The following is a 57671-nucleotide window of genomic DNA, read 5'->3' on the forward strand; positions in this document are numbered from 1 at the left end:
TACTTTACCAGTCAGTGAACTACCCGGTGTGGGAATGACCTTATTGATGGACATTAGCCTTGCAGATCAATTGTTAATGGCAGATGGACAAATTAGCTATATAGAAATGAGTGGGTTAACTCGTTCACAACACGCAAAGATGACCATTCTGATAGGCAATGATGCCCGGCTTGAAGCTGCGCAAGAGCAGGCTTTTGATGCGCTCTCTGAAGCGTTTTTCTTTAATTTACAAGCGCTGGCTTTGTTAGGTTACGTGGTGGGTGCGTTTTTAAGTTTTAATGCAATTAAGCTGGCGTACAATGCGCGTGCTCACTTGCAGCAGCAAATGTGGGTGCTGGGTTGTCAAAGGTCTGCGTTAATTAAGGCGCTGGTTATTGAATTAACATTGCTTAGTTTTTTTGCTGCAATGTTAGGTGCGCTATTAGGCGCTGCACTGGCAAACGCCTTAGTTATGGATGTATCAGCCACTCTTAGAGGGCTTTACCAATTAGATAGAAGCTTTGTCGTAAATCTTGATAGCAGCATGATTGCTAGCGGTTTTATACTTAATATTTTTGTTTTGTTAGGGTTTTTAGCCAGCCAATCGGCTCGATTAAGTACTTTTTTAGCGCGTGTTAAATGGCTGATGTTTGCGTTAGCTATTTGTACAGCCAGTTACTTAGCGCTAACGGCAAATACCAAAATAAGCGCCTTATTGCTGTGTGTTTGTGTGCTACTCCTCTTTTTTTTTATTACGCCACCGGTAGTTAAAGCCGTATTTAAACTGCCATGGCCAACACAAAACCCCATTATTCACTGGTTAAAAGCCGACAGCCTAGTGCAGTTACCCGCATTACTAAGCTCGGTACTGGCTATTTTAATGGCGATGGGGGCTGCGGTAGGTATGCAAATTATGGTTGGCAGTTTTAGCGACACCTTAGATACACATCTTGAAAAACGCCTAAGCGCCGATTTATACGTAAGACCCGATCAAAACATTCAAGCGTTAGGGGCTAAGTTACGTGAACTACCAGAGGTTGAAAAAGTAGGCGTATATTGGTCAGCTAACAGTGAGCTTAAAACATCTAAAAATAGGATTGCTGTTGATGTTATGGCATTTGGTGCAACGGCCAGCTATAACCAACACCTTACTTTGTTAAACAATAAAGCACCTACATCTGCAGTATTTGAAAAAAACAAAAACGGGGTTGTAGGTTGTTTAGTGAATGAACCCGCCTTGCTGCAGTACTCGCTTAAAGTTGGTGACGTAATAACCCTAAAACAGCATATTAATACATTAACGTGCCAAGTACGCGCTGCCTATTTTGATTACGGCGAGCAAGGTTTAAATGTAGTAGTCACTACAACAGTATTATTGAGTAGCAGCTTAAATTACACCGAGTATGGTTTATCGCTTTGGCTAAAGCCAGGTAGCGATGTTGACACAGTGGCTGAGTATATCCAAAAAGAGCATCAATTAGATAGCCAACAAGTCATTGCCAATCAGCAGTTCAAACGCTTTGCTAAACAGTTGTTTGGTAAAACATTCTATGTCACTCAGGCACTCAATTTATTTATTATGCTGATTGCTTTATTTGGTATGTGGGTGAGCTTTTTAACCTTGGGGCGCGGGCAATTACAGCCCATGGCGGTATTACAAACGCTGGGTGTCACCCAACAGCAATTATTGGGTGCAAAAGTACTGCAAGCTGCACTCATTATTTTAACCACTCTGTTATTAGCTATACCACTGGGGCTTTGCCTTGGCTGGGTGTTATTAACCTATGTAATGCCAATAGCGTTTGGCTGGACAATGGCCATGACCCTTGATTGGCTGCAATTGGGGCTCTTTAGTGTATTAGTGTTTGTGTTGGCATTATTTGTTAGTGCATTACCACTGATTAAACTAACGCGAAGCGCGGTGGCAGATAACGTTGCTAAGCTATAGGACTTATATGAATACACTAAAAATTATACTCGCTTTTATGATGATTACTGTCTTGAGCGGATGCCAACCAGAGGCCGAACAAATTGAGAGTAACAAAAAAATGCGCACTGGGTTTGCGCAGCAATTTGGCGAGGCAGTAAGTAAACAACAAGGACTTAATTTTCCTGATGATCACGGGGCACACCATCAACAAGGAATTGAGTGGTGGTATGTGACTGCTAATCTAACCGCTGATACTGGTGAAGCCTTTGGTGTGCAATGGACCTTATTTAGGCTGACAGTCGATGAGCAAAATGAAACAACAGAGCCATCCCCTTGGTGGAATGGGCAACTTTACTTTGCTCACTTTGCAATACAAACCGACACCCAGCACCAAGCATTTGAAAAGTATGGTCGTTCTGGACAAGTTAATGTGACTGCACAGCCATTTGAGGCGCGCTTAGATGATTGGCTGTTAGCGAGTGAGCGGGCTGCATTTTTACCGCTCAACTTAAAAGCGCAACAGAAAAATTACAGTGCAAATCTAACGCTGGCAAACAGCCCGCTGATAAAACATGGTGAGCAAGGGTATAGTCAAAAAACACATCAAGGTCATGCCTCCTATTATTATAGTTATCCATTTTTACAGGCCAAAGGCGATATCATGTTTGCGGGTAAGACCTACCGCGTTACTGGCGATGCCTGGTTAGATAGAGAGTGGTCCTCGGCATTAATTGACCCTTCTCAAAATGGTTGGGATTGGTTTAGTATTCAAGCAGATGATCCCGCTTTAGGTGGGTTGATGGCGTTTTGTATTCGTAATAGTCAGCAAGAGTATGATTATTGCAGTGCATCGCACATAGCCCGTACAGGTCAGGTGCGTGCCATTGCCAATCAAGAGGTGACTTTACAAGTATTAAAAACACACGCGCTTGCAACGAAAACCTACCCAATTAAGTGGGCGCTTAACATAAAAGGGTTTGAATCTATTATAATAGATGCACGCAATCCTGATTCACGTAATCAATTAAGCATCCCGTATTGGGAAGGGCGCATTAAAACCCACGGTGGATTTGAAGGGAAAGGGTATGCAGAATTGGTGGGCTATTAACAGCCTACCAATTCTGCATAGAAAGTGCTGCGGAAGGTTGGCTTGTTTGCCAACATTCAGGCTCGTTAACCGATTATTTAATTAAGCTTTACCGGGCCGTTAATATTGTCGATACTCAAATCGCCAGAGCCATCATCGATAATGGTCAGGCCTTTAGCATGATTAACACGAATGCTGCCAGAGCCATCTTCAATAGTGACCAAGCCATTAATGTGTTCTGCGTAAATATCACCAGAGCCGTCTTCAATCGTGAGCGCGTTGCCCAGATCTATCGCATTAATGCTGCCTGAGTTGTCATCAATATCCACACGGCCGTTGATTTTACTTAAACGAATATCACCTGAACCATCTTCTATCGTTAAATTACCCTTGGTGTTCGTTATAGCTAGGCTACCTGAGCCGTCGCTTATTTCAATGCTGCCAGTAATGTTTTGCAGATTAATATCGCCTGAGCCATCATCTATTTCGAGGTCATGGCCTTGATCTATATCGATACTGCCTGAGCCGTCATCGATGTCCATATCGCCTAGTACACCCTTAATATTAATATCACCAGAGCTATCATCAATATCAAGGTTAAATGAGTTTGGTACAGTAACGACTAAATCGATACTCGGTGAATTACCTTGGTAAACTATCATACCCGAAGCTTTGTGACTTTTAGCAGTCAATACAGCCTTATCGCCGTCTTGCTCAAGCGTTAAGATATAAGGGTCATCTACGTTTGCGGTGTAAATGGTTGCATCAACAGTGATTTCAGTGGCGGTGTTTGAACCTATTACTTTGAGTGAGCCGGCTTCTGCTTCAATATCGAGTTGTTGTAATTGTGTTGCTGATAATGTGCGTTGTTGCTGTTGTTCTATATTGGCACTTCCAGTGGAAATATGAACAACGCAGCCGCTCATCAGAAGAAGACTTGTTGCAATAGGCAGTGCTTTAGTGAGTAAAGAGAGTGATTTATTCATCATTATTTGTATGCTCGTTTTTTATTTAGGTTAACCGCTTGAGTTTCTAAAAGCAAAAACAAAGCCAACATTTAACATACTGTTTTATAAGCAATAATTTGTTCTTGTTTAAATAGCTCAATACGCGTTTAGCGAACAATACTAAAAAGTAGCGAAAGTGGCTAACATTGTTAACCACTTTATAAAGGTCAACTACTCAGGCGCAACATCTAAAGTAGTAAACAAAGCGTAACGCACAGTGTCGATCCCTTTTTCAGTTGAGTCTTCGCTGATACTCGCCTCAATAAGGTATAAACCAGGGTGCTGCCAAGTATTTGTAAAGAACCCCTGCTTATCAGTTGTTACTTTTACTTCGTTGCGTTCGTTGCGGTAGCGTGTGTCACCTTTTAAAATCGCAAGCTCAACATTTGCAGCTGGTTTACCATCTTTCAATAATTGAAAGCGTGCTTCTTCACCAACAAATAAATCATTTGGGTGAGTTGGGCCACTGATCTCTAAACCGCTACCTAGTAGGGCTGGCTTAGATGTGCCGTTACGGCTAACAAAAGTATCAACAGTTGAGAATGACTTCATGGTTCTGATCTCTTTTGCACCGGCTGGAATGTCTTTGCTATTTTTAGGGCCAAATACGCGGCTACGCTCGCCTTGCGCATCTTTGTAAAAAGTCATTATGCGCGGCTCACGTTTCATAGCGATATGATAAGTGCCTTCATCAGCTAATTTTACTGCTGCTGAGTTTTTACGTTGTAAGTAGTAGGCGCGAATTCTATCACTTACCAGCTCACCATTAGGGTCAAGAGCCATGATCAGGTTATCGTCATACTCTGCCCCTTTTTGTTTTGGGCGATACGCTTTATCAGCAGAAAAAATTTCGTTAGAGATACTGGCATCGATCATTACATAATGCGCTTTATCACCAGATAGCGATGTATGCGAAGGCACTAACCACTGTGCATGGGCACTTGCATAGCTAGAGGCAAGGGCGGTTAATGTTAGCGCGCCAACAAGAGCGCTTTTAAGTAAATTGGTTTTCATGATCTTTCCTTATTTAAATAATGTATAAGCATTTTTTACTTGCTAGTTATTGCTGTTATTTGGCTTTGATCGTGATGAAGCTCTCAGAGAATTCTTTTTTGCCTGCAATAGTCATTTTTCCATCTTCGCTTAAATCCAGTGCCATTCGTTTATAATCTCTGCCACCTTCTTCGCGCACTACTTCTAAATTAAGTAGGTATTTACCTGCGATGACAGGATTTCCTTCGAGGTCTTTGCCATTCCAGTTAATTGTGTAGCTGCCTGGGCGTTTTGTTGCGCCTGTTACACCGTCAAAATTAGCATCGCTTTTACCTGCTTTACGCCACCATTGGCGTAAGTCTTTAAACCATTCAGCTTTCTCTACCCATAGTGCAACAGTGGTCACATGTTTACGTTGCGGGGTTTCAAGCCACACTGCCACATATGGGCGGTGATAAGGTTGTATATCGAGATCAGGCAAGGTGAGTTCTATTTCGAGCTCTGCTGCGTTGGTATTTGATTGAAACAAAGCAGCCATAAATATTAGTATTGCACTGCATAACGTATTAATTTTTAACATTAAGACACTCCTTTTAGTTGTGGAACCCAGCATAAATAAATGACGGCAGGTGTTGCGATTCCAAGCACCGTTAGCCATATTCCGACTAAGCGTTTTTTTCTATTTTGAAATAAAATAATCATGCCGGTGATAGCAAATAGAATCATTAACGCGGCAGAAATATCAATAACCCAGCTCCATGCTTCACCAGTGTGACGGCCTTTATGTAAGTCACCCATTAGGCTTAACAAACCACCGGTTTGATATTCAAGATTGAGTTCTCCACTCATAAAATCAATTTCAGCAAAGGCAAAGCCGGCAGGGAGTGGGTAGTCGAGCATGACTAGCGCATCTTCTTTTTCCCAATCGATACTTTTAACCTGTGTTAAGCCATGCTCTGCGGCTAAATAGGCCTCTATTTCAGGATAAAGAGTGGGAAGGGCATTAATATTGTGTGCGGCTTTAGTTATCAAAGCGTTGGGCAATGCGATGGTTTGATGGCCATCTGTTTTGTCGTCTTTAAGCCAATCGACATGATTTAATACAATGCCGCTGATACAGAACAAAATAAGTAAAAATAACAAGGCAGTAGAAAGATAAATATGCAGCATGCGACTGATACCGTATATCGCACGTTTATTAAAAAATGGCATAGACAACAAAGTAAAAGTAATTGGTTTGTATATGATAATGATTTGTATTAACCATAACAACAAAATTTACGAAGTTTACATTTCTGGTATGCGAGAAGGGCGTGTTAGTAGATAAGCCATGACGGCTAACTCAATCATTGCAACAAGGGCAATAACCCAACTGGGTGGTGTGCTTATAACTAAAATAACAAAGCCGGCAAACATGCCTAAACCTGCGTACCATTTGGCTTTTAATGGCACGACTTTATGGCTGTGCCAATGGCGCAAGGTTACGCCATAACGAGGGTGTTCAAGTAACCAAGTCGCAAGCTTTGGCGATGAACGTGTAAAACACGCCAGCGCTAAAATAAAGAAAATAGTGGTGGGCATAACAGGTAATAAAATACCAATAATCCCCAAACCAACTAAGGCTAACCCCAATAGTTGGTATCCCGTATTTTTATATGCGACTAAAGCGACCTTTAAATTCATGAATAGACATGTGCCTGAAAAAGTTGGAATCGAGTAAATGCTTGGCGTGCACCATTGATCAGCGCGCGTTCTTGCAAGTCATTTAACTCAATATCATCAATTAATTGTACTAGGTGACGCCATGCACTGCCACGTCCAGCGCCGGGGCCTGCTAAGTAATGAGCGCCGTGCTCTTTTGTTAACTGTAGCCTAGCTTGCGCTTGTTTGCCTAACATTGCGGCGCCCACTTTTGAGCCTTCAACCACATAAAGCCAACCTAACGCGGTTGCTAAGTCGGTATCGTTGCTGATTAAGGGAGTAAAGGAAGTGTGAGGTATTGGGTGCTCAACATCACAAAAGTCTTGCTCAAGCATGCTCAATCGTCGACGAGTGGGTAAATCTTCAATGATCATATTTAATTCGCTGTGCTCATAAAGCGCCGCAACATCATTTAAAAAGTAATATTGCAGTGTTAAAAACTGAATATAGTTCTGTGTGTTTGCAAATGGGTCTTTAACCATAATGCTTTTATCAATATTATTGTGTACATCGGCAGTAGCAAGTTTTAAATTTTGCGCACGAGAAGGGGCGATGGTCGTCATGAATGCTCCAAAAAGTAGTTGCACTGAGTGAGCTATATCACTCAGTGCGGGTTTATGATCTTAATTAGATTTTTTGAAATTACCGAGACTTAAAATTTGAACTCAAAGCCTATTGAAATGGTTTGGCCTGGCTCAGGCATTGCCACGATAGAGCCGGTCGAGACTTTATATTGATCGGTTAAATTAGTGATGGCGATATTGCCTGTGATGTCGTCACTAAAAGTGTAATCAAAATAAAAGTCTAGCTGGTAACCTGCTGGAATATACTCTAGTGCGGTGACACCGGTGCCTGATAAAAAGCCACCCGGATGATGTTTTTCTGTGTGCTTTTTATAGGTGAAGCCAGTATCGATAGCATCGTTAAAGAGTTTAGTACCAACAATGGCTATGTAGCTTTTCTCAGGTGGTACACGCAGTGGCGTTAAACTACCCGCAAAGCCACCGCTATTACAAGTCTCGACGTCTGCAGCCTGTGCCATCAGACTCGAACACATTTCTACATTCGAATACTTGGTATAAGACAACTTGCTGTAGAACAAGTCGCTCTGGTAGTAAATGCCCAACTCTGTACCGGGTAACTCGAACTTGTCATAGTTTGTGAAAGTAAATTTTTGATCCCAAGCTGGCTTACCAGGCTTAGGTAAAAAGCCCGTTGCTAACATATTTTCAATATTGGTGTAGAAGTACTCTGCGGATAAAACCAGTTTATCGCCATTTTGCATTAAATTAGTGAATTCACTCTCGATACCAATATCATAAGATTTTGTTTTTTCAGGGGTGATAGGGTAATCACTCGAGTAAGAAAACACTTCTCCTGATACTGTTGTTTCATACAAATTTGGCATTCTGTAAGCGTTACTGTATTTTGCTTTAATCGCGGTGTTATCAAGCAGGTGATATTTTGCTTGCAGGGTAAAATCGGTTTTACCATCAAATTTTAGGGTGTTCTCATCCTGATAATCTCGGTTTACAGAATCATGGTGGTTAAGGTTTAAAGCCAGCTCAATTGGTGCGAGATCTATTTGCGCATTGGCAAAAATAGCACGCTTAGTTTGTTCACCGTTTCGCGATGTTGATCTGAGTTTAAAGTCTGTCGGTTGCCAATCGCGTTTAAAGTTATCTTGCCAATCTTTATGCGGAGAAAGTGTTTCGGTTTGCCAAGATAAACCATAAGTCAGTGTGATTGGTTTGTTTGCAACAGCAAAAGCCGACGCATTTAACACGCTTACACCATGGCGTTTATTATTAACGCGATGAAAATATTGTCCGGCATTTTGACCTAGGGTACTGCCAAGGGAATTATATTGCTGTAAGCGGGCACTGGTGCGCCATACATTTACACTGAGATCGACTAGCGCATTATTACTAGGAACAAAGCGATAATGTGCACTGGCACTGTTTACCAGTGCTGAGCCCGGCTGCCATTGTGGCATGGTTTCAACACCTTCTGGAATTTCTTCTGACATCCATTGGTCTTCACCATTTTCGTCTGTCTCTTTCCAAAACTTTGTGTCGCCAGCGCGTTGCTTATACCAATAAGACGCAAGCATTTCCCCAGCTTCTTGCTTATGAAAACGGGTGTTTACTTCAAGCGATTGCTCGTCAGTGAACTCGTAAGTTAGTTTGGCAAGATATGAGTCACTTTCAAAGCTAGTGTTTACCACTTCACCGTTTTGATTCACCGGAGGCGGAATTAACACAATATAAGGTATTTCGTCATATTTCCCAGCTTCGGTTTTTGAAGGTTCCCAGCGAATGTATTCTTTTTCTTCAACAAACTCTTCAAAACCATTTGAACCCGCAAAATAGTTGCCGACCTTTTTCTTGCTGTAAGCCAGTACGGCCTTTAGATTGTCTTGCTCGTACGCGGTTGCAAGAGTAAAGCCGCCGCCAGCAAAATCTAAGGTATCATTGTCATTGCTTACTTCGTAATAGCTTTGTAGCCCAAAGCTCTCTGGTACATCTGGTGTATGGTTATTGTTATGGGTGTTTACTTTAACCAGCGCGCCAAATTGCTCGCCGCTTTTTAAAATGTCTTGAGTATCTAGTGTGCGAATACTCACCATGCCGCCAATTGCACCTGAACTAAATGGTGACGCTTTTGCAGAAGCGCCTTTTTCGATATTTACTTTGCTGATCAGGTTTGAGTCGATATAGGTTCTGTCAGATGTGCCCATATAACCTCGGTTGGTATGGGTTGACTGCAAACTGCCATCTATAAAGATCGGAACACGACCTTCACCTTGCACACCTCGAATACCAATGTCCAATGCTCCAGCTTCATTGCGCAGGTTGTTCGCTTCGATACCTGCAAAGCTAGAGAAGAGATCTGAGTTTGATAAACCTTTGGTACGAGCTATTTGCTCGCGGTGCATATGTAATCTATCTCCTTTGACTTCAATTACTTCAATATCTTGTTGCGAGCTGTTGGCGCCATCAGCCACAAAGCTTGTTTGTCTTTTATGGTTTGAAGAAGTCTGTGTGCTTACAGCCGCTTCAATGATGATGTTATTGTCGATAATACGCGCGGTTAAATTGCTATTTCGCAGGGCCAACTCTAGCGCTTGGTTTAAGCTAATTTCACCTTGAAGTGCAGGTGCTTGTAGGCCATTTAACAGTTTTGCATCTGCGATTAAGTTCATGCTCGCGGCTTTGGCAACTTGAGTCAGAGTATGGCTCATAGGCTGTTTTACAAGGTTAAATTCATATAATGAAAGCTGATTCTGTGCAGCAGCTGGCAGGCTTAAGCTCAGAGCGAGCGTGAATACAAGGGGAGTGAGTCGTGTGTTTAGTACAGAGCGAGTTCTCATTTTTATACGTCCAAATAAATTACCTATTATTAAAACGAATGAGAATGAGAACTCCTCAATAAATTTTTAAAGTTTTTTTGATTTAATTTCGTTTGCTTATAATTAAATGATTATTCAGGTTTTTAACTTCAACAGGCAAAGCGTGTGGTAACAAGGTTACGAAGTTTTCTAACTCTGAAACCAAAAAAGTGCCTGATATAGTTAACTCGTCATGAGATTTAGTTGCTAAGGTGTAACTAAAATCATGATGACGATTGAAGGTTTCAAGCGCTTCATTAAGCGGAGTGTTATCAAACATTAAGCGGCCTTTTTTAAACGCATCGACATGCGTGCTCTCAGGGTCAAATTTGCTTATTACCATACCAGAAGCATAAATAGTCGCTACGTCACCTTTGCTTAGCTCAATACGTTCGCGCTGGTTTTGTATGCTTACTCGCCCATGTTCAACCATAACTCGTGTACTATGAGATTTTTTATCCACCGAAAAGCGCGTACCTAAAACGGTAATTGTACTGTTACCAGTATCTATCACAAAAGGCCGGGCTTTATCGTTTGCAACATCAAACACTACACGGCCTTTGAGGAGTTTATTCATTCTTTTATCGCTATCGAAATTAGCAGAAATAGACGATTTCGCATCGAGTGTGAGCGTACTCTGATCTGGTAATTCGATCTCTGTGATTTCTCCACGTTTTGTTTGATAACTGGCTTGAAAGGAAGCAGAGTTTAACGAGGTTGACCAGTTTAGATAACCAAACATGCAAACACACAGTAGCGCAAAACATGCAGCCATCGCCCAAGGGTTTTTGCTCGGGTTTCTGGTTGATTGATTTGGTCTAGTGGTGGTTTGCTCAAGGCATTGAATGTCTTGCTTAGAGAGTTGCGACAATAAATGTTCTACTTGCTGACTTTCTTGGTAAGCGAGTAAATGTTTACGGTCTGCACCAAGCCAATGCTGTAAGGCGCGTGCTTGTTCATGCGTTAGTCCTTGTTTTTCTGATGCTAGCCAATGATCCACTTGCTGTTGAATGATTAAATTTTGACGGTCCATTTCGTTTCTCTTATTGTTTTTTTAATTCACTGCGGCAAGCAAGCATCGCTACAGCGAGATGCTTTTCAACCATACTGACAGAAATACCCATTTGTTCAGCGATTTGTTTCTGGTTTAGGCTTTTAAATTTGTAGAGTACGAAGGCTTGTTTAGTTTTCTGAGGTAATTGCTCGATGCACCTATAAAGCAAATTCAGCTGCTGCTGGCTCGCTAATTTAGCTTCCGGTTCATAATCAGTCGGTGCAATTAACTCTTGCTCAACAGGGTCGGTCACGGCGTAATTACGGCGATAGTTATCAATAACGATGTGTTTAGCCGTTTTGAAAAATAAAGCCCGTTGCTCAGACGTATTATGCTCTGGGTTACGTTTACGGTAGCTCAATAAACGTGTGTACGCTTCTTGGACAATGTTTTGCGCTTTATCTTTGCATCCAACCGAACGGGAGATATAACTTAATACTTCAGCGTAATAACGTTCCAAACAGCACCCATTTAAAGTTTCTAAAAAGGGGGCGGATACTAACGTCAATCTTCATTAATAACAATGGTTTTTATTTGCATTTGTTGAATTTAAAACGAAAGGCTTATATTTTCAGCCCAGTATGCTTACTGGGCTGTAGCGCAATGATTAGAAGTAATAGCCGACGTTTATGTTGAATCGACGTTCTGTTTCACTGCTATCACCCGCAGCAGAGCCACCTACAAAAGGTTGATTCTTAGCAAAGACATAATCAATGTAAGTGAATAAACCACCTGCGGCAATAGATACCCCCGTGACGTTCATCCATGTATCTTCAGTATTATCGGATTTATCGTAAATGATGCCATAGTCATTATAAAATTGTAGTCCCGTTACTGGGCCCCATTCAACAGGCAAGCTATACGCTATATTGGCATTGGTCATCGTGGCTTGTGCGGCAATGCTGTCATAAAATGAATACGATCCGACTGCCATGCGGTTTGCGTTATCAACATTGTAATCATACTCACCATGTTGAAATTGTAAGTTCCATGCACCGAGGTTGCTATTAATGTGCATAGCCCATGCGTTATAGTCACCAGCTCGCTCTACGCCATCATGTAATCCGCCAGCCAGCGCTGAAAAGCCGATTTCAGTTTTGCCACCATCATGTTCAATATGGTACCCGTAACGGCCAGAAAAGGTATTATACTCGCCAAGTGGATTGCCTCCTTCTGCACCGGGATCCGCATACACACCTTCATCGACAGTTCTAAAGCCAACAACGTCGTAAGAATAGCGGTCACTGCGGTTATCAACGTAGCCATCGACGCCACCTAATTCATCATTTTTAAAAAAACCTAAATCAAGTTGCCAGTTGTCGGCGATTTTACGCTTGAAGAGCACACCCATATCGTGATCATCTTCAAGGCCAATGTAATAAGTGGTACCGAAGAAATAGTTATGAGAATTGTATGGCCAGTTGCCGAATGGCACTTTAGTAATACCCGCTTGGACTTGCCAGTCATCGGCAAAGTCATAAGCAGCATACGCATACTTTACAGCGGTCATGTAATCAAAAAAGCGAATTTCTGCATTCAGCATAACGTCGCCTACATCACCAGAAAAATTCAGCCTGAAAATATCAAAGTCGTAATCACCACCACGATCTTTACTGTCTTCGTCATATGATGTGTGGCTGTAGTTGGTTCTTACGGCGCCGCCAACTTTAATACCTTGCGACTTTTTAGCAGGCTTAGCTTCAGCAATTAATTGCTCTTCAACTTTTTGCTGTTTCGCTATTTGCTGATCAATGGCTTGTTGTTGTTGTGTTGATTTTTGCTCAGCAGCATCCAGTTTTTGCTGTAGTTGCTGCATCTGTTGTTGCAGTAGTTTTAATTGAGCTTGCATGTCATCAATATCTGATGCATGGGAAAAAGTAGAAGTGCTGCCAAGCATGACTGCGAGGGCTAGCTTTGAAAGGTTAAACATAAGTCATCGCTAGTGTAAGTTCAGGTAATGCATAGGATAGATGAAATAACCCAATAACCCAAGCTCAGTTAAAAATCACACAAGACGATGATACTATGAATGAAAGCCGCTAGCGGTTTATTATTCGGTTGTTTTTGGTTCAGGCTGTTTTGTTAGTGCGCCTACTTCAAGCAGTGGTGAGGCATCTATTTTATCGGCATCCATCATCGCAGCGATGCGTTGCATAGAAGATAATAATTGGCTCTGCTCCCATTCATCTAATGCTGTAAATTTTTCGATAAAATGTTCCTGAAGCGGTTGCGGTGCTTTAGCTAGTAGCGCTTTTCCACTTTCGGTTAGGTATAAGCTAACACGGCGTTTATCTAATTGGCTTCTAATACGGTTGACGAGATTACGGTTCTCAAGGCGATCAAGGATGTTTGTTACAGTAGCAGGGCTTAAATTAACATTTTGAGCAATACGACTGGCTGTTATCCCATCACTCTGTGCCACTTCCTGCATGATCAGTAACTGAGGGCCTGTTAAGCCTGATGTTTTATTTAATTGCTTAGAGTGAAGGTCTATAGCGCGGATCACACGGCGTAAAGCAACTAATAACTCGTCATATTTTTGCATTATTTTATCTCATAAAAGTGGGAGTCATTGCGAGGGTATTAAAATCGCAACCAATAAATATTACACGTCAAATAAATCGAGTTCAAATGGAAATGGTTTTTCATGATGTATAAAATGCTTTACATAAAGCGTATCAGGTTCAAATTTTTAGTTTGAGCTGAAATTAAAATAACTTCATTTTGTCGGTTATTGATTAAATGTTTCTTGTGCTTAATTTGCTGGCATTCAGTGACAGAATGAAAAATTATAACTTTCCAGAAAATACACCTAATAAATATTTACTAATGAGTCGTGTATTGGGTAAGGTATGGCAGGCTTTTCATTATTATGGGACGTATTATGAAGTTATCTCCATCTGTAAGTATTGAGCAATCAGACTCAGGCTTAGAGTACATTAATGTAGCAAGCGACTTTTGCACTGCTAAAATATTTTTACAAGGTGCGCAGTTAACCCAGTTCACACCGGCAGGGAAAAAACCGCTTATTTGGGTATCGAGTGAAGAAGATTACCAAGAAGGTAAAAGTGCGCGGGGAGGAATTCCTATTTGTTGGCCATGGTTTGGGGTAAATCCGAACCCTGATTGGCCTATTCACGGTGTTGCACGCACGAGTCTTTGGCGCGCAGATGAAGTGTCAGAACAAGGTGACCACATTCGGGTTAGTTTAACACTGCCAATGAACCAAATTGATACCGCTTATTGGCCGCATAAGTCTACCTTAAAAGTTGAGTTCATATTAACGAGTAAGCTCGAAGTCCGTCTAACCACAACAAATCTGGGTGACCAAACAATTACCTTTACTCAAGCTCTACACACGTACTTTCCGACACCTGCAATTAAAGATACTCAAGTTGATGGGCTTCAAGGATCGAAATACATTGAGTTTGCAGAAGGTCCATTCGATCAGGATGAGTTGGTGGGATTTGCGCGTGAAACGGATATGGTTTATACCCAAGCTGCCGCTGTTCAGCGCATAATAACACCCGATGGGATTATTGAAGTTGGCCGAGAAAATTCAACATCGTGCGTTTTATGGAACCCATGGATTGAAAAGTCAAAGCGCCTATCTAATTTTGCTAATGATGAATACCTAACTATGTTGTGCTTAGAAGCTGCCAATGTGATGGAAGATAGTGCAACGGTAGCGCCGGGGCAAAGCCACACATTAGGCACGACTATTAGCTGGGTTTAATCGTTTTAGAGAGTAAAACCAAGCCAACGGCATTATGTTCTCGTTGGCTTTTAAAGGATGAAACTGAGTGTTTGAAAATCACCAATTGGATGCCCTGCCAACACATCAAGACATAATATTTAAACCGCTCGCTGATAATGCATTATTTTATGTACAAGTGAGCTGGCTGTTATTTTACGTCCCTCTTATGTGTGTGCTGGCGGCTGTGTGTTACTTTAATGAAGCGTTTGCAAGCCTTGCACAAACACCATTATTAGTTGCCCTCCCTAGCATTTTAATTACCTCATTAGCCTACAATGTGCTGAGTGTTCGGCTAAGAGGTGTGGCTATTCGTAATCACGATATTGCTTATAAAAAAGGCGTTATTTGGCAACAGGTGACTATTTTACCGCTCTCGCGCATTCAACATACGGAAATACACAGAGGCCCTTTAGAAAGAAAATTTGGTTTAGCTAGTTTGCGCTTATACAGTGCAGGGGGAATGAGTGCAGATTTAAATATTAGTGGCTTAAGTCATGGTGACTGCAAGGATATTCGTCAGTTTATACAAGATTATACGCAACCAACGCTGACACAGACTGAATCAACAGACATCGCGAATACTGACGAGTCCATAAATGAATAAACAACATTGGCAAAGAGTATCGCCATGGGCGCTAGTGTACTTTGTACTGCATTTTGCTTATCGCTTTGTCAAAGACGGCATTTTTAATTTATTGCCGATCGCCGTGGTGTTCGTTACTCAAGTTCAAAACAAACTGTTTTGGGGGCAAATTGCAGCGGCTGTTGCTGTGGTTGCATTACTTGTCTACTCGATTGCTTACTATATCAATTTTCGATTTTGCATAACGGATGATCATGACATTATGCTCAATAAAGGGGTGTTTAAAAAAGAGCGCCTGACCCTTAGCTTTCTAAGAGTACAAAACGTCAATATAGCAGAGCCTTTTTACTTTAAGCCTTTAGGGTTAGTTAATTGTATTTTTGATGCTGCAGGCAGTGTCTCACAAGAAGTGGTTCTCCCTGGTGTTACCACCCATTATGCCGAAAGCATGCGTGAGCAGGTACTTACTTACAAAGAGGTTGAAGATAAGGAGCTAACGAGCTCCTCTTCACAGTATGTACAAAACGATCCTTTGCTCAGCTTAATGTTGAGCAATAAAGAAGTCGCTAAATTTGGCTTAATGTCGAATATGGCCATTTTAGCATTGGCTGCGTTAGCGCCATTTATGAATGTTATATTTGATTATTTAGAAGATGCTGTGATTAAGCGGCTAGAGGTATTTTACGAACAAGAAGTGGGTACGTTGGTTAATGCAGCTGCTTTAGCTGTATTTTCAATTTTGTTTTTAGTGATTCTGGTTGCTGTTTTGTTGTCAGTGATAATGTCGCTGATTCGATTTTATAACTATGAGCTCTATTTTAAAGAAGGTAAATTTAAGCGTATTGCAGGTTTATTAGAACGCCATCAGTTATCAGTAAGCTTAGAAAAAGTACAGTCAATCGTTATTAAGCAAAATCTTATTGCGCGTTTATTAAATCGTTACACAATACAGTGTTTTCAGGCAACAAGTGGGCTTGCTGCAGGCGCAAAGAGTAAGCAGAGTTTAGTCATGCCTGTATTAAATATAGCGCAAGTAAATCAAACATTATTATGGGTTTATCCTTGGTTAAATCGGGATAACTTTGACTTTAAAGCATTAAACTTTAAGGGCGTAGAAAAGGCATTACTTTATAAAAACACTGTATTTTATGCCCTATTACCTAGCCTTATTATAGGGGTGGGTGGGTATATATCTGATGTATTACATCCATTACATGGTGTGGTGGGGTTTTGTTTTTTAAGTGTATTCGTGTACTTATCTTATGTGCGCTATGGGTATTATTTTTATCAACATAACGGGCGCTACTACGGTATTTTTAGAAGTGGTATGCTTGGTGTGCAATATCGCGTGTTTGAGTTATACAAAGCGCAAAGCGCACGCAGTATAAGTACCTTTCTTATGCGAAATAGTGACTTAAAAAGCTTGTCTATACAACTTGCATCCGGCAGTGTTTCTTTGCCTTATCTGAAAAGTCATATCGCGAATGACATCATTGATTTTACTTTGTTACAGGCTGAATCGGAGCAAAGGCGTTGGATGTAATTCTCAATCCTCAATTGCAAATGATTATCAATTGCATTGACTTATTTTAAGTTCACCTTATACTGATAGCTTCTTATGCAATGAAGCTGAGGTTTTGATGGTATTGGTGCTTTGTTTATTCGCTTTTTGCTTTGTATTCGTTTTAATGTGTCATATCCGTTGCCATAGAGCGTCATCGCAAATGTGTGCTTGTGGTGGTGTGTTGGTGGTGGGGAGTTTAATCACTTTAGCCATGTATAGTGCAGGGATTAGTGTGTTAAGAGCGGTATTAGTATTTGTCGTTTCTGTATTTATTATTAGTCTGTTAGTGAGTTTGGTTCAGCCTTTGGAAATTGATTAACACGTTTTTTTACATTTAAACACTCACCATACTTCATCAGTTATGTGCATAATACCTGAAAATAAAATATCAGGGATCGTGATGAAAAACATACTCGCCATCATATTTTTACTGCTTGCAAATGACCTTTATGCGCAAACAAACTGGCACACTATTCACACAGAACATTTCAACGTTCATTATACTCAGGCGTCTCACGATTGGGCTCATTCTGCAGCGAATGAGTTAGAAATAGTGCGTACTAAGGTGCTTGAGCAACAAAATCGTGCCATAGATAAAATAATAGATGTGGTCGTATTTGATCCGCTCAATAGTGCGAATGGATTTGCTTTACCCCCTTCTGAAAACCCGATGATGGCACTTTTTACAACGCCTCCTCAATCAGACACTGTGGTGTCAAATAGCGCTGGTTGGCAGCAGTTATTGATATTACATGAGTATGTCCACTTGGTGCACTTAGCGCAACCTACCCGCAATGATTGGCGCCAAGCAGTTCGAGGGGTGTGGGATCTCTATGACTTAATGTATGAGCCGATGCCTCGCTGGGCAGCAGAAGGATACGCCACATTACTCGAGTCCAAAATGACAGGACGAGGACGGCTATTTGATAATTACAGCGAAGCGATTTTGACTGAGTTTGCTCAGCAAGGGTCACTGCCAACCTATGATCAACTAAACAGTGTTGATGGCGGTTATATGGCGGGTTCAATGGCTTATTTAATGGGGGTGCGCTTTTTATATTGGTTAGAAAATAATTATTCAAAAGACACATTAGATGCCGTGTGGACACGTATGCAAGGGGTTAAAACACGAGATTTTGACGATGCGTTTAGTGGCGTCTTTGGTGAGGGGGCTAGCACGCTGTACCGGCGTTTTATTGCCGAATATACCTACAAAGCGATGGCAAAAGAGCACACTGAAAATGACTTAATCAGCCAGCCTTGGCTTGATTTAAATTTTAGTGCCCGTAATCCCATATTATCGCCAAACCGCCAGCAAATAGCCGTTGTGGAGCGCGATAAAGAGGGCAAAACACAACTTGTTATTTATAGCACCGAAGATAATGCGAGTGCTGCCGAGGAATTTACACAAGCGCAACAGGAAATCTTGAACAATGATCCGCTTGATATCGTAGATTCAGCGCCTGCTGTATTTAAACGAAAACAAAAGAAAGTACTGAATCAAATTAACCGTGCGGGTATCCAAAATCCTCAGTGGCTAAATGATGAGGAGATTTATTTTGGTGCATTTACGAACCATGATGAAATTAAGAATACCCGTGTGGCAGATATTTTTAGCTGGCATGTTCGTACCGGTGAGGTGAAACAACTCACTAAGCTTGCAGGGTTACGCCGGTTTAGCATTGCTGATAATGGGCAAACCTTATTTGCAGAGCGGTCTCGGGGCGGTTACTCTGAACTTGTTAAATATGATATTCAAACCGCGACTGCCAGACCATTATTTGATAAAAGTTTAGAGGATGTGTTTGATTATCCAGTACTTAGTCCTAATTCACAAAAATTAGCTTATTTAAGAACAACCTATAACCACAACTGGCAGTTGTATATACAAGATTTAAACACGGGAAACAGCCATAGAGTACCCACGCCAAATGGCTATCAATACTTATCTCAGCCAAGTTGGGGGCGTAATGGGCAGTCGCTATATTTTGTGGCGGGGTTAAATGGTGCATTGGATATTTATCGCTTTGATATAGACGAAAATACATTAACTCAAATGACGCAGGGGCAAGAAGCGGTCGCTTACCCTCAGGTCATGAATGATGACGCCATTTTGTATCTCTCTATTACGAGTGAAGGATTAGATTTTAGGCAGCTGAGCCCTTCACACAAGGGGGCTGAAATTACCGTATTCTCAGAACAAACACTTGCTCCGCTTACTCTTGTTGATGAGCACAGGCTACCCGCTGCGCAGGTGTACACATCAGACGTTGGTAACTCGTTTGAGTATGATCCATGGCAACAAAACGCGACAATGGCTTTGGGTGCACAATATAGCTCGGCGTCATCATCACTGGTTAATGTGAGTCTAAAAGGCAGTGATTTACTTAAGCAACTAGATTGGCAAATAGGCTATAGCGCAAGCCTTGATAATGAGGCGCTTTCAGGGGCATTTGCCGAAGTGAAATATGGATTGAACCACGTTGAATACAATGCCAAGTTGTTTATGTATGATATGGATGGCACAAAGCAAGCGCGCGCAACAAATAGCCCTGAACATGCCAAACAAGGTGGTTATGTTGATGCGAAATACTTGATCAGTATCGGCCAGCTTAAAATAACTCCCTCAATCGCATACAACTACACTGATATAGACACAAAAGTAGGCAGTAAACGCAATCAGCAATGGTTAAGAGCGGCTGTTTCACAGCGTTGGAGCCATGATCGCCAATCATTTTCAATTGGTCAAAGTGTGCTTGCTCAATGGTATGAAGGTGATAATGAAGACCATGATTGGCAAGGCTATGACTTTGCGGCCAAGTTATTTGGTAAAGCGTATGACATCCCTTTATATGTGAACTACCAACAACGGTATCGTGATAATGCCCGTTTGACGCTTGGTGGTTTTAGTTCAACGTTAATTGCTAATAATACCCATGCAGACTATGTGTTTGCGAAAGAACTTCCCTTTAATGCTGCAACGGCAGAGCGTTACCAAGGCTATGGCGGTGGGGTGAGTTTTGCCCAAGGAATGCCGTGGTTATATTATCAGCAACATCAAGTTGACAGTGAAGTGTTCGCACAAAGCTATGGCATTAAGTGGCAAGACTCAATTGGCTTTGGACTGGCAAGTGCGGGTATTAACGACCTTCATGTTGACTTTGGTTTGGCAAAAGTTGAAGGCGATAGCTTCGAGGATGAGCTAAGAGGATGGTTAGGCTTTTATTATTCTCTTTAATCACGCTAATGCCTTGATGTACTTCAAGGCATTTTAATGACGACTTCAAACCGCCGATATTCTTTGCTGAAGCAGTGTGGATTAGGCTCATTTTGTTTTAGTAAAAACTGATGCCAGCTTTGCAGCATATACACTGCGTTGCATCTCATCTCGCTCAAGCTTCATAGCCTGCTCCAACAGCCTTTTTGTGGCACCTAAATGACCTTGTTGATAACGGACTTTTGCTAATGCGACATAGGGCTCTGATAAATAAGGGGCTTTATCGATGGCTTCGTTGATGTATTTTTTAGCTGGCAGATATTGCCCGCTTAATGCCTCTGTTTCACCTAACACAATTAGCTGGTAAGGATCTTTTTCCGATTGATCTAATTTTTGGTTAATCTGTTCAACCAGCATCTCATTGCCAATATCTTCGGCCAGTGCTTTGTAATTGCTTAATAAGTTCAAGCTTTCTAGTTGATGGTTAAATGCACTTTGGTAAATACGGTGTGTTGTTGCTTGATCATCCACACGCTTGTGAAGAATCGCGGCTAAATTAAACAACTCAGGGTCATCAGGCGTGAACAAATTGGCTTTAGTTAATAGGCTGTAAGCTAAATTGTAGTTCTCTTGCAATAGCGCTTCTGCTGCAAGATTGCTGTAATACTTTGCAATGAGATCGTTTATGTCTGCACTACCGGAGTAAAAGCTCCCTCTTGATGGAAAGTAATCAACGATGACACCTGGGCGGATAAAAATAATTTTACCTTCTTGCTTTTCAAGCGGTTTATACAGCTTTGTTCTGAAATGGTTTGCGATAAACACTAAATTACCTTCTTTGGCATAAACAGGCTCACTGGTCATTTCTTGGAAGGCTGTTTCAAGGCCGATAACGTTGGCATACGCTTGAGTCACAATGGCTAGACTTATACAGTTGCCATGGGCTTTCTCGAGTGTTTGTGAAGCCGTTAACGTATCGCCATGGTAAGTAAATCCGTCTAAACTGCTTTCAATGTAATTATATAAAATGAGTTCGTCAGATTCGCCTAGCAAGCGGTTCGCGTTTACGTAAGCCATAAATTTTTGCTGTTCTTGCTGTGGGAGTTGAAAAAGTTGCTGCTGGGAAGGCACGGTTTCCAGTGTGAATAGCGAATGATTAATCAGCTTTGTTAATGAAGGGGCCTCCTGAATTGGGGGGACTTTGGGTGTGGTTGTTGAGGCGCACCCAGCTAATAAGCCTATAAAAAATATAAAAGAAAACTTCATAATCCCTCCGCTTATTTTAAGCTACGCTGAGGCGCACTTTGACTCAAGAAAGAAAGTTAGCCTGAGTTGCTCATCTCTTTCTCACTCAATTTGATGCTAAATGCGTGTAAAAACTGTTCATACTGTAATGTAAACTTGCCAACAAAGCTTGTCTTTTTTTTCATCAATAGTTGCGTGCGAAAATAAGTTATATACAATGCCGCGCCTTATATAAATTAATCAAAATCAGTGGTTTACACTTTGTTTTCGTTTGATTTAAAGGTCGGTAACTTATTAACTAATTTTTAACCAGCGAGGTTTGCTTTGGCGCATTATCTGCCTATTTTATCATCATTTATTTTAGTGTTTAGTTTTTTACCGCTATTAAATAAAATCCGTAAAAACCGAAGTGTATCGGGATTGTCATTATTGATGATGACGTTTGGCGTAGCGCAAAGTACGTACTTTATTACCTATAACGTTTATTTTGAACGTTTTTACATGGTATTACCTTTTGTCGTAACGGGTGGTTTAAGTGGCCTAATTTTGTATTACTTTGCGCGCTACAATGCCAAGCGCGAACAGCGAATCCAGTTAACAGCAATGCTAGGTTTTTCACTATTACCTTTTTTATTACTGTTAAATCCTCAGCTAGAGGCTGCTCAAGTACTTACGTGGCTGACGTTTGTTGGCTTGATCATGAGCTCAGTGCGTGTGATGCCCCAAACCTATAAAACGTTACGCAGTGGTGATATTAGCAACTTAAGTGCTCGTTACTTTAGCTTGCAGTTTATAGCGGGCCTATGTGGCTTATTTGCAGAACTTGCAATGGCGATCCCAAGTACCTCACACATCTTAACGTTTGTCATGATACTGCTGACGAATGCTGCGCAACTTGGTTGTATTCAATATTACAAAATGCGACCAGTCGCAGTTTAGCCCGTCAAAAGTGAAATAATTTTGATGTTCAATTAGCTTCGTGTATGGCAGTTTACCCTAAATAAACTTCCATACAGTGAGCTTTTAATGCAACTAACTATCCATCAAATAGACGCGTTTACCAGTGAGTTATTTAAAGGTATTTCGCCGCTGTAATTGATTTAGATACATAGCTTAGTGATCAGCTGATGCTAATGAAACCGCGTTTACGTGCAAACAAGCCGATGGCAGTTCCAAAGCAAGCACCTGAAGAGATACAGGTTATCCCACCAGTACTGTATAAACACTTGTCTATACAATCATTTAAGGTGTTGAAAAATAAATAGTTAAGCTTACTTAAAATATTGTATCCACTTGATGTTGTTGCAACCGCACCAAGCACACAATATGATTTTGTTTCGCGTTATTTTTGGCCTGCTAACGGTGGCGATGAAGATTTTGTGACGGGCTCAATTCATACTGGACTTGCGCCTTATTGGGCACAGCATTGTGGTAAAAACACGCTAAGTGCGTATCAAGCTGCAACTCGGGGTGGGCATATGCAATGTGATGTAGGTGATGATACGGTAACTTTAACAGGGCGAGCTGTACGCTACATGCAAGGCACAATTTATTTATAATTGTATTCGTTTAATTTACTCTCACGCAGTTTGTATTAGAACAAAAAAGCCGTACTTGAAGTACGGCTTAATATGGCTAGGTTACTGCTTATGCTTCGAGCGCTTTGCTGATTAAGCGGTCGATATACTGTTTATGTGCTTTAGTTGCTGTATCAGCACCCCATGGCGTGCTGCTATCTGCAATTTGTGTCAGCTGATAAAGTGCTGCGGTTTTTGCTAAGTTGTCGTGCTTACTTGCTTTACCCAGACCCGCAATTGCAATTAGCTGATTTACATATTGAATTTGTAAGTTATGGCTAATTGAGTTTGCTTCTTTACTGTCAACAAAAATACTTGCTGTTAAATCGCCCATAAACTGATTTAAGCTATATTCATTACCGTACAGTGCGGTGTCTGAAATACGCTGCATAACAGCTGGATGTAATAGTTGTGCAAGTACAGACTTTTGCATGCCTAAAATCATTTTATGTGGTTTTGGATCTTCGTTTTTACCGTAATGATTAAAACCACGGCGTTGCTGCTGCATATAGTTATAAAGCGGTTTCATGCTACTTAGCACATCAGGCGCAAATACATTTTTCGCTAAAATTTGCATCGCTTGTTGTTGGCGTTCAAGTGGCACAGGCGTAAATGGTTTTACATCGTTATTACCACCAACTACTGCACGCTCTACATACACACCACCGATTTGACGAGAAATGACGTTAGCTTGCGCTCGGTATTGGCCAAATAGGCTGTTTGCAGAAATAAGCAGCTGTTGGTGAGATTCACCTTCAACACGTGCTGTGTCTTTTAACTCAGAGAACAGTTTGTTGATCAGCGCCATTCTGTCTGCGCCGTAAGCCGCTGGGTTTGATGACATATCACCAATCATTACGCGCGGGTCAATATGACGACCTGGTGCACGCATGTCATCAGCATCATTACCAAAGGTAAGTGCGTGCTCTGTTGAACGTGCAAGAATCTGCTCTAGGCGTTGCTGCTCTGCCGCTTCATCAGCAAGTGCTGGGCTGTAACCAAATTCAATGGCCCAATCATCATATGGACCTGGTTTAGTTTGGAAAATATCACCTTGCTGCATGCCAATGGGGGCAATATTAGCTGGGGCATAATCCATGACAGAGCCTGTAACAATACCTTGTGTTTTTGATTTGTCATGTACTTCTTTTTCATCCCACAAAATGGACGATTTCATGTTGTGGTTTAGGCCTAGAGTATGACCGACTTCATGGAGTACAAGTTGAGTTAAACCTTGGCGTAAGATTTCTTTATCTTCTATGCTAGCACCCGTTGAAAGGCTATTGGCCAACATCATGTTTTGTTGAATTTCATGTCCTAACGAGCAATTTAATTCGCCAGTGCTAACTGGGTTGTTGCTGTGGCTCATAGTACCTTGCGTGAAGAGTGTGTCATAAATCCAACGGTTCTTCATGAATACAAACTCAAGCATGATATCTGAACCGAGTATTTCACCGGTTAATGGGTTGGCAAGTGCCGGGCCGTAGCCGCCAAATGGAGGGCGAGGTGAAGAAGTCCAACGTAATACGTTGTAATTAATGTCACCAGCATCCCAGTCTGCATCATCAGGCTGAACTTTTACTTCGATGGCATTTTTAAAGCCCGCTTTTTCAAATGAGCTGTTCCAAGCCAATGTGGCTTCTTTTATTGTATCGCGCCACTCGAGCGGTGTGGTGTTTTCGATCCACCACGTAATAGGTTTTACAGGCTCTGATAATGCTGCGCTTGGATCTTTCTTTTGCAAGTCCCAACGTTTAATGACATCTTTGTAAGGTGCCCAGTCTGGTGAAGTCATTTGATCAAATTGATTGGTGAAATAACCAATACGTGCATCGTCAAAACGAGGTTGATAGGTGTTTTCTGGTAAAGCGACAAATGAGTGCTGTACTTTTACCGACACATTACGTGGGTCACTGACTGCGCTTGAGCCGCGAACACTTGGGTTGGCATTTTCAAATACATAATCTACAACAACATCAAGGTTATTTGAGTACGGACGCTGTTTAATAATTCGCGATTTTTTATCGCTTAATTTACCGACTTTAAAACGTTTTTTCGCGTTTTTGTCGTTCGGGTTTGGCCACGGTGAAACTTTGTGCAGTGCTTCACTTAAAAAGAGTTTATCTACCTTAAAGGCAATTTTGTCTGCTTCGTGCTTTTCAATTTTGATGCTGGCAAGTACGGCTTCGCTGATATTGGCATCGGCTGCTCTGGCAATGGCGCTGTTTTCATCAAACTGATAGCGCGGGGTTTTGCTGATAATATCAATACGGTCAAAGTATTTTCTGAATTCGATTAATTTGGTTTCACGGTATGCACCACGAAAGTGCCCAGCATCAGTAACACCATCAACGGTATGTGCAAAGTAAACAAACGGTGTATCAAGTTGAGATTCATTGATAACCATTAAATGATCACCTGTTTTTTCATCTTGATATAGGCTAAAAATGCCTGCAAATTCAGTTTTGCCTTTAATTAATTCAGCAATTGTTTTGTCTTTTTTATCATCTTTTTTGTCTGCAGCCAAAGCGTGGCCGCTGGTCGCTAAAGCTAAACTTAATGCTAGCGTAAGGGTGGTTAATTTCATTTTCTGCTCTTTTTCGGCTAGTTAAAATCATGTTAAGTGTACCGAACTTAGTATTATAAAAAACAAATCTAAGATGAAAGGGGCACTTTATGAGTTATCTAATTGAATTTTATAAATTGTTTTTTTGTATCAAAATATAACAAGCGACTAATATAAGTGAGTGGGTTTTGTAACAGTTACTTACAAATGTCACGTTAATGTTTCATCGAGCTCTGTTATTATGGTCCCAGTAAAAAATTAAGGAGATTAATTATGCGAACAACGTTACTTAAAGGGATACTTCCTTTTGTGATACTGGGTTTCGGTATTGCAGGGTTTATGGCAATCAACGCCATTGCACAAGAATCAGAAAAAAAAGAGATAGTTGATACGCGCCCTACGGTGGAGGTTGAGCCTGTTGCCGCTAATAACCACCAGGTAGTTATTAATAGCTATGGTGAAGTTAAGCCGTTGGAAAGTACACGTTTATCCGCTCAAGTTTCTGGTGAAGTAGTGAGTTGGCACCCTAATTTTGTTACCGGTGGCATTGTTGCGCGTGGCGAGACTTTGTTTACCATTGAAAAAGGCAATTATGAAGCCGCATTACTACAAGCTGAGGCTGAACTGGCGCAAGCGCAAGCACAATTAATAGAAGAGCAAGCACAAGCGAAAGTGGCTGAAGATGAAGCAAAGCGTTTTCCAAATAAAGAACGCACCGCGCTATTTTTACGAGAGCCGCAAGTGCTCAGTGCACAAGCGTCGGTCAAATCAGCGCAAGCACGTTTGAAGCGTGCTCAACGAGATTTAGATAATTGTGAAGTAACCGCGCCTTATGATGCGCTTATTGTAAGCAGAGAAATTGGTGTTGGTCAGTATATTAATATGGGTTCACAAGTTGCTGAGCTGAATAATATTGAAACTGCAGAAGTCATTATTCCGATCGCAGGTTTTGATAGTGTATTTTTACCAGAGCGCGTTAAAGGTGTGAAAGCCACCGTGATAAAGTCTGGCTTGCATGGCTTTAGTCGCGAAGCGCAAATCGACCGTGATTTAGGGATTGTAGATACGGCAACACGCATGAGTAGTTTAGTTGTTCGCATTAATGACCCATATGGATTAACGAATAAGCACCCTGCGATTAAATTTGGCACCTATGTGCAAGTTAATTTTGCAGGCGCCATGCTTGAAAATATTTATCGTTTACCACAAGAATTGGTGAATAACCAAACAGTCTGGATTGTGAACGCTGAGCAGCAGCTGGAGTCACGTAAAGTAAGCGTCATTCGTGAAGAGGGTGAGTATTTTTACATCAGTGATGGTTTAGAAGCCGACGACAGACTGGTTGTGACGCTACCTGAATACCCGCAAAAAGGCATGGCGGTCAAAATTGCAGGTATGGCTGATGTCAAACAAAATGAGGCACTGCAAAGTGCTGACACAGAAAAGCTTTAATAGGGTGACTGCGTTATGAATAACACTGAACTACCCAGCTCTGAGCAACCACAAGCTGCTCCAAAACACGAAAAGCAAACAGGTATCATAGCCTACTTTGCTAATAACTCAGTTGCAGCTAATCTGATGATGTTCTTCATTATTATCATGGGTGTTATTAGCTTCTTTACAATGCAACGTCAGATGTTTCCAAACGTTGAGATTAATTATATTTCTATCAATGCAAATTATCCTGGGGCATCACCACAGGAAATGGAAGAAAGCATTTTAATTAAGATTGAAGAGTCGTTAAAAGACATCACTGAAATTAAGAAAGGGGTGTATCGCTCTTTTCGTAACGGCGGCAGTGCGCAGTTAGAAATTAATACAGATGCTGAGTTAAGCGAAGTACTTGATAAGGTGAAATTACGCATTGATGGTATTGCTACGTTCCCTGCGGGCATGGAGCCAGTCACCATAAGTCAGATTGAGTTTCGCCAAGATGTTATTGGTATGACACTGGTTGCTGACCTACCGCTGAAGGAACTTAAACCGATTGCTAATCGCATTGAAGATGAGCTGTTGCAACTATCAAACGTGTCGCTGGTGGTGAATGATGTGCCTCTTGATGAAATTGCGATTGAGATCGAACCCGATACATTACGCCAATATAACTTAACATTAAACGATGTTGCTGCTGCAATACGTCGTTATTCAGCTAACTTTTCAGCGGGCCAGTTGAAAACCGACGCAGGTGTTATTTCGGTTCGTGTCGAGAACCAGTTTTACTCAGGTGAAGAGTTTCGCCAAATCCCCGTTAAAATAGGCAGTAATGGCGCAAAAGTGTTGTTACAAGATATCGCCATCATTAAAGATCAATTCACTGAGGGTGAGCGATACTTCAAATTTAATGGTGAGAATGCGGTTTATTTATCTGTAAAAGCAACTGAAGATCAGAACATGATTCCTGTTGCAGAGTCAGTGAAAGCCTATATTGATCAAAAGAATAAAAATTTGCCATTAGGTGTGCGTTTAGTGCCGCTAATGGACATGACTTACTACCTGAATGCTCGTTTAGATATGATGCTGTCAAACCTTTTACAAGGTGCTGTGCTCGTTGCCATTATGTTATCTATCTTCTTGCGTTTTAAGCTCGCTTTGTGGGTTATGATTGGCCTGCCAGTGTGCTTCCTCGGTGCGATGATGATGATGCCATTATTTGGTGTGACCATTAATATTATTTCATTATTTGCATTCATTATGGTGCTAGGGATTGTGGTGGATGACGCCATTGTCATCGGTGAAAGTGCCTATACCGAAATAGAGAAAAAAGGCGGCGGAGTGGTCAATGTCGTTAATGGCGCTAAACGTGTTGCAACGCCTGCCACATTTGGTGTTTTAACAACCATTGCCGTATTTGCTCCATTCACACTATCAAGCGGTCCAGAAAGTGCGTTCTTTTTTGGTATCGCCGTTATCGTGATCTTGTGCTTAATCTTTAGCTTAATTGAATCAAAACTCATATTACCAGCTCATATCGCACATACTCATTTTGCTCCTATTAACCCCAATGGTTGGCGAGCGCGCTTTAATAAACGCTTCTTTGGTTTTGTTAATGGGCCCTACAAACGCTTTGTTGAGCGCTGTGTCGAGTGGCGTTGGGCTGTGTTGTTCTCGTTTATTGCGTTGCTTATTTTGACCTTTGGACTGATTTCATCAAACCAAGTTCGAACAGTGCCAACACCAAAAGTCCCACACGATTTCCCGCAAATTAATTTAGAGATGAATGATAACGCCTCTGATATTCAAACCATTAACGCGATTCGTGAAATTGAAGCCATGGTGCTTGATGTGGATAAACAAACTGAGCGCGAATTTGGTCAAAAAATAGTGCGTGATATATTGGTCTTTAACCGAGGCCGTACAGAAGCGCAATTACTTGCGCCGCTCGTTGAGGAAGATCTACGCCCATATAATGCGTTTGAGTTATCGCGAAGATGGCGCGAAGCGATGCCAAATATCGCAGGTCTTAAATCGCTGACTATTCAAGATGATGTAAATGGTGGCGGGGGTAACGGTGAGTTTGGTTATTTACTCTTTGGCTCAGATATTGATACGTTAAATGAAGCGGGTCGTCGCTTTATTCAGCTATTACAGCAGCAAGAAGGGTTATTCGATATTAGTTCAACAATCGATCCTGCAAGCAAAGAAGTACAGATGAGCCTCAAACCTGTTGCGTATGATTTGGGCTTAGATCTTGCGTCAATTGCAAACCAAGTCGGTGCTAGTTTTTACGGTGGCGAAGCGCAGCGTGTTATTCGTGGCGGCGAAGAAGTACGTGTAATGGTGCGCTACCCTAAATTAACGCGCGAAGCGTTTTCATCGCTTAAACATGCGGTAGTAACAACACCGCAAGGGAAAGAGGTTTTACTTGGTGATGTGGTCGAGTTGACCGAAAAACCAGGTATTAGCTATATTCGCCGTGAAGGTGGCTACCGTACGGTTTATATTTACGGCAGTATTGATGAAGAAGTCATTGAGCCAGGTGAAGTCGTTAAGCAGGTAAAAGAAAACCTATTACCGCAGTTAAAAGAAGAATACCCAAGCGTTAAGTCTGAGCTCGGTGGTGCTATTGAGGAACAGCAAGCACAAGCCAACGAACAAATTATGTTTTTCATTGGCGGCATGTTCTTGGTGTATATTTTACTCGCAGTACCTTTAAAAAGTTACTCGCAGCCATTAATTGTTATGTCGGTTATTCCATTTAGTTTAACGGGGGCAATTTGGGGGCATTACTGGTTTGGTTTAGATATTAGTTTAATGTCTGGCTTTGGTTTAATTGCAGCTGCAGGGGTTGTGATTAATGACTCCCTCGTCATGACTGACTTTGTTAACCAAGCACGCCGTGGTGGAGTGAGTGTGAAAGAAGCGGTTATTGAAGCAGGCTGCGCGCGCTTTAGACCGATCTTACTTACATCAATTACGACATTTGCGGGTGTTTTACCTATTATGTTTGAAACCAGCTTACAAGCAAAGTTTGTTATTCCAATGGCGGTTGCCCTTGGCTTTGCCGTGATGTTCGCAACCCTGATAACTCTCCTGTTAGTACCATGTTTGTACATTATACTCAGTGATATTCGCAGGATATTTAGAGGGATATTTAATAAAGTTAAAGGCCTGTTTCAGCGTAAAAAGCAACTCGCCTAACGTATTTATTAACAGCGAGTAAGATAAAAGCCAGTGCATTTTGTACTGGCTTTTTTGTTTTTATCAGTTTTAAGTGTTGGATTTTATATACTCAAACCACCTCAAGATGCAGAGTTCAGCGTTTCATAGGGGCTCAATATCAAGGCGTTACTTTGCAACAATGGGAGTCCCTTTTAAGCAATAACAACGATGAGAGTTAATGCCAACTGAAACTCGCACCTTGAGATGACTTGGGTATAGTTGATTACATTCTTTTGTTTGATATTTGTGTAGTGGGGCACTATACTCCAATTGTTTTGGCAAACTAGTCGAAAGGTTAGGACGCAAAGTTTCCGGTCTAAGGTTTTAACACTAAGATAGCGGGGCTGCTACACATAGTTTATTACTTCAATGTGTACCTGCGTCCGTAAAAAGTATTTCTTTTGTCCTTTAAATGTTAGATAGTACCTATTAAGTGTTATTAAGGTGTCGCTTTGTTTATGCATTCGTCATTGACCTGCGGAGAGTGGTCGACAATAGGTTGCTTAAATCATCATACCCGCTTATTTGTGGGAGATATGGTGACGGTGACTTTTTATGACGCGCAAGGAGAGCTAGTCGATTTATCATTTGATTATAAGATTACCAGTAGTGAGCAAGGTGAGCCGCAAAGCTGGCCGCGATATATAGCTGAACATATCAATATGTATATTCCACTCGTGGAAGCAGGCAAAATGACGGAGCATGGCTTGATCGTTGCTTATCGATCTAATCAGATTTATGCGCTTAAAGGGTCGGGAATTATAAACGCCGAACTGACCTTCCACTGTATCGCTCAATGTGACGACTGGAAAAAAGATGAGCCTGCTTATGATTATGTTTATCCTAATAAAAGTTGCGATTATAATGCTGGCGTTAAAGTGTTACAGCCTAAAACGGGTAAGATCTACAGATGTAAACCGTGGCCGTTTGATCAATTTTGTAAGGTAAAAGAAGAAAATAACCCACTTTATGAGCCCGGTGTAGGACAAAGTTGGGGTTTAGCATGGCAACAAGTGTCGTGTAATTAAACAGTTCCCTCTGATGCTATTTAGCATTTTCATGCCCACTCATTTTGAGTGGGCTTTTTTATACGTATTTAAAAAATATGGTAAACTGAGCCTAACAAAAACTTTTACTGGTTCAGCTGTGTCTAAACAAACTATATCGTTATCTGTCCTTGCAAATGCGCCATGTGCGCGTAAGCAACCACATTCTTTAACCACACATAATAAAACACGTGTTGATGATTATTATTGGATGCGTGACGATAACAGAGAAAATAGCGAAATTTTAGCGCATCTAACAGCAGAGAATAATTATTGTGACAAGCAGCTTGCGCCAATAAAGCCGCTTCAAACACAGTTATTTGAAGAGTTGAAAGGGCGAATAGTAAAAGACGATAATAGTTTTCCGGTTAAAGATGGCCAATTCTGGTATCACGCAGAAGTGCGTGGCGATGATGAATATGCCCGCCACTATCGTAGTCGCGATATTACCATGCAAGATAAGCAACTTTTACTTGATGTTAATAGTCTTGCACAAGGCATTGAGTTTTACGAACTTGGTGAAGTGGCCGTTAGCCCTAATGAGCAGCTACTCGCTTATTCAGAAGATACTGAAGGACGCCGTATTTATGCGATTAAATTTAAATCCATAGATGATGATTCGTTATTGGATGATGTGTTAGAAAACACCGAAGGTCAGGTTGTTTGGGCAAACGATAATAAAACCCTGTTCTACGTTAAAAAAGATCTTAAAACATTGCTCGGTTTTCAGGTGTTTCGCCATGTATTAGGCACACCACAAGCTGACGATGTATTAGTTTACGAAGAACACGACAGTAGCTTTTTTATGGGGCTTGGCAAAAGTCGCGATGAAAGTTTAATTATTATTGATTTAGCATCCACAGAAACAAATGATACTTGGGTGCTGGATGCGAATCAGCCTCTGGGTGAGTTTAAACAGCTTATGCCGCGTGAAGAAGGTCATGAATTCGATATTGATAAACTCGGTGACACCTTTTATATCGTAAGTAATTGGCGGGCTAAAAACTTTCGTCTAATGACCGCTAGCACCGCCACTATATCGGATAAAACATTATGGCAAGAACACACGGCTCATCGTGACAACGTGTTATTAGAAGGTGTTGAAATATTTGATGAGTTTTTAGTTCTTACTGAACGAGAGCTGGGACAAACACGCTTTATTGTTGTCAATAACTTACAACAACGTATGGCGTTAGCGTTTGACGATCCCTGTTATTACGCCGCGATAGCAACTAACCCTGAAAGCAACTCTAAAACAGCACGTATTTATTACTCAAGCTTAACGACACAGGGGTCATTGTATGAAGTTAACTTAGCAAGTGGTGAAAAAACACTGTTAAAGCAGCAACGTGTGCTGGGTGATTTTGAAAGTGAGAACTACACATCAGAGCGTGTAATGGTCGCAGCGCGAGACGGTGAAATCGTACCGGTTTCGTTAGTGTACCGTAAAGACACCTTTAAGAAAGACGGCACAAATCCGTTATTTCAATATGGCTATGGCGCCTACGGCATAACAATCGATCCCAGCTTTTCCAGCGCCTCTTTAAGCTTATTAGATCGTGGGTTTGTATACGCAATAGCACATGTTCGCGGCAGTGAAATGTTGGGCCGTCATTGGTATGAGCAAGGCAAAAAGCAGCATAAGCAAAATAGTTTTAGTGATTTTATTGATGTAACAAAAGCATTGGTTGATCAAGGCTATGGCGCAAAAGATAAAGTTTTCGCCTCGGGGGGGAGTGCTGGTGGGTTACTTATGGGCGCGGTTGTTAACCAAGCGCCAGAACTCTACTTAGGCGTGGGTTGCCATGTGCCGTTTTTAGATGTGTTAACGACCATGCTCGATGAATCAATTCCGCTTACGACAAATGAGTATGATGAGTGGGGAAACCCGAATGACCCTGCGTATTACGATGTTATTGCTGATTACTCACCGTATGATAATATCAAAACACAAGCCTACCCACACATACTTGTTACGACTGGTTTGCACGATTCTCAGGTGCAATATTGGGAGCCAATGAAGTGGGTCGCCAAGATGCGAGAACACAAAACTGACGATCACGTTTTAATTTTTAAAACAGATATGGATGCAGGCCATGGTGGAGCATCAGGACGATTTAAAAGCTTAGAAGAAAAAGCATTGGAGATGGCCTTTTTTATAAGCCTTGTTGATTCGTAAACATTTAGCCAGCAGCGGCTGTTTACTGAGGTTCACATATGTTTAAACCACATGGTAGTTGGCTGTATAGCATTGAGCCCCCTGTTATATATATTAAAGCGTCAGGGTGCTTCAATCGCGAAGGCGTTTTAGGTTTTGTTAAAGAAGTCCAAGCTGATTTGAGTGCTTTACCGGGTCAGTCAGTTAAGCAAGCAGTGATAAACTTAGCCGAATTTGAGCTTATTACTGCCGATAGCTTAACGGTCGCTAAAGAATACTTTCATGGTTTAAAAGCCCGAGGCTATGAACGAGTTGATTATATCAGCCCGAGTGTGATTGCTAAAAGTATGCTCGAAAGTATTTGGCGTGGCACTGATATGAACGTGCACTTTTATTCTACCGCGCAAAACTACATTGATTGCTACCCTGAGCGCGACTATGTAAAAAACTGGCTGTAGTTAAAGCCGTTATAAGATAGCGGATAAACTGTTTTTATAACGTCGAGATAAGTTTAATTGCACGCCGTTTTTTAATTTTAGTTTATAGTCACCACTTTCTGTTACAGCCAGCTCTGATATAACTGTTTGTTTTACCAGTGTTGAGCGATGCACTCTGATGAACCCTGCAGGTGCAAGCTGTTGCTCAATATTTTTCATCGTTTCACGGTGTAATATGCTCCCCTCTTGTTGCCAAAAATGCAGCTCGACATAATTACCAGCGCCGTTAATCCAAATAATGTCATCTATTTCAATTAACCTTACTTTGCCAATATCTTTCACGATGAGATGTGAGTCTGTTAATGACGTTGTGAGTGGGTGTGCGTGTTCCATTGCACTGGCTAAAGGGCATAAGTGGATAAGTTTATCAAAACATTTGTTTAACCGAGAAAGTGGACTGTGTGTTGTTATAAAATCAATGGCTCCTATTTCAAAAGCTAAAGTCGCGAGTGTTGGATCATCAGCGATAATAACCAATTTAGCGTGTTTACCCAGATCAATAAGCTGGATCAGTAACGCCGGGTGTGGCGTTTCGGTGAGTTGCAGCAATATGACATTAAATTTGCTTGTATCAAGCCTCTCCAGTTGGGCTAAGTTGGTTGAGGTATGAGAATAAAAATGTCTATTAGCATCAAGTTGTATGCCGATCAATGTGTTGAATTGTGAGTCGTTAACGAGTGTTAAGGCATTAAAATAAGCAGTAAACATGTGCTAATCCCATTATGTGTATAAGAGAGAAGACCTTGTCTGTCCCAATTTATTTCATAATGAGTTTAAATTGTTAATTTTTTCACCTGTGTTTTTATTTTGTCACGTAGAACCCACCGCTCGTACCACCATGGAGGCAAGTAACGGAATAGCGATAGAGTCAGTGAGTGTATTTCCTTAACGTGACTACTTAGTAACATTTTCGTTACTTAGAGCAATGATTCAGGGGAACTCATATGAAAATAAAAACAGGCACGCAAGCGTTAAGTTTTAAACGATCATCAATAACATTAGCCATGGGAGCCGCATTATTTGGTGGTTTTTCATTTCAAGCTAGTGCGGCTGATACTACAACTGCTGAAAAAGTCGAGCGGATTGAAATTACAGGGTCTCGTATTAAAAGGGCTGATATAGAAGGTGCATCACCGGTAACCTCAATAGGCCGTTTAGCGATTGAGTCGTCAGGTGTTCAAAACATTGGTGAATTGTTACAAACCGTTGCGCAAGCTGATTTATCCGGGTTAACGCAACTGACAAATAACACCAACGGTAATGATGGATCGCAAACAATATCATTGCGAAACTTAGGTGATAATCGCACGCTTGTTTTAGTTGATGGTCGACGGTTTTTAGCGTTGGGTGGTGGCCAAGTTGATATTTCTCAAATTCCAATCGCGATTGTTGAGCGCGTTGATATTTTAGCGGATGGCGCATCTGCAGTTTATGGTACCGATGCGATTGCCGGTGTCGTAAATATTATTACTAAAGATGGCTTTGAAGGTGTGAGCCTAGACGCAAGTATTGGCGCTAATTTTGAAGGCGATGGTGAATATAAACAAGCGGGGCTTTCTATCGGCACAATTAAAGGGGATACCTCGCTGTTTTTAAATATTTCTAAATCTGAAGAGAAAGAAATTGGTGCCGGGGACAGAGAAATATCAAAATACCCAGTTGCTTATGTGCCACAACGCTTTGGTAGTGCATTTGGTCTGTATGGCATTTTTGGCACATCAGACGGGCTAGTGTCTCTGGATCCAACTAAAGAAGGAAGCGGTGTGCGCACTGCTGATGACTTTGAACCCTTTGGTACAAAGCACCGCTATAATTTTGCCCCCACTAATTATTTAAAAACGCCTTCGGATAGGCTTAACGTTTTTGCAAAAGTAAATCATGAGTTCAGTGATTCACTCAGTGCATTTATTGATTTTACTTATAATCAGCGCAAATCAGTCACACAAATTGCGGCAGTGCCATTAACCGCTGGATTTTCAGGCCCACAGTGGGAAATTCCTTATAGCAAAGACAATATTTATAACCCTTTTGGTGAAGATCTAACTTCATTTGGCTTTAGAACGCTGCCAATTGGCCCACGTACCAGCATTCAAGATTATGATACATACTTTATAACGGGTGGGTTTGAAGGTGATTTTGAAATTGCAGATAGAATCTTGTTGTGGGATATCTCCATGTCGAGAGGTGACTCCAGTCGCAGCGTGAAAGGTGAGAACTACGTCAACCTTCAAAACTTAAGAAATGCAGTAGGCCCCTCGTTTATTGCCGACGGTGTAGCGCAATGCGGCACAGCCGACAATGCCATAGCAGGCTGTGTACCACTTAACTTATTTAACGGCGAAACCGGTTTTACTGATGAAATGGCTAACTATATTGGCTATGAATTGAATGACCAAGTGAACACGGGGGCAACTAACTTTGCCGCTAATATTAGTGGCGAAATATTTGAATTACCCGCTGGTTGGGTTGGGTTTGCGGCCGGTATTGAAAAGCGCACCAACACCTTTTCTGACAGTCCTGACGCCTTAATTGCAGCCGGTTTAAGCTCAAGTAACTTCAGAGAACCCACTAACGGGAAGCAAACAGCAGAAGAAGCGTATTTTGAATTTGCGGTGCCAGTGCTTTCTGACTTACCGGGTATTCAACAGCTAGATATTAGCTTGGCTGGGCGTTTTTCTGATTTTGAAAACAGTGGTTTTGTCGGGGTTGAGCCTGTTACTTCCACATTTGATAATGAAAGCTTTAAGCTTGGCTTTACATGGCGTGTCTATGACGATCTCATGCTTCGCGGTAATTACTCAGATACCTTTAGAGCACCTTCCGTTAATAATTTATTTGCTGGTGGCGGTGAAGGATTTCCATCGACTCAAGATCCCTGTAATACAACGCAGTTTGACTTGCAGTCAGCAGAGACTCAGTCGCGCTGCTTAGCCGATAATGTACCTAATGGTGGGTCGATTCAACCTACCGGGCAACTGCGCTCGCTAAACGGGGGTAACCCAGACCTTGAGCCTGAAGAAGGCAACACCAAAACATTTGGTTTTGTTTATAACCCAAGTTGGTTAGATGGGTTTGATATGACGGTTGATTACTACAGAATTGAGCTGCAAGAAGCGCTGTCTTCCATCTCGGCTGCTGGCATGCTTAATCGTTGTTATGTGCAGGGGGAAGATGAGTTTTGTGGATTTATTGAACGTCGCGAAGACGGTCGTATCGCCACAGTCAGAACCTCGCAATTTAACTTAGCGCAACTACAAGTTGAAGGGTATGACTTTAATGCTAATTATCGTTTTGATACGCACGAGATGGGGAGTTTTGCATTTCGTTTAAATGGCTCATACACAGACAAATATCGCTCAGCAGGGAGTGAGGAAAGTATCAATGATGCAGATAACCAAGTCGCGGCAATTGACAGTGATATTTTACGCTGGCGCGGTACGTTCAATACCACGTGGACATATGATGATCTCTCGGTGACATGGGGTATGCGCTATACAAGTGATATTACGGAGTCTTGCTCTATTCCAGATAGCTTTGTTGAGGACGGTTTAGCAACACGAGAGCTCTGTAATCAGCGAGATCACACCAGTGAAGATAATCCTAACGGCTTAAATCGCGTAGGGAGTGTGATCTACCATGATTTATCAGCAAGTTACGCATTACCTTGGCAAGCCAGTGTACGTGTTGGTATGAGGAATGTATTTCAAAAAGAGCCACCAATCGCTTTAAATCCATTTGCGAATTCATTCTACTCTGTTCATGATATTCCCGGTGGAACGTGGTTCTTAAATTATAAGCAAGGTTTTTAATTGAAGAGATCAAAAAAGCGTTAATAGCGTATAAAAAATGCCAGTTAATCAGTTAGCTGGCATTTTTATTTGTATAGTAAACAAAGTGGTAAACAATTAATCGTAAATCAATGGAAGCCGCTTAAACCTAAAACAACGCCGCTGGTAACAGTGGCGTTGTTGTTTGTTAGTCAAACGGTAGTATGTAAAACGAATCGATTATTTAACGATTTATCCCTACTAGAGCCCTCTAAGGAGGGCTTTCTTAAGCCCGGCTATGTTTAATCTAAATAGGCTTTTAGCATCCAAACAAGCTTTTCTTGTTCAGTGATATAGTCGCCCATCAATGAGGCCGTACCTTCATCGTGTGCATCACCTGCTTTTGCTAAAATGTGACGTTGCATTTTTATAAGCGTGCTGTAACCGCCAAGTAGGTTTTCGACAGCCGTCACACCATCACTTATGCCTTTAGCTTCTTTAATTTCACTGATCGTTAAATAATCAGAGAAGGCATGCAGTGGTGCACCGTCAAGTGTCAAAATACGCTCTGCAATTTCATCCACTTTTAAAAGTAGTAAGTTGTAAATCTCTTCAAATTTAAGGTGTAATTCAAAGAAATTACGTCCTTTAATGTTCCAATGAAATCCGCGAGCATTCATATACTGAATTTGGTAGCTGCTCAACAGTATGTTGAGTGATTTTACGATATCTTCACTTTCTGCACTATTAAGGCCAATTGCATTTACCTGTGACATGATCTCTCCTTAAATGGATAATTAACGTACTCGTTGTTGTTAAGATTGAGTATTAGTCATTTTAAGCAATCTGTAAAATGGTTAAAATCAATCAAATTGATAGTTTAAATCTATCGAATACTTACTTTACAGTATAAAACAACCCCAAATTGATTAAAAAAGAAACAGGAATATGATCTAAAACAAACTTAGGGAGGGCAAGTGAGTAAGCAAACTCCTAATTTGATTTAGGTCAAAAACTGAGTTCTTGGCAGGCGCATAATCAACCTAGTTAAACAATTAGGAGATAACTCATGCAGGCTAAAACACAAAAAGAAAGTAAAATGGAATTAGTGGTGATTGGTATTGCGTTGATTGCATTTGTTGTAGGGTTAGTCGGTCACTTAGCAGGCGCAAGCTTCGCAAACTTTGACACCTTTGGTTATATTGCAGCACCGACGCCCTTAATTTTGGCAATCATTGCATTTATTGCTTACAAAGTGGCTGCTAGTGCAGAAGATTAAACAAGTAACCCAACAATGTAGTTCATTACTTGGCGTGAGTAGATCATCGCGGTGTGACTTAAGTGGAACACTTTATGCTCTGCCATGCCATTTAATTTTGTTTCGTCTAGCAGTACCGTACCATCTGACTGGCTGCCCTTCGCTATTAGTGGCATCAAGCCCAAGGGTAAATCACCCGCTATGCTGTATAGCTTGGCTTTAAAAGGCCAATCCCCATTTTTAGACAACAGAAACTCTACACTATTTTTCAAAAATACTTCAAAGCCCTTTTGTTGCATTTGGTGGGCAATATGACTGCCTTTATGCGGCGTGCCTAACGTAATTACTTTTGTAACATTTTTACTTTGTAAAGAGTGCGCTTCAAGGTAGGCCCTTGCGACTAAACCACCCATAGAATGGCATACCAGCGCAGTTTCTTTATCACTAATAAAAGCATCTATTTGATTAAAAATAGTCTCACGATCTGGGGTAAGCGTGTTATAGGATAAGTTCAGTATGCTTAACCCTTCTTTTTCAAGGCGAGAACATAAAGGGCGCATTACAAAGCCAGACATATACAACCCATGTAATACCACAACCTGTTTAATAGTCATACGCCCTCTTAATTTATGTAACCTATCATTACATTAATTGTACTGGTTTTACTTCAATGTTAACTGAATCAGAGCTCACCCATACATCACCATCTTGAATCGTGATGGTTAGCGAAATATTACGATCGACGAGTGCAGCAAGTGCTTGAGTTGCGGCAAAGTCTAAACTATAAATGCTCAGATTTTTAAAATCATACAACTTAGGTTGATGTTTTTGCCACCAAATAGCCTGATTATTTTCACCATAAGTATACAGCACGACCTTTTTCGATTTATTACAGGCTTTTTTCAGGCGCTTTTCATCGGGTAAACCCAACTCAATCCAAAGCTCAATCTCTTCGCTGTAGTTTTTATGCCACACTTCAGGCTCATCGTCAGCCGATAGCCCTTTGGTAAACTCAAGCCCATCACATGCATTAAGGGCATAAGCAAGTAAACGAACCATCAATCGTTGGTCATTTTCAGACGGATGCTGCGCCAGAGTTAAATTAAAATCTTGGTAAAGGTGGCGATCCATGTCGCTAAGCGATAATTGCGCTTTAATAATGGTAGATTTAAGGGCCATAACAGTTTATTTGAAAAAATTTTCGCCAGTATAGCGCAATTAACCGCTGAGCCAGTTAAAATAGCGCTAATTTATACGTAGGAGTTTAAAAATGGCTATCCAGTGGTTCCCTGGGCGCTTGTATTAGCTTCCGTAGAAGTCCGGGGTGGTATTTTATTTAATTTTAAAACAATAGTTTGTGTTAGTTTCCTTCCGTGGTTGTCCGTTGTTGTCCTCTTAGTTCTGTGACTTTTAATACCCATAATAGTACCCATGAGCTTGTATTCTATATATACTAGCTTTAAATAGCGTTGTGGAGCTTAATATGGCTAGGCCTGTAGTTCGTCTAACAGACAAGAAAATAAAATCGATTGCCAGTGTTGGTAAAGAGCAAACTCTTTCTGACGGTGGAGGCCTTCAACTACGGGTTTTACCCAGCGGGACTAAATCTTGGCAGTTTAAATTTAAAGATCCAATAAGTGATAAATTTAATAAATTATCCCTAGGGCTTTACCCTGCGCTATCGCTTGCAAACGCACGAACTAAAGCTATTGAGTATAAAGAGCTATTAGCGCAAGGTATTAACCCAAAGGCACATGAGCTAGCTAAAAAGCAAGCAGAGAGCCGAAAAGCGGCAAATACATTCTTAGCTGCCGCAAAGCTTTGGTTTGAACGTAAACAGCCTACTGTGACGGCTCATCACGCAGCTAGAGAGTGGCGAACGCTTGAGATGTATATTTTCCCCAAGTTGAAAGACACGCCTTTAGAAAGCATTGAATCGACTGATACCATTGAAATCCTCAGACCACTTGAGATTGACGGAAAGCATTCCACAATCAAGCGTATTTGCCAAAGCTTAAATCAGATCATGGATTACTCTGTGAACCATGGCTTTATCAAAGCCAATCCACTAGCAAAAATCATAAAAGTATTTACTAAAAATACAGTTGAGCACATGGCTACTATTAGGCCTGAAGAACTACCTGATTTTTTAACCGCTCTGAATGGCTCACAAACCATTCAGAATAAAACAAAGTTTTTAATTTTGTGGCAACTACACACTATGACTCGCTCAAAAGAGGCCGCAGGCACAAAGTGGGCTGATATTAATATTGAAGATGCTGTATGGGTGATCCCTGCTGAAGAAATGAAACGTAGAAGAGCGCACCGAGTGCCTTTAACGCCTGCTACTTTGGCCATACTTGAGCAAATGAAACCACTCAGCGGTCATCATGAATATGTATTCCCGAGTGAGCGTAATGAAAAGGGCCATGCAAGCACTTATACGGTCAATGCCGCGATTAAACGAAGCTTGGGTTACAAAGGTAAGCTGGTGGCTCATGGCTTGCGCTCAGTTGCATCTACAGCCCTTCATGAAAAAGGTTACGATAGCTTGGTAGTTGAGGCTTGCTTAGCACATGCAGATGAGAATGAAACAAGAGCGGCATATAACCGCTCTGATTACCTTGAACAACGTAGGCCGATTATGGGCTGGTGGAGCTCATATGTTTTACGAAGCTCACTTGAGACGTGAGTGAGCTTGCTCTATTAATAGTTCAATAGTCTTATTTAGGGGTAATCGCTCTTTGTCTGCAATTGTTTTTAGCTTAATTTTGATATCATTCTTAAGCATGTAGTTTGATGATGTCCTCTCTGCATTGTCATTTCTGTACTTTCTCTGTGAGTTTGCTCGTTTTATTTTAATGATAAAGTTTTCTGCGTGGTCTGGGTTGGTTAGATAAGGTAAAGTATCGAAAAAGTACTCTATAAAATTTTTCTTTCTATCAAGTGTATTAACTTTACAACTTGGCTTGTCGGGAAATTTATCTTCGGGATAGTTGTGACTATTATTAAATAAACCTCTGCTTTTGCGCTGATGTTTTGAGATATAATCCATTACCCAATCTACACTTTGCTCATCTTCAAAATGTATCCATGATGTTCGGCTTTTGATCTTTTCAAAGTCATTTACAGCTCTAGTTATTTGATCACTGAAAACAAAAATTTGTGAAGTATATTCCATATGAGCTATGTCTAATAACGCCCTTACTTGAACATATTTATCTTCAGATAGGACAATTTGCAATCCTTCCTTAAACTTTATGTTGTATAAATATGACTGCACGAAATTTATTAGTCGAGTATAGCCCTTTAAATCATCATAAACAGTACCTTCCAGTTTATACCTATTCCAGTTCTCAAATGCCTCGGTAACACAATCATCATTAAGTTCATTTATAGCTCTTAGATGGTCCTCAAAGCTTTGTTTAATTGAATCACCACTTACCCAGAGCCAGTAGGAATAAATGAAACAAGCTAAGCGGGGTGAACCACTAATCTTTTTCCTAATACTGCCAATACTTTCTGTTGTTAGTAACATTATCACTCCGTAATTTCTTAATGTTTTTTTTGGCTTTTTTTGCAGTTAATTTGAATGTTAATAAGTGATTTATTAATGTTTTTTTAGTTTCACTTATTTTACTAAAATAGCGTTCTAGCTGGATCTAGTCAATTTTAAGGTGTAAATATCAGTTCGAAAGCAGCTAAGTGAAATGTAAATGTATATCTTTGTACGCGAGTGAGCTTTAGGGTTGAGGTTGTTTTATGTTGTGGGTTCGACGGTGTAAATAAGTCTTGATTTCGTATAGTTATTATAATGGCTACAAATTACAGCTATTAAAATTCAATGTTATATATCAAGTAAGGTGTTTTCTAACATAACTCTAGCTTTGTATGAATTATTTAAACAGGAAGTTAGAAATGAGAAAGAAACGAAACATAGTGTTAGGTTTCAACCCTTACAATGAAAAGCAGATTATTTATTGGGATCATTGGTTATTAATTAGTAAGGCTTTAAAGATGGCTACCACTAGACACCCTAGGTTATCTGTAATTCGGTTTGACTTACGTATAACCGATACGAATGCTGATAACCCAAGTATCATTTTAGATGGTGTTATGAAGCGATTCTTTACGTCCCTACAATCCAAAATAAAACACAATACTAATTTTAAAGCTCATGCTAAAGCTCAATATTTGAGATATGTGTGGGTTAAGGAAAAAGGCAATGAAAAGGAGAAAGAGCACTTTCATATTTGTATTTTTTTAAATAAGGACGACTTTGGTTTTATAGGTCAGTACAGGACTGATAAAAGAGAAAATAAAAAAGTAATGAACACCTTACGTGAGTCCATAGTTCAATCTTGGGCTACAGCACTTAAAGTCGAGCTATTGATGGCTGAAAGGCTAGTTTATTTCGGTAAAACACCTTTACATTGGCTTGATGGAAGTAGGGATACCTATTCTGCCGATTTAGAAAATGTTAAGAAAAGGCTCTGCTATATGGCTAAAGTCGAGACTAAAGAGTTTGAAGGTCGAAAAATAGGCGTTGGTAAATATTTGATTTACAGGACTAAGAGTAAGAAATCTAGTGCTATTGCAATAAAATAATAATTAGTTGAGAGAAGGTGAATACCTTCTCTCTATGCTTAATTTTCATTAATAACGTCACGTAATATAATTAAAATTGCAATTACATGTGTGACTAGCTGTGCAGTTTTATTATGTCTAAGCATTCTACCTCCTGTTTTAGTTGAGTTAATAAATTAAGTTCAGCAAATGAGGCATATGAGTTACCGATAATTAAATGATCTAAGACTTCAACGTCAATCAATGACAGTGCTTTGATGAGCTTTCCTGTTATGAGCTTATCTGCTCTAGATACCTCAATGTTTCCTGACGGGTGGTTATGCGCCAAGATAACACTAGCGGCATTAACCCTTAAAACATCCTTTACAACCTCCCTTGGATGCACTGATGCTGAATTAATGGTGCCAAAGAAGAGTTCTTTATATTCAATGATCTCGTTGTTATTGCTCAGATAAATGATTGAAAAAACTTCCCTTTCATAATTACCTAACTTCAGTTTTAAAAAATCCACAGTTGCTAAAGGTGAATTAATTTTCCCTTCTCTTTTTAATCGCCTAAATAAAATTCTTGATGCTAAATCAACAATTTCATCATCAGTCAAAATTGTATTGTTTGTACTTGGTAATTGCTGGCTTTTTAACATGTGGACCTCTTATGAATTGTTTACTCATAGAAGTGATATAGATTTCAAAATATTTGAATTAGCTGGTGGCGATTACAGTTGAGGATTAGGCCAAAGTATTTTTTTACATAACGCGCATATCTTTTGAACTTATAACGGAGAGAAGAAATGCGTTTAATTAATCTAAAAGAAGTAATTTATAAAACATCACTTGGTCGCTCAACAATTTATGAATTAATGGCTAAGGGCACATTCCCTAAACAAATGCCAAAGAGCGGTAGGTCAGTAGCTTGGCTTGAATCTGAAGTAGATGACTGGATTGAAGAAAAAGTTAGGGGGAGAGGCTAATGAATCTTCCATTAAACAAAGGTAAAGTATTGTCGCGCTTAGAGGAAGTGCTAAGCAATATTGCAGGGGTTAAAGTTGTTACTGCAACAAATGATGAATTAAGGGTCTGCAACGTCTTACAAGGTATATATCAACCACTCTTCCCCGCAATTCAAGTCAATGAGACGGTCATCAATACTGATACATCAGTCTGTTTATATACTGAAGATGCAGTAGGTGCAATTACGAGTACGGCGTCAATATCATGGCTGAATGGAGAGATAGTGCCTGATGTATGGATAATTTTTTGTAATAATTAACGAACTCATCTAGGAAAAATATGTTGTGGTAGAGCACCACCTGAAACATTAACAGATGGAGAAATGATTTGGGCTGAGAAAAATTTAGCTCAAATCTAAGCTGATAGACACCATGTTAAAATAGGTAACTGGCAGATTAAGTCTGAGCTAGTAAACGTTAGACCGCATCATTATAAAGCTGTTTTAGCGCCAAATGAGTCTTCGGCTAGATACTAAGAATCTAGAACAGTGGTCAAAATTAGTTGACCACTACAAACTATCGGTTCAGCTTACTAGCTAAGAATCCCTGTATAGTTTTCATTTAGCAATACCGTGGCCACGTCTTTTATAAAGTCATTACCTGTTGGTCCATTGGTCATAATTACAACTCCCTTTTTTCTTGAAGCATCAGCAAAGGCCAGACTCTTATGTGATGGTCCATTCGATCCCCAATGATAATAGGCAATGCCATTTGGACGCATTTCTAGGCTCCATCCAAAACCTCGGCGCAGGTCATCTACTTCGCTACCTGTTTCATGTTGAGGTGACAGCATAAGCTCTTTTGTTTGCTCATTAATTTTCCAGTTTCGACCATTTTCTGATTGCATCATCAAACACATAAAGCGAGCGTAATCTCCTGCTGTGCAGCGTAAACTTGATGCACAGTCTATTGTAGACATCCCCGGCCTGTTCCAAAACCATCTGGAATACTTCTTCAATCTAGGGTGAGTGTGCTCTGACATTTCTTTAACAGCTCTAGCGTGGTCTTTTGTTGTCCATTGTTGCATTGGTAACCCCCACCTAATAGCAACTTCATTTAATAAAGAGCCATGCTCTCGGATATACTGTAATTCACTAGTAACGAGAATATCTTCATCATTAAACTTATGTGAATATACTTCTCTTTCATCTCGCTGAGGGGTCCATAGTAAACTCATATCTTCAAGACCCGCAGGGACGAGCAAACGTTCACGGACAAGCACATCTAAGCCGCTACCAGTAATGGTTTCCATTACCTTTTGTAACCAATGATAAGCCTCCCCAGAATAAGATGTATCAGTACCTGGTTCAAATTTTGCTTCTAGTTTTTCTGGCCCATTTTTATCCGCTCTCCAGTTTGGAAGACCGCTAGTGTGCTGCAGCACATCTCGGACTGTAATTTGGTAATTCCAAGGATTATCTGAAAGATCTTCTGGTATGACATAATCGGTAAGTTTGTCATCAAGGTGGAGCTCTTGTTTATCGACTGCTTGCAATACAACATAAGCGAAAAGAGGTTTAGTTAAAGAAGCAGCTTGAAACAACGTTTTTTCGTTCACTGGTATTTGAGTGCTTACATTTGTTACACCAAAACCCTGATGCCAACTAACGTAACCATTTTCAATCACTGCGATACTTGCTCCTGGCAATCGATGCTTCTGTAGCATGGAGTTGATCATTGCAATATGGTTAGCTGATGCTTTGGATGTACTGCTGCATCCCGATAATAAGGGAAGTACTGCATACGCTGCTGCAAGGCTAACACCGTATTTGAGTAAAGAACGCCTACTTATCTGATTAACTGACTTTTGGTTTGTCGTTTTCATTGCACATCTCCAAATTGAACTTCAATTGTTTGATAATGTGTTTGCATGGTTATCTCCTATAATGCAAAGCAATAATTTCGAATTCAAATTATTGCTTTGCATAAGCTCTTGGCATGAATCTTCGTTGGATGTTGTTGCTTAGTTTTTACCCTTGCTTACTTTGTCACCTCGCTCTATTTTCGCAGTATTTTTAAAGTCATCATTGATATAGATACTATGAAAGGTGGGTGGTATACCTTGACTTCCAACTATATCTAGATAGTCAGGGGAGTCTTGGATATGAAAATGTAAATGAGGGATATCCGACAATCCGCTGTTTCCGCATTCTCCAATGAATTGTCCAGAGGTCACAAATTCGCCGAGCGCAATATTAACTGTGTTTTGACGTAAGTGTGCTAATACGGAAAACTCGCCGTTGAAGTGATCTAATACAACGTGATTTCCAAGGTATTCCTCAGGTATTGAGTTTTCTTCACCGACATTGTTATCTTCTATAGCTCTTGCAACAGAAACGACTCTACCACTTGCTGGCGCCGATATTGGCAAGCCCCAACAAAAATGGTCTTCATTATTTGTACCCGTTCCAGTAAAGTACCGCCCGTCTTCAAATGCTAAAAAATCAATGGCATAACGTTGAGCGTTCGTATCTGCATGGTAGTTTAAAAATGTGCTGTCGCCCCCCCACAAAACTACCATCTCACCTTCAAATGGGAGTGAATACTCAGTCTTGCTCTCGAATGTATATGAAAATTCAGAACTAGCTTCTTCAGGGACAATACGAAAACTGAGTTGCTCGACATTCTCATCTTTGTTGCTATTCATAACCCATAAAAATGCAGCACGGTTGCCATCAGGCAAATTTTTATAACGTGCAATCGTTTCCGCATAGCGAAGATCGTCATAAACAAAAATATGTAGATCGAGTTTCGATGTCTTTTCGCCTAATTGTTCGTTTAACTCGATAGCAAAGTTTTGGAACTCCGTGAAACTTCCAAATTGATTACGCAATGGTACATCAAGATATTTCCAAACTTGTTTGTACTCTTCATTAGTCAACCAATTTGTTAAGATTTGACTATCAATTCTTGCTTCAATTTCTTTTTCTTTTTCATCATCTACGCAGCCAACAGTAGCTATAACAACTAACAGTGCAAAAAATATGTGTTTCATAACGATCCTTTCATAAAAATTGAATTCAAACAAAGCCCATCAATACTTGTCACTTTTTCATGTGAGTCACAGTCATATAAGTGTTGTAGCTGATGTGATATTAATAGGCTTAATTACTAGTCTACATTTCCAGAAAACGACTTAACGCCAAGCTGTGGCTGGTGTAAATATCCTCTCCACCAAATATTGAGATGTGTTTAACAGGCGATATACCGACACCTTCTGGCACGCGTCCTTGCATATCTCTGTAAACTTCATTTGAAAGGCCTACTTCCCAACCATTAGGAAGTCTCTTATCAAGAGTGTCAGATAGTGCGCCCCTAGTTCTTTCTCCCACATGAGTAACGTGCTGGAGAGTAGCCATTGACATGGTAAATACTTCGGCGGCACTTACTGTGTGATCACTTGTGAGAAGGGTTACTGGTCCAGTAAAAGTGATCTCAGCAGGCTGAATTTCAAAAACTTGAGGCGGATTTATCCCGTCTTTTGTAAATTTCTCGTAAACCTCTAACGATCTATTAGTGAAATAACCGGCAATTACTCTGCTTACCTCATCTTCACCACCTCCATTGGCCGTAACATCAACAATAATAGAGTCACTGTCTTTGAGTGAATTCATAATGGTAGCCATTTCTTGACTAGCTATTTTCACTTCATCCGACATTAACCCTGTATCACTAAAGCCCGCCATACGAAGTATATTGATATACCCTTTATTGCCGATTTTTCCCCATAAAATTCGATTACTATCAGTAAGATTTCCGTTACCTGATAAAATGTCATCATTAATATTGCTTAGATATTGATTAAACCAATTCTGACGAAATTCACGTGGGTCATCGAAACTAAGCTGCTCTAAAAATGCTCTATCTAAAGCTGGTCGTAGAACCCGAGAATGCCCAGTCTTTATCAATTCAGTAGAACCATTTAATTCAGCCTTTAAGAATGTATGAGCATCTGATATGCCATCTAGCATTTGACTAAAAATAGAAAGTAACTGCTTATTACTAGTGGTTGGTTTGATCTGTTTCTTAAACTCTTCCGTTCTTTTCTCCCAATCAATATTGTGAAGACTAAAAAATGCATAGTGTTCTTGCATTAATTCAGTAAAATATTTGAAATTGATAAGTGGATCTTTATTGCTTTCGGTTTTACACGAAGAAATTATCTCTTTTTCTAATTTTGGTTGGATTCTGTTAAATCTATAATGGGACGCGCCAGGGTGCGGTGAAGCTGTGAATTGGTCATTATCTACGGTAACAAAAACCTTTAGATGTAAAGATAATTCGGAGGGCGATACTGGGTTTTTTAGGCACATGCTTGAAGTATGATCAAAGAGTGACATACCCGATTCATCTATTAGTAGATAGTAGCCATATTGTGGCGACTCCCATAAGCCTTTATACTTTTCGTAGGAAAATGTTGGAGAATCTGGGGCTTTACTCTCAAGCAAAGTACAACCTGCTGTGATGATTCCAGATACTGACAATAGTAAAATAATTATTTTATACAATGGACTTGCCTCAATTGTTGACGTTAATATTCTCCAACAATAAGCGCTATTAGGAATGAAATCGTCCTAACCAGCGGGTCAATACATTATTAAAGGGTGATTTTTATCCAATTTTTAGAATTAACACTCATCGGCGCTGCCTCGGGCGTATGTATTTTACTTATTGCACTCTTTGTATTGCGGGGTACTCGAAGCAACATTTTCATCATTGTTTTCTTCAGCTCAAATCTTATTAACCTTACTGACGAATTCTTGTGGCGTACAGAGCTGGTAAAGTCATTACCCTGGGTCGTCAATTTATATATACCATTCTTGTATTTAATGGCACCTTCGTTTTATTTGTATGTTAAGTCGCTGACTCAAAAGAACGTTGATATTAGGTGGAGAAATACTCATTGGCTTAGTATTATTGTGGGAACGCTTCTTTGTCTGCCTTATTATTTTCTGGATCCTAGCATAAAGGTTGAAAGACTAAATATAGCAACTGACCCAGTGACGCACTTGGGGATTTTTACGTTTGGACCAGAGTTTGCGCTGATACTTCTATTGTTAGTGGTCATTACTTACATCATATTGATGTTAAAATTGCTTAACGAAAACTTAATCAATTTGAAAAGTTATTTTTCAAATATTGAAAATAAAGATCTTTCCTGGATTAGATGGTCTGTAGTACTCCTAGTATGCTCCGCATCCTTGTCTGCAGTTTTGCTATTTATGCCTTCTTCAATAGCTGACTCTTGGGAAATACGGATATTCAATTTGTTGTTTGAATTGAGTTGGCTGGTACTAATTGGTGCAATGGCCGTAGATCAAAAACCTATTCAGATGACAACAAAGAACAAAAATAAACTAAAAGGTGTTCCTAGCAATGTACAAAAGAAAAAATACGCGCGGTCAGGTGTTAATGATAATGATCTTGAGAGGTTGGGGTTGAAAATTGAAACATGTATTACTCTCAATAAGTTACACTTAGATCCTGATTTAACCCTAAGAAAACTATCAATCGAAACTGGCATTTCTGAAACTCTAATCTCGCAAGTACTGAATACTTTCTTTTGTTTAGGCTTTTATGATTTTATTAATAAGCTACGTATCGATTATGCCATCGAATTGATGAAAAAATCTGACGACACTTTGCTCATAATTGCGATGGATTCAGGTTTTAACTCTAGATCTACTTTTAATTTAGCATTTAAAAAGCACAAAAGTGAAACACCTAGTCAATTTCGCCGGACATTAAAACAGCTACGTTAGGATTTTTTTGACTAGGTGTTTCACCTACTCTCGATATTTAAACCTGTGTGTCTAGTGTAGAGCCAGTCTATCTCAGTACCATAATATGGCCAGTTGCCTCTATATTCTCGAATCCATTGAGTTTGCCTGTCTGTGTTTTAACAATATCAAAACCACACTTTTGATATAAGTTAATAGCAGGCTCGTTATTAGACAATACCGATACTTCAACAGGCCTTAGGGTATCATTCAGTGCAAGCTTCAAAAGTCTGGTACCTACACCCTGTCTGAAATTAGAAGGATTGACGTACAACCAGCTAATTTCATATGGAGTGTAGGCGATAAAACCTAAAACGCCGCTGTGATTCTCTGCGACAAATAATTTGCCAGCAAACAGTTCTTCTTCTTCAAAAGAGTCTTGCAATGACTTAAAGGCCATGGTGCCAACAGTTAGGTTTAATTCTATTAGCCTTGATTTATCGTGAGTTTTGCATAGCTCTAGCCAGTGCTTAGCGCTATATTGTGTAATGTAAAATTCTAAAGTCGTGTCTATCATCTGTAACTACATCATCCTTTTCATTTTTCATTTTTTTACTCATTGTTCAGGAATACACTCTAATATGTGCACGAGCACGTGTTTATGCGATGCTACTATTACTTAATATACTGGATTTCTAATAGTTTGCTAGCCACCAGCATCGGTTAAAGATGCCGAGTGTATTAACCTCAACCTCATAAATTTTTAACATCATGTCTAACTCCTTTTAAATCAAGTCATGCTCAATAATTGAGTATATGCCCTCGCCAATGATGTGATCAAGCACTGATACATCAATTAGGTTAAGTGCCTATTGAAGTTTGATAGTAATGAGCTTGTCTGCTTGAGATGGGGTGGTAACGCCCGAAGGGTGGCTGTGAGCCAGGATGACGGACGCAGCATTAAGCTCTAGCACCTCTTGAACGACTTCTCTAGGGTACTAGCTGCGTTAATAGTGCCTCTAAATAGCTCTTTAAACTCCAGTATACGGTTCTGGCTATCTAAAAACAGTACGGCAAATACTTCATGTTCATGTATCGCGAGTTTATGTTTTAAGTACTCTTCGCAATCATTAGGGCTACTCAATATGCCATCACTAAACTGCTTCTTAGCGACGATGTATGCAGCGGCTTCTAGTATCTGGGCATCATTTACGGGGTGTTCAAATTCATATAACGACTGTTGACCTTGCATTGTAAATACCTCTTAAGTGGTTCATGCAAGTTAGTGATGTATATGTGTAAGTTTTTTGTTTGAGGACATAAAAAATTACTAACCCCGTAAAGGCTATGAACTAATAACCAACCGGAGAAACTCCATGCGTTTAATCAAATTAAAAGAAGTAATCGAAAAAACATCACTCGGCTATTCAAGTGTTTATAAGTTTATTTCTGAAGGCATATTCCAAAGCAAATATAGCTTGGTGCTAAATCAGTGGTGTAGGTTGAGTCAGAGGTGGGTGCTCGGATTGGGGTTAGAGAGTCTTATTGAATCTAAGAGATAAGTGATGTAATGATATTTACGTATCATTACATCACTTCAGTAGCATATATAATTAAGTTTTAGACTTAGATAAGAAAGTAATACAGATACAGGTTTCTATAGGTTACATGCGGGCTTTCTTTATCGCCAAGTGTATTTAAACTAAATTGTTAATCAATTAAAGTTTCATCATCTACAGCGATCATGTAATTAGCTAATGAATTAATATCACCTTCGGCTATAGACGTTGCATAATCACTATTCTGGAAAATAGTGGCTATGGCTTTTTGTCGAACATTTACATTTCCTGCTCCATCGATGATATAACAGAGTCTATGCCCCATCTTTCGCGCTTTCTTATGAAGTGCCTGTGATTCTCTAGCTTTTCTTTCTATTGTACTATTTGTGGTAACCTGAAAGCTAACTTCTAGGCCAAACTCCTTAGCATTTGGTGACCTAATCGTGAGGTCAAACTTCGTCGGAGAACCCTCATCAGCGTGGTTTACACCTGTAAGAGTACCCTCTTCTTGAATTATCCAATTTTGAGGTAAAAAGCTAGTTAATAGCTTAGCAACGTACTTCTGAGACGCATGACCTAAGCTATTCGCCTTTTCGCCAGAAAGCTGTTTGCTAACTCGTATATAATTTTCTTTCACGAATTTTTCAATTTCTTCCGAGTTGCCCATTAGTAAACCTATATTACACCGGTCCTGCGCATCTTTCGGTAGGTTATTTGTAATGTCAAGAGAGCCAAATAACAACAACATTATAGTATCGTTCATTCGATTAGTTAAAATTGTATTGTGAAGAATAGATTTTGCGTCGACTTTTAAAGCTGAATTCGTGAGGGGGCGTTTATTATGGATTTCTCTAAATGGATATGTAAACTCTTCTTCATTCCATAAAAAGGTTATTTCATTATTTGGAAATGCATTTGAAAGCGGTGATAACTTATTTAAGGCTTCGCCTCCAAGATCTGATAAAACCATTAGATGCTTTAAAAAAATTGATGGGGTTAGTGCTTTAGATTCGCTTAAAACGGATGCCCATGAAAGAGGTGTTTTAGATGCAACTTTTAGTAAAGCAATAAACTCATCTTGAGTTTTTAAAAGTATTGGTAATGCACTTAATGAATCGGCTTTCTCGAGCATTTCTTCGGACCAATGTAGGATAGCCGTTGTTTGGAGGTCAATAGTTGTTGGTTTAATAAACTCCATTAGTATAATTCCTTCTTTGTTAATGGCCTAAATACGCTGTAGAATAGCCCATCGTTGCATCAAGTTATATAGCTTTGATGATAAAACTCAAATACTTAAAATATTTTTGCCTTATTAGTGCAAAGAAGTGTCATTTTTTAAATGGTAGATGAATGGTTAAATTTATAGATCTTTTTGCTGGTACAGGTGGGGTAAGGCTGGCTTTTGAGCAGGCTTGCGATGAATTAAACATACGAACTAAATGTGTATTTAGCTCTGAAATAGATAAAAAAGCTTCAGCTTCATACAAACTAAACTTTAAAGATAACCCTCTATCTGACATAACCCAAGTTGACAATATACCTGATTTTGACTTTTTGCTTGCAGGGTTTCCCTGTCAGGCATTTTCATACGCAGGAAATCAAAAAGGGTTTCAAGATGAAACGCGAGGTACGCTATTTTTTGACATTCTCAGAATTTTGAAAAAGAATAAGCCGAAATATTTGTTTTTGGAAAACGTCAGGGGTCTAACAACTCATGACAAAGGTAATACGTTCAAGGTCATTCAAGAATCGCTAGCTGAGCTAGGTTATAATATTGATTTTACATTACTTAATTCTAGCGAGTTTGGCGTTCCCCAAAATCGAGTTCGAATATACATAGTTGGAGTTCTGGGAGGGGATGCCAAGTTATCTCTAAGTAATAGCCTTGGCTCAGCAGATACAAATAAATATATTAAAAAAAAGGGCGCACTTACTGTTGGTGATATATTAGAGCAAGATGTAGATGTAAAATATCATTGTAGTGAGCTGTTTCAAAAGCAGCTTAAACAAGTTGTTGGGGATGATTTATCTTCATTAAATAGCTATCGCTTGAGTGATTATCGCGGTGGGAAAACTATTCACTCATGGGATTTAGGGATCAAAGGAGTTTGCTCTGAAGATGAAGTAGAGTTTCTAAATTTACTTATTGCGAATAGAAGAAAGAAAATATTTGGGTCGCATCAAGATGGTAAAAGTTTAACTAAAGAGCAAATATTGACTTTTTATAGTGAAGAAAAGTTTGATGTAGTCACTGAGTCATTAATTCATAAAGGCTATATAAAAGTGATTGATGAAAAGTATAAACCTGTTTGCGGGAATATGTCTTTCGAAGTTTTTAAATTTTTAGATCCAAATGGTATATCGATAACACTTACTGCGTCAGACTCGAATCGGTTAGGAGTAATCCAAAATAATATTGCCCGACGCTTAACTCCAAGAGAGTGCGCCAGGTTGCAAGGGTATCCAGATAGTTATCGATTAATTGAGGATGATAATGCCGTGTATAAGCAAATGGGTAATGGAGTGTCAGTACCAGTAATTAAAACTGTTATAAGTGACTTTTTTTTAAGTAGTATAATGATTAATTCCAAATGCTCTTAAGCTTTTCCTGAGAAGTATTCTATTAAGTGTTAAGAAAGCTCTAGCCTAGTGAGTTTTCTTAGTACTTTTCATATTTAGTAAAGTTAATTTTAACTCTGTATAATACCTACACTCAAAAACTACCTTTCCATTACCAGCATAAACCTCCGGTTCTTCATTATTCCCCTCATTAAAAGCTTCAACAATTACATATCTAGACGTATCTTCTTCTCTGCGCTCTTCGTCAGTATAATCTACCCATAATACATAAAACTGCTCAAATACTTTAAAATAGAAACTAGGACATAGATCGTTATGCCAGCTTTTATCTATTAGATAAGGGTGATCTTTTAAGTCAAAGCCGAGGTCAAAGTCTTGGCCAAACTCCTGTTTATATAACTTCATTCTTTACTCCTAAAAATAAATACTTAAGCAGGTGCAAAAGCACCTGCTTTTATGTCGATTAGTTATAGTGGAAAGCCTAAATCTTTTTCTGTTAGATAGTAGCAGTTATCTTCTTTGTTAAAACCAAATAGGCTTGCATAAGAAGGTTTCCCTTCAGGGAAGGTGATCTTTAGGTGGGGACAGCCTTCATGGATTAACTCAATATTTACTCTGTGCTGTAATAGTTGCTTATGGGGAATATTGAGTTTTTCAGAGATCTTTTTTATAAGTATAATATTGAGCCCTTTGCTTTTAATTTCATTCTCATTGTAGAGTTTAAAATCAGCTTTAACTATACCTTTTTTTTTCCAGTTTCTTAAAGGACCAGACCAAATGTTCGCGAGTAAATTTGACTCTTGACTAAGTTTTTTAGCGTCCCAGCACTTAACCGAATGGCTACCATTTTTAAAGGAAATAGTAATTTCAGCCTGTTTTGTATTTATTAACTCGAACTTAAATTCATCTGTTGATAGATCATCAAAGCAAAGTGTCGGCTTCTTTTCCTTACTATCAGAGTTAAATACTTTTTCTATCTCATCCAATAATCGGTTGATTGCTTTATCAGGAGTATCATTAAAACCCATCGCATATTTTTCCATACGGGTATAAGTATCTTTACTGATGGAAAATTCGATTAATTTCTCAGTGTTATGTGTCATAAATGCTCCTAAAATAAAATTTAAAGCTTCAATCATAATTTTAACTTTATATGACTTAAATTATGATTTCATTACCTATGGCACTAGTCAATCATTTTTTTAATCATATATGATTTAAATAATGGTTTTATTATAAAATTATGCAATAGCAGCAATAAATACTGTAAACTATAATTATAATTAAGAGTGAAAAGCATCGTTTTACTTTTAGTACCCACATTAGTACCCATGGCCTAAGGCCTGAAATTAAAGGTCATATAAATCAAATGAGTAGATCAGGAATACAGTGGTTCCCTGGGCATATGAATAAAGCCCGTAATGAAATTAAAGAAATCATGCCACAAATGGATGTGATCATTGAAGTGCTTGATGCGCGCATTCCTTACAGTAGTGAAAACCCAATGGTGACGAGCCTTCGCGAAGGCAAGCCGGTCATCAAAATTTTGAATAAGTCGGACTTAGCCGACCCTAAAATGACCCAAGCATGGAAAGATTACTTTGAGCAAGAGAGCGGTGTAAAAGCCATTGCATTCGGTAATGATAAAGCAGGGCAAGTGCATACTATTAACGAGCTATGCAGAAAGCTCGTGCCGCATAAAGTGGGCGCTGATAAACAAATTAAAGCCATGATCATGGGCATCCCGAATGTGGGCAAGTCTACGCTTATAAATACGCTCGCAGGTCGTATAGTCGCAAAAACAGGTAATGAGCCTGCCGTGACGAAAGCGCAACAACGTATTAAACTAGACGATGGCATTATGCTTTACGACACCCCTGGGATGTTGTGGCCAAAAGTTGAAAATGAAAACTCGGGTTACCGTTTAGGTGCTACAGGTGCAATACGTGATACTGCTATTGAATATGAAGAGGTGGCCAGTTACACCGCTGAGTACTTATTGCATGCCTACCCAGAACTGTTAAAGGCTCGCTATAAAATTGATGAGTTACCACAAAGTGATTGGGAATTTGTTGAAATGGCGGGTAAAAAGCGCGGTTGTATCCGTGGTGGCAACCAAATTGATACCTATAAAATGTCTGAAATTCTAATTAATGAATTACGTGACGGTATTATTGGCCGTATTACCATGGAAACGCCAGAGATGCGCGAAGGAGAAGAAAAAATGGTTGCGGAGTTACGTGCTGCCGCTGAAGCTAAAAAAGCCGCTAAAGAAGAAGAGAAAAAACAGCGCCGAGCAAGAGCGCGTAAAAATCGTCGTTAGTTTTTATGACTTAGCTTATTTCAGTACATAAATTATACGCATAAAAAAAGCCCGTAAGGGCTTTTTTAGTGTCATATCAACCGTCACCGATATGAGCAATGTAGCAAGTAAAATGTAGGGCGATTACCCATTATTATTATCAAGGGGCGTTGCTGCTAATAACAGGTAATCATAGCTTTAACGTGGGCTACACGTTGTTTCAGGGTCGAGAAACAAATTCAGTTTATTCCTTACAAGTCGTAGTGCTTTACCGCCTTGTTGATATTGATTATCAGTTAGATTAAGTTGTGTGTCAACAGCTTGTTGAAAATAATTCTCATTTATTTTGTATGAATTTCAGACATAAAAAAAGCCCGTAAGGGCTTTTTTAGTTTCATATCTACCGTCACCGATATGAGCAATGTAGCAAGTAAAATAGTAGGGCGGTTAAATGTTATCAACATCAAGGGGCGTTGTTGCTAATAACAGATAACCATAGCTTTAACGTGGGCTTCACGTTGTTTCAGGGTCGAGAAACAAATTCAGTTTATTCAGTACAAGCCGTGGTGCTTTATCGTCTTGTTGATATTGATTATCAATTAGATCTAAGCCACTGTCAAGACTCATTTGAAAATAATTCTCATTTACCTTTCGTGCTATTTAAAGGTACATATAAAACAACTGCTTAGCACTAAAGTTAGTGCTGATTTTTTTATCTAAAACACCTATGCTGGTTAAATAATAATTAAAATAGTCGGTTTTATGTTTTCTATTTGGTCAATAAGTCTGCTTGCCATTGTGTATTTAGGCATTTTATTTGCGGTTGCTGGGTGGGCCGATAAGCGTAAAGTTTTACCGTTCAAGGGCTTAACATACGG

51 protein-coding genes, 2 pseudogenes and 1 riboswitch (2 of these 54 cut by a window edge) are annotated in these 57671 nt (G+C 40.0%); of the genes and pseudogenes, 26 read left to right on the forward strand and 27 right to left on the reverse strand.

Annotation, left to right across the window (positions count from 1 at the left end; translation table 11 throughout):
- Both ATS75_RS13935 and ATS75_RS13940 read left to right on the forward strand, forming a co-directional pair.
- Positions 1–1927 carry the 3' portion of an ABC transporter permease gene (locus ATS75_RS13935; protein WP_058561189.1) on the forward strand. Its footprint begins 512 nt before the window's first position, so only the last 1927 of its 2439 coding nucleotides appear in the window; its start codon lies off the left edge, out of view; its stop codon occupies positions 1925–1927.
- A gap of 7 nt (positions 1928–1934) precedes the next feature.
- Positions 1935–3017, forward strand: a complete 1083-nt coding sequence (locus tag ATS75_RS13940; RefSeq protein WP_058561026.1) for a lipocalin-like domain-containing protein — start codon at positions 1935–1937, stop codon at positions 3015–3017.
- Positions 3018–3094: 77 nt separating this feature from the next.
- Here the strand turns inward: ATS75_RS13940 and ATS75_RS13945 are convergent, their stop codons facing one another.
- The 11 genes from ATS75_RS13945 to ATS75_RS13995 all read right to left on the reverse strand — a co-directional run bounded on the left by ATS75_RS13945 (position 3095) and on the right by ATS75_RS13995 (position 13687).
- A complete protein-coding gene (locus ATS75_RS13945) occupies positions 3095–3985 on the reverse strand; it encodes a DUF4097 family beta strand repeat protein (protein ID WP_058561027.1) in 891 nt (296 codons plus the stop codon).
- 189 nt (positions 3986–4174) lie between these two features.
- Positions 4175–5017 carry a DUF4198 domain-containing protein gene (locus ATS75_RS13950; RefSeq protein ID WP_058561028.1) on the reverse strand — a complete coding sequence of 281 codons (843 nt, stop codon included), beginning with the start codon at positions 5015–5017 and terminating at the stop codon, positions 4175–4177.
- 55 nt (positions 5018–5072) lie between these two features.
- Positions 5073–5576, reverse strand: a complete 504-nt coding sequence (locus ATS75_RS13955) for a DUF2271 domain-containing protein (RefSeq protein WP_058561029.1) — start codon at positions 5574–5576, stop codon at positions 5073–5075.
- Entirely contained in the window at positions 5576–6208 is a 633-nt protein-coding gene (locus tag ATS75_RS13960) for a PepSY-associated TM helix domain-containing protein (RefSeq protein ID WP_058561030.1), read from the reverse strand. Before ATS75_RS13960 ends, ATS75_RS13955 begins: the two co-directional genes overlap by 1 nt.
- A 75-nt stretch (positions 6209–6283) precedes the next feature.
- The gene (locus tag ATS75_RS13965) at positions 6284–6679 is read right to left on the reverse strand and encodes a YbaN family protein (protein WP_058561031.1); all 396 of its coding nucleotides are present in this window, start codon (positions 6677–6679) and stop codon (positions 6284–6286) included.
- Positions 6676–7260, reverse strand: a complete 585-nt coding sequence (locus ATS75_RS13970; protein ID WP_058561032.1) for a biliverdin-producing heme oxygenase — start codon at positions 7258–7260, stop codon at positions 6676–6678. The genes ATS75_RS13965 and ATS75_RS13970 overlap by 4 nt, the downstream gene beginning before the upstream one ends.
- An 89-nt stretch (positions 7261–7349) precedes the next feature.
- Entirely contained in the window at positions 7350–10070 is a 2721-nt protein-coding gene (locus ATS75_RS13975; protein WP_058561033.1) for a TonB-dependent receptor, read from the reverse strand.
- A gap of 82 nt (positions 10071–10152) precedes the next feature.
- On the reverse strand, positions 10153–11121 hold the full coding sequence (locus ATS75_RS13980; RefSeq protein WP_058561034.1) for a FecR family protein: 969 nt from the start codon (positions 11119–11121) through the stop codon (positions 10153–10155).
- A 10-nt stretch (positions 11122–11131) separates the two neighbouring features.
- Positions 11132–11602, reverse strand: coding sequence for an RNA polymerase sigma factor (locus ATS75_RS13985; RefSeq protein ID WP_058561035.1), 471 nt, complete (start codon positions 11600–11602; stop codon positions 11132–11134).
- 147 nt (positions 11603–11749) lie between these two features.
- Positions 11750–13072: a porin gene (locus ATS75_RS13990; RefSeq protein WP_058561036.1), complete on the reverse strand. Its 1323-nt coding sequence runs from the start codon at positions 13070–13072 to the stop codon at positions 11750–11752.
- A gap of 120 nt (positions 13073–13192) precedes the next feature.
- Entirely contained in the window at positions 13193–13687 is a 495-nt protein-coding gene (locus tag ATS75_RS13995; protein ID WP_058561037.1) for a MarR family winged helix-turn-helix transcriptional regulator, read from the reverse strand.
- Positions 13688–14026: 339 nt separating this feature from the next.
- Between ATS75_RS13995 and ATS75_RS14000 the strand changes: the two genes are divergently transcribed.
- The 4 genes from ATS75_RS14000 (at position 14027) to ATS75_RS14015 (ending at position 20284) form a co-directional block, all read left to right on the forward strand.
- Complete coding sequence (locus tag ATS75_RS14000) at positions 14027–14878, forward strand: D-hexose-6-phosphate mutarotase (RefSeq protein ID WP_058561038.1); 852 nt, start codon at positions 14027–14029, stop codon at positions 14876–14878.
- 67 nt (positions 14879–14945) lie between these two features.
- Positions 14946–15503 carry a PH domain-containing protein gene (locus ATS75_RS14005; RefSeq protein ID WP_058561039.1) on the forward strand — a complete coding sequence of 186 codons (558 nt, stop codon included), beginning with the start codon at positions 14946–14948 and terminating at the stop codon, positions 15501–15503.
- Positions 15496–17025 carry a PH domain-containing protein gene (locus ATS75_RS14010; protein WP_058561040.1) on the forward strand — a complete coding sequence of 510 codons (1530 nt, stop codon included), beginning with the start codon at positions 15496–15498 and terminating at the stop codon, positions 17023–17025. Before ATS75_RS14005 ends, ATS75_RS14010 begins: the two co-directional genes overlap by 8 nt.
- A 421-nt stretch (positions 17026–17446) precedes the next feature.
- Entirely contained in the window at positions 17447–20284 is a 2838-nt protein-coding gene (locus tag ATS75_RS14015) for a TolB family protein (protein WP_058561041.1), read from the forward strand.
- A gap of 87 nt (positions 20285–20371) precedes the next feature.
- Here the strand turns inward: ATS75_RS14015 and ATS75_RS14020 are convergent, their stop codons facing one another.
- The gene (locus ATS75_RS14020; protein WP_058561042.1) at positions 20372–21529 is read right to left on the reverse strand and encodes a tetratricopeptide repeat protein; all 1158 of its coding nucleotides are present in this window, start codon (positions 21527–21529) and stop codon (positions 20372–20374) included.
- A gap of 303 nt (positions 21530–21832) precedes the next feature.
- On the opposite strand from ATS75_RS14020, the gene ATS75_RS14025 reads away from it, so the two are divergent.
- Positions 21833–22447, forward strand: a complete 615-nt coding sequence (locus ATS75_RS14025; protein ID WP_058561043.1) for a SemiSWEET family transporter — start codon at positions 21833–21835, stop codon at positions 22445–22447.
- 344 nt (positions 22448–22791) lie between these two features.
- Positions 22792–23067 carry a PhzF family phenazine biosynthesis protein gene (locus ATS75_RS20655; protein ID WP_058561044.1) on the forward strand — a complete coding sequence of 92 codons (276 nt, stop codon included), beginning with the start codon at positions 22792–22794 and terminating at the stop codon, positions 23065–23067.
- 88 nt (positions 23068–23155) lie between these two features.
- Here ATS75_RS20655 and ATS75_RS14035 read toward each other — a convergent pair whose 3' ends face one another.
- Positions 23156–25672 (reverse strand): zinc-dependent metalloprotease, encoded by a 2517-nt coding sequence (locus ATS75_RS14035; protein WP_058561045.1) that lies wholly within the window; start codon positions 25670–25672, stop codon positions 23156–23158.
- A gap of 252 nt (positions 25673–25924) precedes the next feature.
- On the opposite strand from ATS75_RS14035, the gene ATS75_RS14040 reads away from it, so the two are divergent.
- The 5 genes from ATS75_RS14040 (at position 25925) to ATS75_RS14060 (ending at position 33972) form a co-directional block, all read left to right on the forward strand.
- Positions 25925–27103, forward strand: a complete 1179-nt coding sequence (locus ATS75_RS14040; RefSeq protein ID WP_058561046.1) for an efflux RND transporter periplasmic adaptor subunit — start codon at positions 25925–25927, stop codon at positions 27101–27103.
- A gap of 15 nt (positions 27104–27118) precedes the next feature.
- Complete coding sequence (locus ATS75_RS14045) at positions 27119–30289, forward strand: efflux RND transporter permease subunit (RefSeq protein WP_058561047.1); 3171 nt, start codon at positions 27119–27121, stop codon at positions 30287–30289.
- A 288-nt stretch (positions 30290–30577) separates the two neighbouring features.
- A riboswitch (cyclic di-GMP riboswitch) is annotated at positions 30578–30662 on the forward strand.
- Between the two features lie 106 nt (positions 30663–30768).
- Positions 30769–31338, forward strand: a complete 570-nt coding sequence (locus tag ATS75_RS14050; protein WP_058561048.1) for a hypothetical protein — start codon at positions 30769–30771, stop codon at positions 31336–31338.
- Positions 31339–31351: 13 nt separating this feature from the next.
- Positions 31352–33535 carry a S9 family peptidase gene (locus ATS75_RS14055; RefSeq protein WP_082665491.1) on the forward strand — a complete coding sequence of 728 codons (2184 nt, stop codon included), beginning with the start codon at positions 31352–31354 and terminating at the stop codon, positions 33533–33535.
- A gap of 38 nt (positions 33536–33573) precedes the next feature.
- Complete coding sequence (locus ATS75_RS14060) at positions 33574–33972, forward strand: hypothetical protein (RefSeq protein WP_058561049.1); 399 nt, start codon at positions 33574–33576, stop codon at positions 33970–33972.
- Positions 33973–33981: 9 nt separating this feature from the next.
- Here ATS75_RS14060 and ATS75_RS14065 read toward each other — a convergent pair whose 3' ends face one another.
- Positions 33982–34719 carry a LytR/AlgR family response regulator transcription factor gene (locus tag ATS75_RS14065; protein ID WP_058561050.1) on the reverse strand — a complete coding sequence of 246 codons (738 nt, stop codon included), beginning with the start codon at positions 34717–34719 and terminating at the stop codon, positions 33982–33984.
- A gap of 236 nt (positions 34720–34955) precedes the next feature.
- Between ATS75_RS14065 and ATS75_RS14070 the strand changes: the two genes are divergently transcribed.
- Positions 34956–37820 (forward strand): TonB-dependent receptor domain-containing protein, encoded by a 2865-nt coding sequence (locus tag ATS75_RS14070; protein WP_058561051.1) that lies wholly within the window; start codon positions 34956–34958, stop codon positions 37818–37820.
- Between the two features lie 260 nt (positions 37821–38080).
- Here ATS75_RS14070 and ATS75_RS14075 read toward each other — a convergent pair whose 3' ends face one another.
- Positions 38081–38554, reverse strand: a complete 474-nt coding sequence (locus ATS75_RS14075; protein WP_058561052.1) for a Dps family protein — start codon at positions 38552–38554, stop codon at positions 38081–38083.
- A gap of 293 nt (positions 38555–38847) precedes the next feature.
- Here ATS75_RS14075 and ATS75_RS14080 point away from each other — a divergent pair, with 293 nt between their 5' ends.
- The gene (locus ATS75_RS14080; protein ID WP_058561053.1) at positions 38848–39057 is read left to right on the forward strand and encodes a hypothetical protein; all 210 of its coding nucleotides are present in this window, start codon (positions 38848–38850) and stop codon (positions 39055–39057) included.
- On the opposite strand, the gene ATS75_RS14085 is transcribed toward ATS75_RS14080, so the two are convergent.
- Both ATS75_RS14085 and ATS75_RS14090 read right to left on the reverse strand, forming a co-directional pair.
- Positions 39054–39650, reverse strand: coding sequence for an alpha/beta hydrolase (locus ATS75_RS14085; protein WP_058561054.1), 597 nt, complete (start codon positions 39648–39650; stop codon positions 39054–39056). The genes ATS75_RS14080 and ATS75_RS14085 overlap by 4 nt on opposite strands.
- A gap of 28 nt (positions 39651–39678) precedes the next feature.
- The gene (locus ATS75_RS14090) at positions 39679–40215 is read right to left on the reverse strand and encodes a YaeQ family protein (protein WP_058561055.1); all 537 of its coding nucleotides are present in this window, start codon (positions 40213–40215) and stop codon (positions 39679–39681) included.
- Between the two features lie 304 nt (positions 40216–40519).
- Here ATS75_RS14090 and ATS75_RS14095 point away from each other — a divergent pair, with 304 nt between their 5' ends.
- On the forward strand, positions 40520–41728 hold the full coding sequence (locus tag ATS75_RS14095; RefSeq protein WP_058561056.1) for a tyrosine-type recombinase/integrase: 1209 nt from the start codon (positions 40520–40522) through the stop codon (positions 41726–41728).
- On the opposite strand, the gene ATS75_RS14100 is transcribed toward ATS75_RS14095, so the two are convergent.
- A complete protein-coding gene (locus tag ATS75_RS14100; RefSeq protein ID WP_058561057.1) occupies positions 41714–42574 on the reverse strand; it encodes a hypothetical protein in 861 nt (286 codons plus the stop codon). The genes ATS75_RS14095 and ATS75_RS14100 overlap by 15 nt on opposite strands.
- A gap of 380 nt (positions 42575–42954) precedes the next feature.
- On the opposite strand from ATS75_RS14100, the gene ATS75_RS14105 reads away from it, so the two are divergent.
- Positions 42955–43644 (forward strand): YagK/YfjJ domain-containing protein, encoded by a 690-nt coding sequence (locus ATS75_RS14105; protein ID WP_161936904.1) that lies wholly within the window; start codon positions 42955–42957, stop codon positions 43642–43644.
- Positions 43645–43738: 94 nt separating this feature from the next.
- On the opposite strand, the gene radC is transcribed toward ATS75_RS14105, so the two are convergent.
- On the reverse strand, positions 43739–44266 hold the full coding sequence (gene radC, locus ATS75_RS14110) for a RadC family protein (protein WP_058561059.1): 528 nt from the start codon (positions 44264–44266) through the stop codon (positions 43739–43741).
- Between the two features lie 147 nt (positions 44267–44413).
- Between radC and ATS75_RS14115 the strand changes: the two genes are divergently transcribed.
- The 3 genes and pseudogenes from ATS75_RS14115 to ATS75_RS20380 all read left to right on the forward strand — a co-directional run.
- Positions 44414–44593 carry an AlpA family transcriptional regulator gene (locus ATS75_RS14115; protein WP_058561060.1) on the forward strand — a complete coding sequence of 60 codons (180 nt, stop codon included), beginning with the start codon at positions 44414–44416 and terminating at the stop codon, positions 44591–44593.
- A complete protein-coding gene (locus tag ATS75_RS20840) occupies positions 44593–44892 on the forward strand; it encodes a hypothetical protein (protein ID WP_058561061.1) in 300 nt (99 codons plus the stop codon). The genes ATS75_RS14115 and ATS75_RS20840 overlap by 1 nt, the downstream gene beginning before the upstream one ends.
- Positions 44884–44991, forward strand: a pseudogene (locus tag ATS75_RS20380) (IS481 family transposase); the annotation flags it as partial. The gene ATS75_RS20840 and the pseudogene ATS75_RS20380, both read left to right, overlap by 9 nt.
- A 173-nt stretch (positions 44992–45164) precedes the next feature.
- Here ATS75_RS20380 and ATS75_RS14125 read toward each other — a convergent pair.
- The 3 genes from ATS75_RS14125 to ATS75_RS14135 all read right to left on the reverse strand — a co-directional run bounded on the left by ATS75_RS14125 (position 45165) and on the right by ATS75_RS14135 (position 49140).
- A complete protein-coding gene (locus ATS75_RS14125; RefSeq protein WP_058561062.1) occupies positions 45165–46457 on the reverse strand; it encodes a serine hydrolase domain-containing protein in 1293 nt (430 codons plus the stop codon).
- A 138-nt stretch (positions 46458–46595) separates the two neighbouring features.
- Positions 46596–47627, reverse strand: a complete 1032-nt coding sequence (locus ATS75_RS14130) for a M23 family metallopeptidase (RefSeq protein WP_058561063.1) — start codon at positions 47625–47627, stop codon at positions 46596–46598.
- A gap of 121 nt (positions 47628–47748) precedes the next feature.
- Positions 47749–49140: a S41 family peptidase gene (locus tag ATS75_RS14135; protein ID WP_058561064.1), complete on the reverse strand. Its 1392-nt coding sequence runs from the start codon at positions 49138–49140 to the stop codon at positions 47749–47751.
- A 411-nt stretch (positions 49141–49551) separates the two neighbouring features.
- Here ATS75_RS14135 and ATS75_RS14140 point away from each other — a divergent pair, with 411 nt between their 5' ends.
- Positions 49552–50394 (forward strand): helix-turn-helix domain-containing protein, encoded by an 843-nt coding sequence (locus tag ATS75_RS14140; protein WP_161936905.1) that lies wholly within the window; start codon positions 49552–49554, stop codon positions 50392–50394.
- Between the two features lie 67 nt (positions 50395–50461).
- Here the strand turns inward: ATS75_RS14140 and ATS75_RS14145 are convergent, their stop codons facing one another.
- Positions 50462–50929 (reverse strand): GNAT family N-acetyltransferase, encoded by a 468-nt coding sequence (locus ATS75_RS14145; RefSeq protein WP_058561066.1) that lies wholly within the window; start codon positions 50927–50929, stop codon positions 50462–50464.
- Positions 50930–51221: 292 nt separating this feature from the next.
- Positions 51222–51604: pseudogene (locus tag ATS75_RS14150) on the reverse strand (JAB domain-containing protein).
- A 124-nt stretch (positions 51605–51728) separates the two neighbouring features.
- Between ATS75_RS14150 and ATS75_RS20785 the strand changes: the two are divergent.
- A complete protein-coding gene (locus tag ATS75_RS20785; RefSeq protein WP_321164315.1) occupies positions 51729–51914 on the forward strand; it encodes an AlpA family phage regulatory protein in 186 nt (61 codons plus the stop codon).
- A 148-nt stretch (positions 51915–52062) separates the two neighbouring features.
- Here the strand turns inward: ATS75_RS20785 and ATS75_RS14155 are convergent, their stop codons facing one another.
- The gene (locus ATS75_RS14155; protein ID WP_058561067.1) at positions 52063–53109 is read right to left on the reverse strand and encodes a hypothetical protein; all 1047 of its coding nucleotides are present in this window, start codon (positions 53107–53109) and stop codon (positions 52063–52065) included.
- A gap of 152 nt (positions 53110–53261) precedes the next feature.
- Here ATS75_RS14155 and dcm point away from each other — a divergent pair, with 152 nt between their 5' ends.
- Entirely contained in the window at positions 53262–54512 is a 1251-nt protein-coding gene (dcm, locus tag ATS75_RS14160) for a DNA (cytosine-5-)-methyltransferase (RefSeq protein ID WP_058561068.1), read from the forward strand.
- 45 nt (positions 54513–54557) lie between these two features.
- Here the strand turns inward: dcm and ATS75_RS14165 are convergent, their stop codons facing one another.
- Together ATS75_RS14165 and ATS75_RS14170 are read right to left on the reverse strand one after the other, a co-directional pair.
- On the reverse strand, positions 54558–54896 hold the full coding sequence (locus tag ATS75_RS14165; RefSeq protein WP_058561069.1) for a hypothetical protein: 339 nt from the start codon (positions 54894–54896) through the stop codon (positions 54558–54560).
- A gap of 62 nt (positions 54897–54958) precedes the next feature.
- Entirely contained in the window at positions 54959–55630 is a 672-nt protein-coding gene (locus ATS75_RS14170) for a hypothetical protein (RefSeq protein WP_058561070.1), read from the reverse strand.
- Between the two features lie 230 nt (positions 55631–55860).
- Between ATS75_RS14170 and ylqF the strand changes: the two genes are divergently transcribed.
- From ylqF to ATS75_RS14185, 3 genes are all read left to right on the forward strand, one after another.
- Complete coding sequence (gene ylqF, locus ATS75_RS14175; protein WP_058561071.1) at positions 55861–56814, forward strand: ribosome biogenesis GTPase YlqF; 954 nt, start codon at positions 55861–55863, stop codon at positions 56812–56814.
- Positions 56815–57269: 455 nt separating this feature from the next.
- On the forward strand, positions 57270–57482 hold the full coding sequence (locus ATS75_RS14180; protein WP_058561072.1) for a hypothetical protein: 213 nt from the start codon (positions 57270–57272) through the stop codon (positions 57480–57482).
- A 73-nt stretch (positions 57483–57555) separates the two neighbouring features.
- Positions 57556–57671, forward strand: partial view of a PAS-domain containing protein gene (locus tag ATS75_RS14185; RefSeq protein ID WP_058561073.1) — the 5' portion only. Its footprint extends 3334 nt past the window's final position; only the first 116 of its 3450 coding nucleotides appear in the window; the start codon lies at positions 57556–57558; the stop codon falls past the right edge of the window.

Origin of the sequence: Pseudoalteromonas sp. H105, from assembly GCF_001469215.1 — a bacterium.
Taxonomy (GTDB): Bacteria; Pseudomonadota; Gammaproteobacteria; order Enterobacterales; family Alteromonadaceae; genus Pseudoalteromonas.

Coding starts and splice junctions, on each gene's coding strand:
- ATS75_RS13940 (WP_058561026.1), top strand. CDS start 1,935: ATGAATACACTAAAAATTATACTCGCTTTTATGATGATTACTGTCTTG.
- ATS75_RS13945 (WP_058561027.1), bottom strand. CDS start 3,985: ATGATGAATAAATCACTCTCTTTACTCACTAAAGCACTGCCTATTGCA.
- ATS75_RS13950 (WP_058561028.1), bottom strand. CDS start 5,017: ATGAAAACCAATTTACTTAAAAGCGCTCTTGTTGGCGCGCTAACATTA.
- ATS75_RS13955 (WP_058561029.1), bottom strand. CDS start 5,576: ATGTTAAAAATTAATACGTTATGCAGTGCAATACTAATATTTATGGCT.
- ATS75_RS13960 (WP_058561030.1), bottom strand. CDS start 6,208: ATGCCATTTTTTAATAAACGTGCGATATACGGTATCAGTCGCATGCTG.
- ATS75_RS13965 (WP_058561031.1), bottom strand. CDS start 6,679: ATGAATTTAAAGGTCGCTTTAGTCGCATATAAAAATACGGGATACCAA.
- ATS75_RS13970 (WP_058561032.1), bottom strand. CDS start 7,260: ATGACGACCATCGCCCCTTCTCGTGCGCAAAATTTAAAACTTGCTACT.
- ATS75_RS13975 (WP_058561033.1), bottom strand. CDS start 10,070: ATGAGAACTCGCTCTGTACTAAACACACGACTCACTCCCCTTGTATTC.
- ATS75_RS13980 (WP_058561034.1), bottom strand. CDS start 11,121: ATGGACCGTCAAAATTTAATCATTCAACAGCAAGTGGATCATTGGCTA.
- ATS75_RS13990 (WP_058561036.1), bottom strand. CDS start 13,072: ATGTTTAACCTTTCAAAGCTAGCCCTCGCAGTCATGCTTGGCAGCACT.
- ATS75_RS13995 (WP_058561037.1), bottom strand. CDS start 13,687: ATGCAAAAATATGACGAGTTATTAGTTGCTTTACGCCGTGTGATCCGC.
- ATS75_RS14000 (WP_058561038.1), top strand. CDS start 14,027: ATGAAGTTATCTCCATCTGTAAGTATTGAGCAATCAGACTCAGGCTTA.
- ATS75_RS14010 (WP_058561040.1), top strand. CDS start 15,496: ATGAATAAACAACATTGGCAAAGAGTATCGCCATGGGCGCTAGTGTAC.
- ATS75_RS14015 (WP_058561041.1), top strand. CDS start 17,447: ATGAAAAACATACTCGCCATCATATTTTTACTGCTTGCAAATGACCTT.
- ATS75_RS14020 (WP_058561042.1), bottom strand. CDS start 21,529: ATGAAGTTTTCTTTTATATTTTTTATAGGCTTATTAGCTGGGTGCGCC.
- ATS75_RS14035 (WP_058561045.1), bottom strand. CDS start 25,672: ATGAAATTAACCACCCTTACGCTAGCATTAAGTTTAGCTTTAGCGACC.
- ATS75_RS14040 (WP_058561046.1), top strand. CDS start 25,925: ATGCGAACAACGTTACTTAAAGGGATACTTCCTTTTGTGATACTGGGT.
- ATS75_RS14045 (WP_058561047.1), top strand. CDS start 27,119: ATGAATAACACTGAACTACCCAGCTCTGAGCAACCACAAGCTGCTCCA.
- ATS75_RS14050 (WP_058561048.1), top strand. CDS start 30,769: ATGCATTCGTCATTGACCTGCGGAGAGTGGTCGACAATAGGTTGCTTA.
- ATS75_RS14055 (WP_082665491.1), top strand. CDS start 31,352: ATGCTATTTAGCATTTTCATGCCCACTCATTTTGAGTGGGCTTTTTTA.
- ATS75_RS14060 (WP_058561049.1), top strand. CDS start 33,574: ATGTTTAAACCACATGGTAGTTGGCTGTATAGCATTGAGCCCCCTGTT.
- ATS75_RS14065 (WP_058561050.1), bottom strand. CDS start 34,719: ATGTTTACTGCTTATTTTAATGCCTTAACACTCGTTAACGACTCACAA.
- ATS75_RS14070 (WP_058561051.1), top strand. CDS start 34,956: ATGAAAATAAAAACAGGCACGCAAGCGTTAAGTTTTAAACGATCATCA.
- ATS75_RS14075 (WP_058561052.1), bottom strand. CDS start 38,554: ATGTCACAGGTAAATGCAATTGGCCTTAATAGTGCAGAAAGTGAAGAT.
- ATS75_RS14080 (WP_058561053.1), top strand. CDS start 38,848: ATGCAGGCTAAAACACAAAAAGAAAGTAAAATGGAATTAGTGGTGATT.
- ATS75_RS14085 (WP_058561054.1), bottom strand. CDS start 39,650: ATGACTATTAAACAGGTTGTGGTATTACATGGGTTGTATATGTCTGGC.
- ATS75_RS14090 (WP_058561055.1), bottom strand. CDS start 40,215: ATGGCCCTTAAATCTACCATTATTAAAGCGCAATTATCGCTTAGCGAC.
- ATS75_RS14095 (WP_058561056.1), top strand. CDS start 40,520: ATGGCTAGGCCTGTAGTTCGTCTAACAGACAAGAAAATAAAATCGATT.
- ATS75_RS14100 (WP_058561057.1), bottom strand. CDS start 42,574: ATGTTACTAACAACAGAAAGTATTGGCAGTATTAGGAAAAAGATTAGT.
- ATS75_RS14105 (WP_161936904.1), top strand. CDS start 42,955: ATGAGAAAGAAACGAAACATAGTGTTAGGTTTCAACCCTTACAATGAA.
- radC (WP_058561059.1), bottom strand. CDS start 44,266: ATGTTAAAAAGCCAGCAATTACCAAGTACAAACAATACAATTTTGACT.
- ATS75_RS14115 (WP_058561060.1), top strand. CDS start 44,414: ATGCGTTTAATTAATCTAAAAGAAGTAATTTATAAAACATCACTTGGT.
- ATS75_RS20840 (WP_058561061.1), top strand. CDS start 44,593: ATGAATCTTCCATTAAACAAAGGTAAAGTATTGTCGCGCTTAGAGGAA.
- ATS75_RS14125 (WP_058561062.1), bottom strand. CDS start 46,457: ATGAAAACGACAAACCAAAAGTCAGTTAATCAGATAAGTAGGCGTTCT.
- ATS75_RS14130 (WP_058561063.1), bottom strand. CDS start 47,627: ATGAAACACATATTTTTTGCACTGTTAGTTGTTATAGCTACTGTTGGC.
- ATS75_RS14145 (WP_058561066.1), bottom strand. CDS start 50,929: ATGATAGACACGACTTTAGAATTTTACATTACACAATATAGCGCTAAG.
- ATS75_RS20785 (WP_321164315.1), top strand. CDS start 51,729: ATGCGTTTAATCAAATTAAAAGAAGTAATCGAAAAAACATCACTCGGC.
- ATS75_RS14155 (WP_058561067.1), bottom strand. CDS start 53,109: ATGGAGTTTATTAAACCAACAACTATTGACCTCCAAACAACGGCTATC.
- dcm (WP_058561068.1), top strand. CDS start 53,262: ATGGTTAAATTTATAGATCTTTTTGCTGGTACAGGTGGGGTAAGGCTG.
- ATS75_RS14165 (WP_058561069.1), bottom strand. CDS start 54,896: ATGAAGTTATATAAACAGGAGTTTGGCCAAGACTTTGACCTCGGCTTT.
- ATS75_RS14170 (WP_058561070.1), bottom strand. CDS start 55,630: ATGATTGAAGCTTTAAATTTTATTTTAGGAGCATTTATGACACATAAC.
- ylqF (WP_058561071.1), top strand. CDS start 55,861: ATGAGTAGATCAGGAATACAGTGGTTCCCTGGGCATATGAATAAAGCC.